The sequence below is a fragment of the Bacillus sp. Bvel1 genome, from assembly GCF_014872755.1.
GTDB lineage: Bacteria > Bacillota > Bacilli > Bacillales > Bacillaceae > Bacillus > Bacillus velezensis.
Map to the genome: position 1 here is coordinate 115,343 of NZ_JAAOBZ010000005.1, position 57,671 is coordinate 173,013.

44 protein-coding genes and 2 pseudogenes (2 of these 46 running past the window's edge) are annotated in these 57,671 nt (G+C 48.4%); 29 read left to right on the forward strand and 17 right to left on the reverse strand.

All coding sequences use genetic code 11. The features are described 5' to 3' along the window. Together HAP68_RS03395 and bcaP are read right to left on the reverse strand one after the other, a co-directional pair. A protein-coding gene (locus HAP68_RS03395) for an MFS transporter (protein WP_083058848.1) crosses the window boundary here: on the reverse strand, positions 1–401 show its beginning. Its footprint begins 829 nt before the window's first position; only the first 401 of its 1,230 coding nucleotides appear in the window; it begins with the start codon at positions 399–401; its stop codon lies off the left edge, out of view. 117 nt (positions 402–518) lie between these two features. Beyond that, the gene (bcaP, locus tag HAP68_RS03400) at positions 519–1,904 is read right to left on the reverse strand and encodes a branched-chain amino acid transporter BcaP (protein WP_003155668.1); all 1,386 of its coding nucleotides are present in this window, start codon (positions 1,902–1,904) and stop codon (positions 519–521) included. A gap of 244 nt (positions 1,905–2,148) precedes the next feature. On the opposite strand from bcaP, the gene yfmT reads away from it, so the two are divergent. From yfmT to HAP68_RS03415, 3 genes are all read left to right on the forward strand, one after another. Beyond that, positions 2,149–3,606: a benzaldehyde dehydrogenase gene (gene yfmT / locus HAP68_RS03405; protein ID WP_003155667.1), complete on the forward strand. Its 1,458-nt coding sequence runs from the start codon at positions 2,149–2,151 to the stop codon at positions 3,604–3,606. A 465-nt stretch (positions 3,607–4,071) separates the two neighbouring features. Further along, positions 4,072–4,476: a methyl-accepting chemotaxis protein gene (locus tag HAP68_RS19745; RefSeq protein ID WP_369719111.1), complete on the forward strand. Its 405-nt coding sequence runs from the start codon at positions 4,072–4,074 to the stop codon at positions 4,474–4,476. A gap of 128 nt (positions 4,477–4,604) precedes the next feature. Next, positions 4,605–5,504, forward strand: a complete 900-nt coding sequence (locus HAP68_RS03415; protein ID WP_014304589.1) for an SDR family oxidoreductase — start codon at positions 4,605–4,607, stop codon at positions 5,502–5,504. 47 nt (positions 5,505–5,551) lie between these two features. Here HAP68_RS03415 and HAP68_RS03420 read toward each other — a convergent pair whose 3' ends face one another. After that, complete coding sequence (locus HAP68_RS03420) at positions 5,552–6,619, reverse strand: glycosyltransferase (protein ID WP_003155660.1); 1,068 nt, start codon at positions 6,617–6,619, stop codon at positions 5,552–5,554. A 158-nt stretch (positions 6,620–6,777) separates the two neighbouring features. On the opposite strand from HAP68_RS03420, the gene HAP68_RS03425 reads away from it, so the two are divergent. The 3 genes from HAP68_RS03425 (at position 6,778) to HAP68_RS03435 (ending at position 10,528) form a co-directional block, all read left to right on the forward strand. After that, a complete protein-coding gene (locus HAP68_RS03425) occupies positions 6,778–8,667 on the forward strand; it encodes an ABC-F family ATP-binding cassette domain-containing protein (protein ID WP_024084990.1) in 1,890 nt (629 codons plus the stop codon). Positions 8,668–8,857: 190 nt separating this feature from the next. After that, on the forward strand, positions 8,858–9,280 hold the full coding sequence (locus HAP68_RS03430) for a MerR family transcriptional regulator (protein ID WP_003155658.1): 423 nt from the start codon (positions 8,858–8,860) through the stop codon (positions 9,278–9,280). A 63-nt stretch (positions 9,281–9,343) separates the two neighbouring features. Then, positions 9,344–10,528 (forward strand): MFS transporter, encoded by a 1,185-nt coding sequence (locus HAP68_RS03435; RefSeq protein ID WP_003155657.1) that lies wholly within the window; start codon positions 9,344–9,346, stop codon positions 10,526–10,528. Positions 10,529–10,568: 40 nt separating this feature from the next. Here the strand turns inward: HAP68_RS03435 and HAP68_RS03440 are convergent, their stop codons facing one another. Beyond that, positions 10,569–12,125 carry an ABC-F family ATP-binding cassette domain-containing protein gene (locus HAP68_RS03440; protein ID WP_003155656.1) on the reverse strand — a complete coding sequence of 519 codons (1,557 nt, stop codon included), beginning with the start codon at positions 12,123–12,125 and terminating at the stop codon, positions 10,569–10,571. Between the two features lie 171 nt (positions 12,126–12,296). On the opposite strand from HAP68_RS03440, the gene HAP68_RS03445 reads away from it, so the two are divergent. Further along, positions 12,297–13,427, forward strand: coding sequence for a DEAD/DEAH box helicase (locus tag HAP68_RS03445; protein WP_024084991.1), 1,131 nt, complete (start codon positions 12,297–12,299; stop codon positions 13,425–13,427). A gap of 72 nt (positions 13,428–13,499) precedes the next feature. Next, positions 13,500–13,947: pseudogene (locus HAP68_RS03450) on the forward strand (GNAT family N-acetyltransferase). A gap of 53 nt (positions 13,948–14,000) precedes the next feature. Here HAP68_RS03450 and HAP68_RS03455 read toward each other — a convergent pair. Then, positions 14,001–15,020 (reverse strand): NADP-dependent oxidoreductase, encoded by a 1,020-nt coding sequence (locus tag HAP68_RS03455; RefSeq protein WP_024084992.1) that lies wholly within the window; start codon positions 15,018–15,020, stop codon positions 14,001–14,003. A 128-nt stretch (positions 15,021–15,148) separates the two neighbouring features. Next, the gene (locus tag HAP68_RS03460; RefSeq protein WP_024084993.1) at positions 15,149–15,499 is read right to left on the reverse strand and encodes a DUF3212 family protein; all 351 of its coding nucleotides are present in this window, start codon (positions 15,497–15,499) and stop codon (positions 15,149–15,151) included. A 191-nt stretch (positions 15,500–15,690) separates the two neighbouring features. Here HAP68_RS03460 and HAP68_RS03465 point away from each other — a divergent pair, with 191 nt between their 5' ends. The 5 genes from HAP68_RS03465 (at position 15,691) to HAP68_RS19750 (ending at position 27,157) form a co-directional block, all read left to right on the forward strand. Beyond that, positions 15,691–16,038, forward strand: a complete 348-nt coding sequence (locus HAP68_RS03465) for a YflT domain-containing protein (protein ID WP_003155650.1) — start codon at positions 15,691–15,693, stop codon at positions 16,036–16,038. A 163-nt stretch (positions 16,039–16,201) separates the two neighbouring features. Then, complete coding sequence (locus tag HAP68_RS03470) at positions 16,202–17,467, forward strand: pectate lyase (protein WP_003155647.1); 1,266 nt, start codon at positions 16,202–16,204, stop codon at positions 17,465–17,467. 125 nt (positions 17,468–17,592) lie between these two features. Further along, complete coding sequence (locus tag HAP68_RS03475) at positions 17,593–19,029, forward strand: anion permease (protein WP_003155645.1); 1,437 nt, start codon at positions 17,593–17,595, stop codon at positions 19,027–19,029. Positions 19,030–19,135: 106 nt separating this feature from the next. Further along, positions 19,136–19,843: a hypothetical protein gene (locus tag HAP68_RS03480; protein ID WP_024084994.1), complete on the forward strand. Its 708-nt coding sequence runs from the start codon at positions 19,136–19,138 to the stop codon at positions 19,841–19,843. Between the two features lie 114 nt (positions 19,844–19,957). Further along, complete coding sequence (locus tag HAP68_RS19750) at positions 19,958–27,157, forward strand: NTTRR-F1 domain (RefSeq protein WP_192580576.1); 7,200 nt, start codon at positions 19,958–19,960, stop codon at positions 27,155–27,157. A gap of 154 nt (positions 27,158–27,311) precedes the next feature. On the opposite strand, the gene HAP68_RS19490 is transcribed toward HAP68_RS19750, so the two are convergent. Together HAP68_RS19490 and HAP68_RS19495 are read right to left on the reverse strand one after the other, a co-directional pair. Then, a complete protein-coding gene (locus HAP68_RS19490; protein WP_223203793.1) occupies positions 27,312–28,448 on the reverse strand; it encodes a sensor histidine kinase in 1,137 nt (378 codons plus the stop codon). Positions 28,449–28,463: 15 nt separating this feature from the next. Continuing rightward, positions 28,464–30,347: pseudogene (locus HAP68_RS19495) on the reverse strand (sensor histidine kinase); the annotation flags it as partial. Positions 30,348–30,581: 234 nt separating this feature from the next. Between HAP68_RS19495 and HAP68_RS03495 the strand changes: the two are divergent. The 9 genes from HAP68_RS03495 (at position 30,582) to nosA (ending at position 45,559) form a co-directional block, all read left to right on the forward strand. Next, positions 30,582–31,658, forward strand: a complete 1,077-nt coding sequence (locus HAP68_RS03495; RefSeq protein WP_024085000.1) for a response regulator — start codon at positions 30,582–30,584, stop codon at positions 31,656–31,658. 180 nt (positions 31,659–31,838) lie between these two features. Next, positions 31,839–37,748: a SpaA isopeptide-forming pilin-related protein gene (locus HAP68_RS03500; RefSeq protein WP_192580577.1), complete on the forward strand. Its 5,910-nt coding sequence runs from the start codon at positions 31,839–31,841 to the stop codon at positions 37,746–37,748. Between the two features lie 107 nt (positions 37,749–37,855). Further along, on the forward strand, positions 37,856–38,509 hold the full coding sequence (locus HAP68_RS03505; protein WP_024085002.1) for a class A sortase: 654 nt from the start codon (positions 37,856–37,858) through the stop codon (positions 38,507–38,509). Positions 38,510–38,750: 241 nt separating this feature from the next. Further along, complete coding sequence (locus HAP68_RS03510; RefSeq protein WP_024085003.1) at positions 38,751–40,355, forward strand: sensor histidine kinase; 1,605 nt, start codon at positions 38,751–38,753, stop codon at positions 40,353–40,355. After that, positions 40,352–41,032, forward strand: coding sequence for a response regulator (locus tag HAP68_RS03515; RefSeq protein WP_015388549.1), 681 nt, complete (start codon positions 40,352–40,354; stop codon positions 41,030–41,032). Before HAP68_RS03510 ends, HAP68_RS03515 begins: the two co-directional genes overlap by 4 nt. A 12-nt stretch (positions 41,033–41,044) precedes the next feature. Further along, positions 41,045–42,007 carry a tripartite tricarboxylate transporter substrate binding protein gene (locus tag HAP68_RS03520; RefSeq protein WP_024085004.1) on the forward strand — a complete coding sequence of 321 codons (963 nt, stop codon included), beginning with the start codon at positions 41,045–41,047 and terminating at the stop codon, positions 42,005–42,007. Between the two features lie 192 nt (positions 42,008–42,199). Continuing rightward, complete coding sequence (gene citM / locus HAP68_RS03525) at positions 42,200–43,498, forward strand: Mg(2+)/citrate complex secondary transporter CitM (protein ID WP_014304607.1); 1,299 nt, start codon at positions 42,200–42,202, stop codon at positions 43,496–43,498. A 51-nt stretch (positions 43,499–43,549) separates the two neighbouring features. Further along, positions 43,550–44,344, forward strand: a complete 795-nt coding sequence (locus tag HAP68_RS03530) for an MBL fold metallo-hydrolase (protein WP_003155613.1) — start codon at positions 43,550–43,552, stop codon at positions 44,342–44,344. Positions 44,345–44,467: 123 nt separating this feature from the next. Continuing rightward, positions 44,468–45,559, forward strand: a complete 1,092-nt coding sequence (nosA, locus tag HAP68_RS03535; protein WP_024085005.1) for a nitric oxide synthase — start codon at positions 44,468–44,470, stop codon at positions 45,557–45,559. On the opposite strand, the gene HAP68_RS03540 is transcribed toward nosA, so the two are convergent. Further along, positions 45,553–45,825 (reverse strand): acylphosphatase, encoded by a 273-nt coding sequence (locus HAP68_RS03540; RefSeq protein ID WP_003155611.1) that lies wholly within the window; start codon positions 45,823–45,825, stop codon positions 45,553–45,555. The genes nosA and HAP68_RS03540 overlap by 7 nt on opposite strands. A 67-nt stretch (positions 45,826–45,892) precedes the next feature. Between HAP68_RS03540 and HAP68_RS03545 the strand changes: the two genes are divergently transcribed. Then, on the forward strand, positions 45,893–46,552 hold the full coding sequence (locus HAP68_RS03545; RefSeq protein WP_024085006.1) for an MOSC domain-containing protein: 660 nt from the start codon (positions 45,893–45,895) through the stop codon (positions 46,550–46,552). A gap of 40 nt (positions 46,553–46,592) precedes the next feature. Here HAP68_RS03545 and HAP68_RS03550 read toward each other — a convergent pair whose 3' ends face one another. From HAP68_RS03550 to map, 4 genes are all read right to left on the reverse strand, one after another. Continuing rightward, the gene (locus tag HAP68_RS03550) at positions 46,593–46,727 is read right to left on the reverse strand and encodes a YflJ family protein (protein WP_003155609.1); all 135 of its coding nucleotides are present in this window, start codon (positions 46,725–46,727) and stop codon (positions 46,593–46,595) included. Positions 46,728–46,905: 178 nt separating this feature from the next. Then, positions 46,906–47,061 (reverse strand): hypothetical protein, encoded by a 156-nt coding sequence (locus tag HAP68_RS03555; protein WP_003155608.1) that lies wholly within the window; start codon positions 47,059–47,061, stop codon positions 46,906–46,908. A gap of 83 nt (positions 47,062–47,144) precedes the next feature. Beyond that, on the reverse strand, positions 47,145–47,456 hold the full coding sequence (locus HAP68_RS03560; protein ID WP_003155607.1) for a DUF3243 domain-containing protein: 312 nt from the start codon (positions 47,454–47,456) through the stop codon (positions 47,145–47,147). Positions 47,457–47,512: 56 nt separating this feature from the next. Next, positions 47,513–48,262 (reverse strand): type I methionyl aminopeptidase, encoded by a 750-nt coding sequence (gene map, locus HAP68_RS03565; protein ID WP_003155605.1) that lies wholly within the window; start codon positions 48,260–48,262, stop codon positions 47,513–47,515. A gap of 164 nt (positions 48,263–48,426) precedes the next feature. Between map and nagE the strand changes: the two genes are divergently transcribed. Together nagE and HAP68_RS03575 are read left to right on the forward strand one after the other, a co-directional pair. After that, positions 48,427–49,809, forward strand: coding sequence for an N-acetylglucosamine-specific PTS transporter subunit IIBC (gene nagE / locus HAP68_RS03570; protein ID WP_015388547.1), 1,383 nt, complete (start codon positions 48,427–48,429; stop codon positions 49,807–49,809). Positions 49,810–49,935: 126 nt separating this feature from the next. Beyond that, on the forward strand, positions 49,936–50,379 hold the full coding sequence (locus HAP68_RS03575) for a YfmQ family protein (RefSeq protein WP_003155601.1): 444 nt from the start codon (positions 49,936–49,938) through the stop codon (positions 50,377–50,379). Between the two features lie 40 nt (positions 50,380–50,419). On the opposite strand, the gene ltaS is transcribed toward HAP68_RS03575, so the two are convergent. Further along, on the reverse strand, positions 50,420–52,357 hold the full coding sequence (ltaS, locus tag HAP68_RS03580; protein WP_024085007.1) for a lipoteichoic acid synthase: 1,938 nt from the start codon (positions 52,355–52,357) through the stop codon (positions 50,420–50,422). Between the two features lie 245 nt (positions 52,358–52,602). On the opposite strand from ltaS, the gene HAP68_RS03585 reads away from it, so the two are divergent. Further along, the gene (locus HAP68_RS03585; RefSeq protein ID WP_003155597.1) at positions 52,603–52,980 is read left to right on the forward strand and encodes a DnaJ family domain-containing protein; all 378 of its coding nucleotides are present in this window, start codon (positions 52,603–52,605) and stop codon (positions 52,978–52,980) included. A 9-nt stretch (positions 52,981–52,989) separates the two neighbouring features. Here the strand turns inward: HAP68_RS03585 and HAP68_RS03590 are convergent, their stop codons facing one another. Genes HAP68_RS03590 through HAP68_RS03600 form a run of 3 tightly spaced genes read right to left on the reverse strand, consistent with a single transcriptional unit; the run spans position 52,990 to position 53,954 of the window. Then, positions 52,990–53,421: an Hsp20/alpha crystallin family protein gene (locus HAP68_RS03590; protein WP_003155596.1), complete on the reverse strand. Its 432-nt coding sequence runs from the start codon at positions 53,419–53,421 to the stop codon at positions 52,990–52,992. Positions 53,422–53,436: 15 nt separating this feature from the next. Then, a complete protein-coding gene (locus tag HAP68_RS03595) occupies positions 53,437–53,679 on the reverse strand; it encodes a spore germination protein (protein ID WP_003155595.1) in 243 nt (80 codons plus the stop codon). Positions 53,680–53,693: 14 nt separating this feature from the next. Beyond that, positions 53,694–53,954: a spore germination protein gene (locus HAP68_RS03600; protein ID WP_007408496.1), complete on the reverse strand. Its 261-nt coding sequence runs from the start codon at positions 53,952–53,954 to the stop codon at positions 53,694–53,696. A gap of 271 nt (positions 53,955–54,225) precedes the next feature. On the opposite strand from HAP68_RS03600, the gene treP reads away from it, so the two are divergent. The 3 genes from treP to treR form a co-directional block, all read left to right on the forward strand. Then, complete coding sequence (treP, locus tag HAP68_RS03605) at positions 54,226–55,641, forward strand: PTS system trehalose-specific EIIBC component (RefSeq protein WP_003155593.1); 1,416 nt, start codon at positions 54,226–54,228, stop codon at positions 55,639–55,641. 75 nt (positions 55,642–55,716) lie between these two features. Next, entirely contained in the window at positions 55,717–57,402 is a 1,686-nt protein-coding gene (treC, locus tag HAP68_RS03610) for an alpha,alpha-phosphotrehalase (protein WP_014304612.1), read from the forward strand. A gap of 23 nt (positions 57,403–57,425) precedes the next feature. Further along, a protein-coding gene (treR, locus tag HAP68_RS03615; protein ID WP_014304613.1) for a trehalose operon repressor crosses the window boundary here: on the forward strand, positions 57,426–57,671 show its 5' portion. It continues 471 nt past the right edge of the window; the window shows 246 of its 717 coding nt (coding positions 1–246); it begins with the start codon at positions 57,426–57,428; its stop codon lies off the right edge, out of view.

Genomic DNA, 57,671 nt, shown 5'->3' on the forward strand with positions numbered 1-57,671 from the left:
GCGACACGCGATCCTTCAGGATGAAAGACGGCGGAGCCAAGGCCGATAAAAAAGACACAGCATAAAATCGTCAGAAAAGACGGGGCGAACGCGAGACCTAAAATGCCGAGCATGCTTGCGGTGAGTCCGAGCGGCAAAGCATACGGCATCGGGCGTTTATCCGTATACCAGCCGATGACGGGCTGCATCACGGAAGACACCATATTCAGCGTAAAGGCGATAATTCCGAGCTGCGTAAATGTAAGATTCATGGAACGTTCCAAAATCGGAAACATCGCCGGAATCACCGCTTGCAGTGAATCGTTCAGCAGATGACAGATCCCGATAATGAACAAAATAGAATACATGGTTGTCTCGGGACGATGGACAGGTTTTTCTTTAAGCGGGGCGGCAATTGCCAAAGTGATTCTCCTCCTTTTTATGTAAACGAAGCATACACCATATTATTCATAAGGTGAATGAATTATCAAGGGCAAAAAAGGCTCTTCTTTCTCAAACAGAAAAAAGAGCCTCCCTTTTTATTTATTTAACAAACTGTGTTTTCTCGAATACATCATATATACCACGATCCCGGCGGCGATCCAGATGACAAAGGCGAGCCATGTCACGCCCGGCAGGCTGCTTGCGAGATACAGGCATAAGCATGCGCTGATGATCGGCACAAAAGGCACGAAAGGAACACGGAAGGAAGATTTGATCTCCGGATGTTTCTTTCTTAAAACGATGACGGCGATCGCAATGACTGTAAAGGCCGCCAAGGTTCCCATATTGACGAGATGCGCCAAGGTTCCCAGATCAATAAAACCTGCGATCCCGGCGGCAGCGATCCCCGTCACCCATGTGTTTTGAAACGGTGTTTTAAAACGCGGATGAACCTTGGAAAACATGCGGGGCAAAAGGCCGTCTCTGCTCATCGCAAATGTAAGGCGCACCTGAGCGTAAAGCAGAGCGAGCATGACCGTTGTAATCCCGATAATCGCGCCGACGGAAATAATGCCTGCTATTTTGTTCTGGCCGACAAATTGGAGCGCGAAAGATACCGGATCTCCGACATTCAGCTTGGTGTACGAAAGCATTCCTGTCAGGACGAGCGATACCGTAATGTAAAGAACGGTGCAGATGGCAAGCGCGCCGATGATTCCGACAGGCATTGATTTCTGCGGGTTTTTCACTTCTTCCGACGCGTTTGACACGGCATCAAATCCGAGATACGCGAAGAAAACGGTCGCGGCGCTCGTGATGACGCCTTTCATTCCGAACGGCATAAACGGCGACCAGTTTTCCGGTTTCACGTAGCCGAAACCGACGACGATAAACAGCAGAATGATCGCAATTTTCATCAATACAATGACATTGTTAAAGCGGGTGCTTTCTTTCACGCCCCTTGAAACAATCGCGGTAATGACCAAAATAATGATAACGGCCGGCAGGTTGAACACGGCACCCGTTTTGCTGCCGGGTGCGGCGGTCAGCGCCTCCGGAAGATGCAGCCCGAATCCTGCAAGAAGCGACTGGAAATAGGATGACCAGCCGGTTGCGACGGCGGCGAGCGCGATAACATATTCAAGCATTAAGTCCCATCCGATTAAAAACGCGAGACACTCCCCGAGAGTAACATATGAATACGTATATACGCTGCCTGAAATCGGAATGGATGAAGAAAATTCCGCATAACAAAACGCGGCGAGCGCGCAGGCAAGGCCCGCGAGCACAAACGACAGAATCAAAGCCGGTCCTGCGCCTGTCGCGGCCACAGTCCCGGTAATCACAAAAATCCCCGTGCCGACAACACAGCCGATTCCGAGCAAAACCAAGTCAAAAGCGCTTAACGAGCGGGACAGGCTGGTCTGTTTGCTCTGGGCCTTTAAGTCGGCCAGCGGCTTTTTCCGAAATAGTAAAGACATATGGGTCCTCCTGAAAATTCATAATATTCTTATCATTATATACACTGACGTTTGTATTATATTGTCGAAATTTCTCGCAGTCAATTAAAGAATTTTCCACTTTAAAAGGACAAAGCTAAAAAGCGTCGATGCACGGAAGGAAAGGGAATTTTATTGTGAAATAGTTCAATTTTCTCACCTTAAGACCGATACAAAAGATGACTCATCAACTAATTTCAAGTTTCGGTGAAAGGGAGATGTTTACATGTTTCAATATGAAGAACTAAATAAGCAGTTTATCGGCGGCCGATGGAGGGATGGGAGCAGCCGGAACGTATTGGAAAACAGAAATCCTTATACTCAAAAAGTCATCACCTCATTCCGAAAAGCGACGCCTGATGACGTGGATGCGGCATATCGCGCCGCGGCTCTTGCGAAACAAGAATGGGACAAAGTAAACCCTTTTAAAAAGCGGGCCATTTTGGAAAAAGCCGTTTCTTTCATTGAAGAGCACGAAGAAGCGATTATTTACTTAATCATGGAGGAGCTAGGCGGAACACGGCTGAAGGCTGAGTTTGAAATCGGACTTGTCAAAAATATGATAAAAGAAGCCGCAACATTTCCGGTGCGGATGGAAGGGAAAATTCTCCCGTCCACGATTGACGGAAAAGAAAACAGGCTGTACAGAATACCTGCCGGAGTCGCGGGGGTAATCAGCCCGTTTAATTTCCCGTTTTTCCTTTCGATGAAATCTGTTGCGCCGGCACTCGGCGCGGGGAACGGCGTCGTGCTGAAGCCTCATGAAGAAACGCCGATCTGCGGCGGAACGCTTATCGCGAAAATTTTTGAAGCGGCCGGCGTACCGGACGGGCTGCTGAATGTCATCGTGACGGATATCGGGGAGATCGGCGACAGCTTTGTTGAGCATCCCGTGCCACGGATAATCTCATTTACAGGCTCAACCGGAGTGGGCAGCTATATCGGACAGCTTGCGGTCAAACACTTTAAAAAACCGCTGTTGGAGCTTGGCGGAAACAGCGCGCTGATCGTGCTTGAGGATGCTGATCTTGAATACGCCGTCAATGCGGCCGTATTCAGCCGGTTTACGCATCAAGGCCAGATCTGTATGTCGGCGAACCGCGTGCTCGTTCACACATCTGTTTATGACAAATTTACAGAGCTCTACGAAGCGAAAGTGTCATCGCTGAAAGTCGGCGATCCGATGGACCCTGATACGGTTATCGGTCCTTTAATCAATGAGAGACAGGCGGAAGGCCTGAGACGGTCTGTCGAAAAAGCGATAGAAGAGGGAGCGGTTCCGGTGCTGTCCGGCCGATTCAGCGGAACGGTCGCTGAGCCTGTCATTTTAAAAGATGTGAAACCTGAGATGAGCATCGCGAAGGAGGAGCTGTTCGGACCGGCCGTCTGCATCATGCCGTTTGAAACGGAGGATGAAGCGGTAAGCATCGCAAACGCGACACCGTTCGGTTTAAGCGGAGCCGTGCATACGGCAAACGTGGAGCGGGGCGTTGAGTTTGCTAAGCGGATCGAAACCGGCATGATTCACGTCAACGATACGACCATTAATGATGAACCGAACGTTGCGTTCGGCGGCGAGAAACAATCAGGTCTCGGCAGGCTGAACGGCGAATGGAGCCTTGAAGAATTCACCACGCTGAAATGGATTTCGGTTCAGCATGAAAAACGCCAATTCCCATATTAAGAAGGAGTGAAAGAAATGAGTATACAGACGGAGCAGCAAACGCACAGCCTGCTTGACGCTTTTGTCAAAGTTGCGCCTTTTTTAAACAGCCTGATCCAAGATGACATCACCATCGGAATTTATGATACAGAAAAATTAATCGTGAATATTCCGGCTAAAACGTTTTCTCTTAATGTAAAGCCGGGAGATCCGCTGCAAAAGGGGGACATCATTACAGACGCGATCCGCATGAATCAGAAGAAGACAAGCATGGTGCCGAAAGAGCTGTTCGGATTTCCGCTGATCGCCAGAGCGATTCCGCTTCATGATGAAAACGGAAAAGTCATCGGCGGCGTCGGTCTCGGCACGAGCCTTGAAAAATCAGCCAAGCTTCATGATGTCGCTGAAAGCCTGTCCGCCGTCGTGGAACAGACCGCTTCGGCGATCGCGGATATCTCAGAATCCATCAGCGGTTTCTCAGCACAGATGACCGGGATTTCCGCTCAGGCGAAACAAGTCAGTGAAAGCGCGGGAGAAATCGCCGACATTTCCGTTACTGTCAAGGGCATCTCGGATCAAAGCAATCTGCTCGGTTTGAATGCGGCCATTGAAGCCGCGAGAGCAGGAGAATCCGGCAAGGGCTTTTCCGTGGTGGCGGATGAGATCCGCAAGCTTGCCACTCATTCAAAAGACAATGTCGGCCAAATTGACCAGATTACGAAAAAAATCCACAGCCTGCTGAAAGGGCTGGAGGACTCAATTGAATCCATCAACCAGAACACGGACGGCCAAGCGGCGGCGGTAGAACAAATTTCTGCCACGATGCAGGAGATTTCGGGAAGCGCCCAGCATTTAGCGAAAATGGCTGAAAACGTGCTCGGAGAATCATAAAAAAAGGGAGCTTACGGGCTCCTTTTTTGTTTTCCCTTATCAATCGGAAACTGCACTTACACGTTTGATCCGTCATGCTAAAGGGGTACACATACGAATACATCACCAATGATAAAGGAGAGTCTTGTATGTCTGATGCAAATCTGCACAACCCGCTGACGAAATATGATCATGATGAATTTCCAAAACAATATCAAGAACCGCCCGGTTTGCAGAAAGAGATGAAGCCTGTGCCGGACTGCGGTGAAACAAGCTATAAAGGAGCCGGCAAGCTGAAGGGAAGAAAAGCCCTCGTCACCGGCGGCGATTCAGGTATCGGCCGGGCCGCCGCGATTGCTTATGCCCGGGAAGGGGCGGATGTGGCCATTAACTATCTGCCTGAGGAACAGCCGGATGCCGAAGAAGTGAAAGCGTTAATTGAAAAAGAGGGAAGAAAAGCTGTTCTGCTGCCGGGAGATTTAAGCGATGAAGCGTTTTGCGGAGAATTGGCGGAAAAAGCGTATCAAGAGCTTGGCGGTCTTGACACGCTCGCTCTTGTCGCCGGCAAACAGCAGGCAGTGGATGATATCAGCGATCTTACTACAGAACAAATCTATCAAACATTTGAAGTCAACGTATTCTCGCTGTATTGGCTCGTCAAAGCCGCGCTTCCGTATCTGCCGGAAGGCGCGTCTATTATCACGACAACGTCCGTAGAAGGTTATAATCCAAGCCCGATGCTGTTGGATTATGCTGCGACGAAACATGCCATTATCGGTTTTACCGTCGGCCTAGGAAAGCAGCTGGCGAATAAAGGAATCAGAGTCAACTCGGTAGCGCCGGGGCCGATCTGGACACCGCTGCAGATTTCGGGAGGACAGCCCGGAGAAAACATTCCGAAATTCGGCAAGGAAACACCGGCCGTTCCATTACAGCGTGCCGGACAGCCGGCGGAGCTGGCAGGGATTTATGTCTTTTTGGCCTCAGAAGAATCGAGTTATGTGACATCCCAAATTTACAGTGTAAGCGGAGGAATTCCGACAGCGTAATCAAAAAGGAGCTGCCCTTCATACGGGGGCAGCTCTTTTTTTCGATGTTATGTGCCGAGCACGTTTTGATTATACAGGACACTCGGATGTGACGGATGATAGGAGGCGGCTTTGTCGTTATGAATCTTCGCTTTTTCTCTGTCGCCGAGCTGCCAGTGGCAGACGCAGAGCTGCAGATGGGGGTACCAGGTGGAATATTCGAGCTGGGTAAAGCCTGCATCACTGCTTTTGGCGGATAGGGCGAGCTCATACCAAAACACGCCCTGCCGGTATTGCCGTTTCTCCGCAAAATAGTCGCCGAGCCTGCAGCAGAACTCCGGCCGCGGACAATCGATCAGAAATGATTTTAAGAGAGACGTCATGGCGGCCTCTTCATGGCCGACCGCCCTGTAGCAATCGGATAGATATTGGCACGTTCTGATCTCGTCTTCGATCCAGCACTGTTTTGTGGAAAGAAAATGGTGATAATACGTGATGGCGCGCTGATACTGGCCGTGATCCTTTAATTCATTCGCGAAGTAAAACAAATCGCGCGGTGTCATCGTTTCACTGTTTTCCGCCATTCTCTCATAAATCTTCAAGTTGCGGTCCGAGGGAGGCGAGTGCTTTTTCTCGGATTTCCGGTGTGTGACGGCAATATCGGTTTCTATGATGTTTCCGTATACCTCAAGATACTCATGCACGGCTCCGATCCAGCGGAACCCTTTTTCACGCTTGACGAGTCGGTTGCGGCGGTATCTGAAGCTGACCTCTCCCCGATCATCAAAGCCGACGTGATAATACATGGATACCGCGTCCACCTCTTTTGAAAGCGACGCCTTCAGTTCAATCAGCTTTTCACGGTCCTTTTCCGTCAGCATATCGTCGGCGTCCAGCCACAGAATATAATCCATTTCCGCTTTCGAAAACACAAAATTACGGGCGGCCGCAAAGTGATCGATCCATTCAAAATCATAAATCTTATCCGTATAACGGGCCGCGATTTCTTTCGTCCGGTCGGTCGAGCCCGTATCAGCAATCACAATTTCATCCGCAATGTCTTTGACGGAATCAAGACAGCCCGCAAGCACTTCCTCTTCATTTTTCACGATAACGCACAAACTGACGCTGATCATGTCATCACCTCTTCCCCTCCAGTGTATAAAAGGAGAGGCGGAAACATTCTTCGGACAAAATGATCTCTTCCAAGAAATTTGTCTGTCCTTTTACTAGTTTTATTCCAGCGCCTGATTTAAAATGAACACATGAACTTACGTGAGGATTGATAGGAACCATGAGCATCATAAAAGCGGAAAACCTTTATAAAACATACGGAGATAAGACATTATTCGACCATATCTCCTTTCATATTGAAGAGAATGAAAGAATCGGTTTAATCGGCCCGAACGGAACGGGGAAGTCTACGCTTCTGAAAACCATTGCCGGCCTTGAATCAACGGAGGAAGGCGAGATTACGGCTTCAGGAAACGTGCATATTGAGTTCTTGCATCAGGACCCTGAGCTTCCGGCCGGACAAACCGTTCTTGAACATATTTATTCCGGCGGATCAGCCGTCATGAGAACGATGAGAGAATACGAAAAAGCGCTTCAGGCGCTGAATGAAGAACCGGAAAATGACCAGCGCCAGAAACACCTGCTTGATGCGCAGGCCCGAATGGACGCGAATGATGCGTGGGAGGCGAATACGTTAGCCAAAACGGTTTTAACCAAACTTGGCGTCACCGATCTGATGAAGGATGTCAGCGAGCTGTCCGGCGGCCAGAGAAAGCGCGTCGCGATTGCGAAAAACGTCATCCAGCCGGCTGACCTGCTCATTTTGGATGAACCGACAAACCACTTGGACAATGAAACGATTGAATGGCTGGAAGGCTACTTATCGCAATATCCGGGCGCCGTTATGCTTGTCACGCACGACAGATATTTTCTGAACAGGGTGACGAACAGAATTTACGAGCTTGAGAGAGGCAGCCTTTATACGTATAAAGGAAACTATGAAGTATTCCTGGAAAAACGGGCCGAACGGGAGGCGCTGGCAGAGCAGAAAGAAACAAAACGCCAAAACCTCCTGCGCCGCGAATTGGCGTGGCTCAGAAGAGGAGCGAAAGCGCGCTCGACGAAACAAAAAGCGAGAGTGGACAGAGCGGAGGCGCTCAAGGAGCAAAAAGGGCCGGCAGTCTCCGGATCACTCGATTTCGCGATCGGTTCCCACCGTCTCGGAAAACAAGTAATCGAAGCCGATAACGTCTCCATTACCTATAACGGCCAAGCGCTGATCAGCCAGTTTAATGAGCTTGTCATCCCTGGGGAACGAATCGGCATCATCGGGCCGAACGGAATCGGGAAAACGACACTTTTAAACAGCCTCGCCGGCAGAATTCAGCCTGACAGCGGCAATATCACCATCGGGCAGACGGTCCGGATCGGCTACTACACCCAGGATCACAGCGAAATGAACGGCGATATGAAAGTCATTGAATATATAAAAGAGACGGCCGAAATCGTCAAAACGGCGGAAGGCGATGTCATCACCGCGGAACAAATGCTTGAGCGTTTTCTGTTCCCGCGTCCGATGCAGCAGACATATATCAGAAAGCTGTCAGGCGGGGAAAAACGCCGTCTGTACTTGCTGAATGTACTGATGCAGGAGCCGAATGTGCTGTTTTTAGATGAACCGACCAATGATCTGGACACAGAAACATTAAGCGTGCTCGAGGATTATATCGAACAGTTCCCGGGCGTCGTCATCACCGTATCCCATGACCGCTATTTCCTTGACCGCGTCGTGGACCGCCTGATCGTATTTGAAGGACACGGTGTCATTTCCCGTTTCCAAGGTTCATACAGTGAATACATGGAACAAGCAAAAGCGAAGAAGACGGCGGTAAAACAGCCGGCCGAAGAGAAAAAGGCGGAAGAAGAGCCGAAGAAAAAGCGCAAAAAGCTTTCGTACAAGGATCAGATCGAATGGGACGGCATCGAAGACAAAATCGCCGGCCTTGAAGAAAAGCATCAGCGTCTGGAAGCGGAAATCGCTGAAGCGGGAAGTGATTTCGGAAAGATACAAGAACTGATGGCCGAACAGGCAAAAACGGCTGAAGAGCTTGAAGCGGCGATGGAACGCTGGACCGAATTGTCACTGATGATTGAAGAACTTGAGAATTAAGAAAAGCCGGTACGGCCCCCGAGAAGACGGCGGGTCATACCGGCTTTTTTTATCTTACACAGATGTCTCCCGGCGCTTTAAAGACAAAGGTTCCGTCCAAGCCAAGTTTATCCGGCACAAAAAGTTTACGTTTACGTTAAGGTTCAAATGGTGTATAATAGAAACAGATACGACAAGAGGGGGATTCACCTTGGAATGGATGAAGATTGATCAAGTTGCCAAGCGAAGCGGATTGACAAAACGAACCATTCGTTTTTACGAGGAGATTGGTTTGATTCCTGCTCCTAAACGGACAGAAGGCGGCGTCCGGCTTTACTCTGAAGATGATATGGAGGAGCTCGAAAAAGTCACCAGCACAAAAGAAGTGCTCGGTTTTTCCCTTCAGGAACTTCAGCAGTTTATGGAGATGAGCCGTCAGCTGGAATTAAACAAAGAGGGGTACTTGTTGTCACTGGATCCGAAGGAACGGAAAGAAAAGCTGGAAGAGATTCAGCACGCTTTGAACCACCAGCTTGAGATGATTGATGAGAAGATCAGCACATTTCAGCATTTTAAAACGCGCCTTAACGGAATGAAAGAAAAAGCTGACCGCGCCATTCAATCAATCGAATGATTTTGCTGTAAACGCTATGGATATAGCGTTTCTTTTAATGGATGAAACAGGAGGTCTGGTCAAATGGATACATCATCACAACAGAAAACAGGCTTATTCAGCCAGCCGAAAGCCGTTTGGGCGGTTGCGTTTGCCTGTGTGATTTCCTTTATGGGAATCGGTCTTGTCGATCCGATTCTTCCGGCGATCGCCGCACAATTACATGCTTCACCTAGTGAAGTATCTCTGTTATTTACAAGTTATTTGCTCGTTACCGGTTTTATGATGTTTTTCTCCGGCGCGATTTCCAGCCGGATCGGCGCAAAATGGACGCTGCTTCTCGGACTTATTTTTATCATCGTGTTTGCCGCTCTCGGCGGAAGCTCAAGTTCAATCGCTCAGCTTGTCGGCTATCGCGGCGGCTGGGGGCTTGGGAATGCTCTCTTTATTTCAACCGCGCTTGCCGTCATTGTCGGGGTATCTGTCGGCGGCAGCGCCAAAGCCATTATTCTGTATGAGGCCGCGCTCGGACTGGGGATTTCCGTCGGGCCGCTTGCCGGCGGAGAGCTTGGCAGCATTTCATGGCGCGCTCCGTTCTTCGGAGTGTCTGTCCTCATGCTCATAGCGCTTTGCGCGATTTCACTCATGCTGCCGAAGCTGCCGAAACCGGCGAAACGCGTCGGTGTGTTTGATGCGATGAAGGCGCTCAAATATAAAGGCCTTTTGACAATGGCAGTATCTGCATTCCTATACAACTTTGGATTTTTTATTTTGCTTGCTTATTCTCCGTTCGTTCTGGATTTAGATGAACACGGTCTCGGATATGTCTTCTTCGGCTGGGGCCTTCTGCTGGCAATTACGTCAGTCTTTACGGCGCCGCTTGTGCACAAAGCGCTGGGCACAGTGCGTTCGCTCGTCGTTCTCTTTATCGCCTTTGCGGCCATTCTCGTTATTATGGGGGTCTGGACTGACCATCAGACGTTGATCATTACATGTATCGTTGTTGCCGGTGCTGTCCTCGGTATGGTGAATACGATCATGACAACCGCTGTGATGGGTGCTGCGCCGGTTGAACGTTCAATCGCGTCTTCAGCCTACAGCTCAGTCCGCTTTATCGGCGGTGCGCTCGCTCCGTGGATTGCGGGAATGCTGTCAGAACACTTCACCGCAAGCACACCATATACAGTAGGCGGGATTGTCGTTTTTGTCGGCATGCTTGTTCTTCTTATGGGACGCAAACATCTTGCCGGAATAAAAGCCGGACATTAAAAAAAGGAACTTCCGCACGGGCGGGAGTTCCTTTTTGTGTTTACAGCACTTTCGTCGTCCAAGATTCACAATTCCATGTTTCCGTCGCGATATCCATGTAGAACTCGGGTTCGTGGGAAATCAGCAGAATGGAGCCTTTGTATTCTTTCAGCGCGCGTTTCAGCTCTTCTTTCGCATCGACATCCAGGTGGTTTGTCGGTTCGTCAAGCACGAGCAGGTTTGTTTCTGAATTGATCAGCTTGCACAGTCTGACCTTCGCTTTTTCTCCTCCGCTGAGAACGGAGACGCGGCTTTCAATGTGTTTGGTCGTCAGGCCGCATTTGGCGAGGGCGGCGCGGATTTCGTATTGGGTAAAGGAAGGAAATTCGCTCCACACTTCTTCGATGCACGTATTGTTATTGGTTTCTTTCACTTCCTGCTCGAAATAGCCCGTGTATTGATGCTCGCCGCGCTCCACCGTGCCTTCCAGCGGCTGGATTTCACCGAGCAGGCTTTTTAACAGCGTCGTTTTCCCGATGCCGTTTGCGCCGTACAGGGCGACTTTCTGTCCGCGCTCCATTCTGAGATTGAGCGGGCGTGACAGCGGAGTATCGTAACCGATGACTAAGTCCTTCGTTTCAAAAATGAGCTTGCCTGACGTTCTCGCAGGCTTGAAATGGAATTCCGGTTTCGGTTTTTCGGCCGCCAGTTCGATCATATCCATCTTATCAAGCTTTTTCTGACGGGACATCGCCATATTTCTCGTGCTGACGCGGGCTTTGTTGCGGGCGACGAAATCTTTCAGCTCAGCCACTTCCTGCTGCTGTTTTTTGTAGGCGGCTTCGAGCTGCTGTTTTTTCACTTCGTAGACTTCCATAAACTGATGATAATCACCGACATAACGCGTCAGCTCTTGGTTTTCCACATGATAAATCAAATTGATTACGCTGTTTAAAAACGGAATGTCGTGAGAAATTAAGATGAACGCATTTTCATATTCCTGCAAATAGCGTTTCAGCCATTCAATATGCTGTTCATCAAGGTAGTTCGTCGGTTCGTCCAACAGAAGGATTTCCGGCTTTTCCAAAAGCAGTTTGGCGAGCAGCACTTTCGTCCGCTGTCCGCCGCTTAAGTCAGTGACGTCGCGGTCTAGGCCGACTTCCTGCAGGCCGAGGCCGCGGGCGATTTCTTCAACTTTGCTGTCAATCACGTAGAAATCATTGTTTGTCAGGGCGTCCTGAATGACACCGACATCTTCAAGCAGCTGCTCAAGCTCATCAGGGTCCGCTTCGCCCATTTTGTTGTAAATCTCGTTCATTTCTTCTTCCATCGCAAATAAGTAATGGAACGCATCCTTCAGCACGTCGCGGATCGTTTTTCCTTTTTCAAGCACGGTATGCTGATCGAGATAGCCGACACGCACGTTTTTCGCCCATTCAACCTTACCCTCATCAGGCTCAAGCTTTCCGGTAATAATATTCATAAACGTTGATTTACCTTCGCCGTTTGCTCCGATTAAGCCGACGTGTTCCCCTTTTAAAAGACGGAACGATACATTGTTAAAAAGCGCACGGTCACCGAAGCCGTGGCTTAAATCTTTTACGGATAAAATACTCATCATTACACCTCTATCGTTATCAGACACGCTTTTTTTATCATGTGTCTTTCTCATTTATGATTATAAAGGAGGAGACCGTTTGTTAAAAGGCTTGGAAGGAAAAAGAAAATTGCGTTTGCCGCGTGCATTTGAGATACTATGGAGTAGATCTTAAGAATTGAGGAGAACGACATGACCCAAACATGGCCATTTTTACAGCATACACAACCATTTATCGCCGAAAACTGGGAGGCGTCAGGTTTTCAGGAGCCGACCGTTATTCAGGAAAAAGCCGCTCAGGTGATCATGGAAGGGAAAGACGTCATTGCCGAATCCCCGACGGGAACGGGAAAAACATTGGCGTACACGCTTCCGGTTCTGGAGCGGATCAACCCGGAACAGAAACATCCGCAAGTGATCATTTTAGCGCCGTCCCGCGAGCTTGTGATGCAGATTTTTCAAGTGATTCAGGAGTGGAAAAAAGGCTCCGATCTTCGCGCTTTGTCTTTAATCGGCGGGGCAAACGTGAAAAAGCAGGTGGAGAAGCTCAAAAATAAACCGCATATCATTGCAGGCACACCGGGCAGGGTGCTCGAATTGATTCAGGCGAAAAAGCTGAAAATGCATGAAGTCAAGACGATCGTTCTTGATGAAGTGGATCAGCTCGTGACAAAGGAACACCGCGAAACGATGAAAAAAATCATTAAAACGACGCTGAAAGACCGACAGCTTCTAAGCTTTTCCGCTACGCTGCAGCCGGAGACAGAAGAGGTGCTGAATGCCATCGCACATGAACCGGCCGTTTTGAAAGTGGAGCGGAATACGGCGGAAAAAGCGCGCGTCACGCATCAATATCTCGTCTGCGATCAGCGGGATAAAGTAAAGCTTTTGCAAAAGCTGTCACGGCTGAACGGCATGCAGGCGCTCGTGTTTGTCAGAGATATCGGAAATTTAAGCGTCTATGCGGAAAAACTCGCCTATCATCACGTGGATCTCGGCATCCTGCACGGAGAAGCGAAAAAAATGGAGCGGGCAAAGATATTATCAGCGTTTGAAGGGGGAGAATTTCCGCTGCTTCTGGCGACTGACATAGCGGCGCGCGGACTTGATATCGATGATCTTCCGTACGTCATTCACGCAGACATCCCGAATGAAGACGGATATATCCACAGATCCGGCCGGACGGGGCGGGCCGGTAAAGAAGGAACCGTACTCAGCCTTGTCACGCCGATGGAAGAATCCAAATTGAAAAAAATGGCCAAATCACTCGGAATTGAGCTGAAAGAGGCCGTTTATTCAGGCGGAAAATTATCTGAGAAATAAGAAACGGAGGGCGGGAAGCCCTTCTTTTTTATTGTGAAATAATAGAAAAGGTTCAGGCGGGGGAGTGGGAAGATGGGTTCAATAGACCGATTTCAAATATTGAAGGAACGTGGGTTGGAAATACTCGAACACTGGTTTAAGAACGATAACATCAGACGGAGAATGGATGCGATGCTGCCATTAGACGCGTGGTATGCACGATTGAATAAAGATGAAGACGATACTGTCATTATGGCATATGACGGGCAGCTTCCGGCAGGTATAGTCTCTATAGAGTTTGTGGAGGAACGGGCGTATATCGGATTGATCGTCAATCCTTTGTACCAGCTTCAAGGGTACGGAAAACAGATCTTGCAAAAACTGCTGACTGATCCTGGGTTTACCAGCGTGTAGGAATGGGCGGCAAGCATCGAAAAAAGACAATCAAATCAGTTTAGCCTGCTTTCAAGCAGCGGGATTCAATTTGAAAGATACGGAGCCTGATGAAGACGGCTTTCTTACTTTGATTCTTCGCGGCTGATGCGAAAAAGCAGAAAAGGAGGGGACAAAGCCCTCCTTTTTTTCATCATCATGTTAACCTAGATCACTGACTTTGATGATCTGTTTGCCTTTGTTTTTTCCTTTAAACAGGCCGAGGAACGCGTCTGGAATATGGCTGAATCCTTCCGTAATCGTTTCTTCATAATGAAGCTTCCCGTCCTTGAGCCATTCAGCCAATTGTTTCGCGCCTTCGGAAAAGCGGTCAGCATAATCACTGACGATGAACCCCTGCATCAGCGCTTTTGTTTTGATCAGCTTCGGCTGGACGCGGGGGCCCATGTCTTCCTCTTCACTTTCGGTATTATATGAAGAGATCGCTCCGCATACCGGAATGCGGGCGAATTCATTCAGCAGGTTTATCACCGCATCTGAAATCGGTCCGCCGACATTGTCAAAATAGACATCGACGCCGTCAGGGCATGCCTGTTCAAGCGCTTTTTGAATATCATCCGCCGTTTTGTAATTAATGGCTTCATCAAATTGAAGCTCCTCTTTCAGATACGCGATTTTTTCGTCAGAACCGGCGATGCCGACAACCCGCGCGCCTTTGATTTTTGCAATCTGCCCGACCGTTGAGCCGACGGCGCCCGCAGCCCCTGAAACGACGACGGTTTCGCCCTTTTTCGGACGGCCGATATCGAGCAGGCCGAAGTAAGCGGTCAGTCCGGTCATCCCTAAAATGCCGAGATACGCCTGGGCGGGTGCGATATCCGTATCCAACTTGCGGAGGGCGGACTCATTGACGGCTGAATATTCCTGCCATGCGAGATTTCCGATCACAACATCTCCTTTTTTCAGCTTATCTCCGTCTGTCAGAACTTCAGCAATCACTCCGCCTGTTATGGCTTCATCTAAAGCGAACGGCTCTACATATGATTTTGTATCCTGCATCCGTCCGCGCATGTACGGATCAACGGACACATAACTCGTTTTCACAAGCACTTCGCCGTCTTTCGGTTCGGGAACGGCAATCGTTTCAAAGCGGAAATCGTCATGGACGGGAACGCCTTTCGGGCGTCTTGCCAATTGAATCTGCTGCTGATTATTCGGCATACTGAATCCTCCTTCAAGATAAGTGGTTGTTCCAAATGTAACACGAACCATTTCCCGAATACAAAATCAAACCGTCCGCCGGCAACAAAAAAAGAAGGGCCACGGCCCTTCTTTTCTTATATGCGTATTTAAAAGAATAACCGGTACACATCGGTGTTTTTCTCATGTTCCAAATATTCATAGGCATTCGTTTTTGAAGAATGAAGCATGTCAGAGGTAATCACGGGCTGAAGCGCGGTCAGATAAGAACCCAGCTTATTTTCAATTTCTGTCGGCAGAACGGATTCGATATCACCGATATTGATAATGATAGAGAAAACGAAATCGATATTAATATGAAAAGTATCTTCAGCAAAGGCCGTAAGCTCTTTTATTCCATCCGGGCAGCGGGTATGCCGGCGGAATACCTGCTTCACTAAATCACTGACAACCCAAGCGTTAAATCGCTGTTCCGGTGAAAAGTAATGAATAGGAACCACCTCCCTGCTTAATCGGCTCATGAAGATTTTTATTTTTCTGATAAAAGTTACTTTCCCTACTGTAACATGTCCCGCCGGAAAATATCCACCGACAATCTGCCCGTTTTTTCCCGGAACTCTCTTTCTTTTGTTTGACCTTTGGTTGAGCGGGTAAACATCCAATATACAAAAACAAAAGGGAGGACTTATCAATGAAACCGGTAGTAAGAGAATATACAAATGATCAAAAACTGATGCAGGACGTAAAAGAGCTTCAGCAATTGGGTGTCGCAAAAGAAGACGTATATGTGCTTTCACATGATGACGACAGAACGGACCGTCTGGCGGATAATACTGATGTCAATACCATCGGAGCGAAAGAAACGGGCATTAAACACGCGGTCGGCAATATGTTTAATAAAAAAGGCGACGAGCTCCGCAACAAAATTCACGAAATCGGCTTTTCAGAAGAGGAAGCATCACAATTTGAAAAGCGCTTAGATGAAGGAAAAGTTCTTCTGTTTGTCACGGATAACGAAAAAGTAAAATCATGGGCGTAAGCTGAACAGATCCCAAGGGGTTTTCGGTCCCTTGGGATTTTTTTGCGGTTTCCGCAATAAAACCGAAAGGCACATGCTGTACATTTTCGGTGCCGTTTCTCAACTGATTTGATACAATCCAATTGTAATAAAGTGGAACAGAGAATCAGGAGGAGCACAATTCATGAAAAAAATGTTACTTATGCTGGCGGTTTGTTTATGTATGATCCCTGCGGACGTCTATGCCGCTGACCTGGGACGGCAGACGTTAGGAACAAATGACGGCTGGGGAGCCGCTTCCGGCGGGACAACCGGCGGCGCGAAAGCCTCTTCATCGAATGTCTACACCGTATCAAACAGACAGCAGCTCGTTTCTGCATTAGGGGGAAGCGCCAACAGCACGCCGAAGATTATTTACATACAAGGCACAATCAATATGAATACGGACGACCGGAATAAAACGCTCGGCTTTAATGATTATAAAGATCCGGCATATGATCTCAACGCTTATCTGAAGGCGTACGACCCGGACAAATGGGGGAAAAAAGCGCCGTCAGGCACCCAGGAAGACGCCAGACAGCGATCTCAAAAAAACCAGAAAGCACGGGTCGTGATTGACATTCCTTCAAATACGACGATCATCGGTTCGGGTTCAAATGCCAAAGTGACAGGCGGAAGCTTTAATATAAAGAACGGCGTCGACAATGTCATCATCCGCAACATTGAATTTCAAGACGCTTACGACTATTTTCCGCAATGGGACCCGACGGACGGCAGCAGCGGCAACTGGAACTCGGAATATGACAATATCACCATTAACGGCGCGACGCATATCTGGATCGATCATTGCACCTTTAATGACGGATCGAATCCCGACAGCGGTTTTCCCTACTATTACGGAAGAAAATATCAGCACCATGACGGCCAGACAGATATAGCCAACGGGGCGAATTATATTACATTGTCCTATAATAAATATCATGACCATGACAAAGGCTCCGTCATCGGAAATAGCGACAGCAAGACGTCGGATGAAGGAAAACTGAAGGTGACCATTCACCATAACTATTACCAGAACATCGTCCAGCGCGCACCGCGGGTCCGGTACGGGCAGGTTCATATTTATAATAATTTTTACGCAGGCTCTAAAAGCGCCGCATACCCGTTCAGCTATGCGTGGGGCGCAGGCCACGCGTCAAAAATATATGCCCAGAATAATGTCTTTGAAGTGCCGGGACTGGCTGCTGATAAAGTCATCAGCGTCTTCAGCGGCGGAAAAGCGCTTCATGAAGACGGCACTCTTTTAAACGGCGCCGCAATTAACGCGTCAGCTGCCAACGGATTAAGTCAGTCCGTCGGCTGGACACCGTCATTGCACGGTTCCATCGGCTCATCATCAAATGTAAAATCAGATGTTATATCTAAAGCCGGGTCGGGTATATTAAAATAATAAACAAGAAGCACAAAGGAAAATATTCCTTTGTGTTTTTTAATTAACAAAAACGTTTATTAACTTAGTTAAGTAGTAAAATGGGATAGGGGGATGGAAGACAACAAAATAGGAGGAGACCTGTAATGGCTTCAGAAAAAGACGCAAAAAAACAGCAGGCAGTAAAAATCATTCCTTTGCTTATTACTGTTGCTGTGGGATTAATCATTTGGTTTATTCCCGCGCCGTCCGGACTTGAACCTAAAGCATGGCATTTGTTCGCTATTTTTGTCGCAACAATTATCGGCTTTATCTCCAAGCCCTTGCCAATGGGCGCAATTGCAATTTTTGCATTGGCAGTCACCGCGTTAACGGGAACGCTATCTATTGAAAATACGTTAAGCGGATTTGGAAACAAGACAATCTGGCTGATTGTCATCGCCTTTTTTATTTCCCGGGGATTTATCAAAACCGGGCTTGGCGCCAGGATTTCTTACGTATTCGTACAACGGTTCGGGAAGAAAACACTCGGCCTTTCTTATTCACTGCTGTTCAGTGATTTAATTTTATCACCTGCCATTCCGAGCAACACGGCACGGGCGGGCGGCATTATTTTTCCTATTATCAGATCATTATCCGAAACTTTCGGATCAACGCCGGCAGACGGAACAGAGCGGAAAATCGGCGCTTTCTTATTAAAAACCGGTTTTCAAGGAAACTTGATTACGTCTGCGATGTTTTTGACGGCAATGGCGGCGAATCCGCTGATCGCCAAGCTGGCCCACGATGTCGCAGGGGTGGACATCACATGGACAAGCTGGGCAATCGCGGCCATTGTACCGGGATTGGCGAGCTTAATCATTACGCCGCTCGTCATTTATAAGCTGTATCCGCCGGAAATTAAAGAAACACCGGACGCGGCTAAAATCGCAACGGAAAAATTGAAAGAAATGGGTCCGTTTAAAAAATCCGAACTCTCCATGGTTATCGTCTTTTTATTGGTGCTTGCGCTGTGGATTTTCGGAGGAAGCTTCAATATCGACGCAACGACGACGGCCCTGATCGGATTATCCGTTTTGCTTTTGTCACAGGTATTAACATGGGAGGACATCAAAAAAGAACAAGGTGCATGGGATACGCTGACTTGGTTCGCGGCGCTTGTGATGCTGGCGAATTTCCTGAATGAGCTCGGCATGGTGTCTTGGTTCAGCAATATGATGAAATCATCTGTTTCCGGTTTTTCATGGATTGTGGCATTTATGATTCTGATTGTCGTGTATTATTACACGCATTACTTCTTTGCGAGCGCAACCGCGCATATCAGCGCCATGTATGCGGCATTTCTCGCCGTCATCGTGGCGGCAGGCGCTCCGCCGCTGTTGGCGGCGCTCAGCCTGGCGTTTTTCAGCAACCTTTTCGGTTCGACGACGCATTACGGCTCAGGAGCGGCTCCGGTCTTTTTCGGAGCGGGTTATATCTCGCAAAGCAAATGGTGGTCCATCGGCTTTATCCTGTCAATCGTCCATATTGTGACATGGCTTGTGATCGGCGGATTATGGTGGAAAGTATTAGGGTTATGGTAGAAGAAAAAAGGCAGACTCAGGTCTGCCTTTTTTTATTTCTGTAAGGAATGGGAAGGGCCTGCACACGATGACTTCAGTGCGAATAGAATATTGCCGGGGTGATATTATGAGCAGCGGCCGTAATCAATACATGATATTGAAACAGAAACCTTACAAATATATGAGCAGACATATGAAACGCCGGTATGAACAATTACCATGTGAACTTGAAAGTCCGGAAACAGGGACGGAAAAACGGTTTCCGTCTTCAGATGAAAATCGATCTGCCTTGTGCGTACCCGGGCTGCGAGGTCCGGAAGGCAAAAGAGGACCCGCCGGCTCCCGCGGTCCGCAAGGGGAGGCGGGTCCGCCGGGTCCGCCCGGTCCCCCGGGGCCTGAGGGGCCGCCGGGAGCGGTTCCTGCGGTAGCTTTTCAAAATACAGCAGACCTAATGACGCTTCCGTTAGAAGGAACACCGATAAACGTGTTAAGCGCAGTGATAGCTGCGCCGACAGATCAATTGGTGAAAACGGATGCCGTCATACAAGTAAATGTGGAATTAGATCCGCTTGCGTCTCATTTCTCATTGGTCTTAGCTGTCGAGCTGCAAAGAAATGGCGTAACGATACAAACACAGAGACAAGAGCGGAACCTCTTTTCTTCAGGCGGACAAATCATAGGAATTCCTTTTACGTACATCGACGAAATGAAGGCGGATGAAACAGCCGCGTATCAGCTCTATTTATCCGTCCTTTCTTCGAACTACGTAACACAAGTCGCAGCAGCAAACCGCTCCCTCATTGCGACTGGATTCCCCATTCAAGGATCTGATTAAGGTGATGAAAAGAAATCACCTTTTTTATTTAGGTTGTCAAAACACAGCCCGTATTAATATGCTGTCTTAATAAGTAAGACGGTCAACAACGGGAAGGAGAGGGAAAAAGATTGAATGAATAATCCGATTATAAACGGAAGCTTTGAAACCGGCACATTAGCGGGATGGAGTTCGGCAAATACCCAGATTAACAGTTTGTTTGCACATTCAGGGAGATATTCTGCGCAATTTATTGGAGCTCAGCCATATGCTTACCTCAGTCAAATCGTTCCCATTTCAGCCAAGTCAGTGACTCTATTCGTATCACTCGCAACGCTCGGAAATGATCCAAGTCCCCAAGTCACTCTCCAGATCATCTATGTCAGCGCAGCAGGTGAACAAATCAGTTCCATTCAAGAAAATATTACACCCGGAAATTTGCCGAACGTGCTCTTTCACACATGGTCTGAAATCTATAAAACAAGCAGTGTGCCTTCTGGCGCGGCCTCTGCCGTCATTGTATTAAGTAAAGTTTCTTCCGGAACGGTTTTAATAGACGATGTTTCATTGGCGCAAACCGGGGGTGAATCTGGCGTAACAGGAATTACAGGCCCCACAGGAGTGACCGGCGCAAGAGGAGCGACGGGAGTAACTGGTGCAACCGGGGCAAGAGGAGCGACGGGTGTAACCGGTCCAAACGGAGTAACTGGTCCGACAGGGGTAACTGGAGCAACCGGCTCGACTGGTGTAACAGGAGCGACCGGAACCACGGGCTCAACCGGAGTGACTGGAGTAACGGGAGCAACTGGTTCAACCGGTTCAACCGGAGTGACTGGGGCAACGGGTGTAACTGGTTCAACAGGAGAAACCGGAGCGACCGGTGTAACAGGGTCAACAGGAATAACCGGTGTAACTGGCTCAACCGGCCCAACAGGAGTTACTGGCGCAACCGGAGAAACTGGCCCAACAGGAGTGACTGGTGCAACGGGAGTGACTGGAGCAGCAGGAGCGACCGGTCCAACGGGAGAGGCCGGTCCAACCGGATCAACAGGCTCAACCGGAATAACAGGGGCAACAGGATCGACCGGAGCAATTGGTTCAACCGGGGCAAGAGGAGCGACGGGAGTAACTGGAGCTACCGGATCGACTGGTGTAACGGGATCGACAGGAGCAACCGGGGCGACGGGGATAACCGGATCGACCGGCCCAACCGGAGCAACGGGGGTAACAGGCGCGACTGGCTCAACCGGTCCAACAGGAGTGACTGGTCCAACAGGAGTGACTGGTGCAACGGGAGTGACTGGAGCAGCAGGAGAGGCCGGTCCAACCGGATCAACAGGCTCAACCGGAATAACAGGCTCAACCGGAATAACAGGGGCAACAGGATCGACCGGAGCAATTGGTTCAACCGGGGCAAGAGGAGCGACGGGAGTAACTGGAGCTACCGGATCGACTGGTGTAACGGGATCGACCGGAGCAACCGGGGCGACGGGGATAACCGGATCGACCGGCCCAACCGGAGCAACGGGGGTAACAGGCGCGACTGGCTCAACCGGTCCAACAGGAGTGACTGGTGCAACGGGAGTGACTGGAGCAGCAGGAGCGACCGGTCCAACGGGAGAGGCCGGTCCAACCGGATCAACAGGCTCAACCGGAATAACAGGGGCAACAGGATCGACCGGAGCAATTGGTTCAACCGGGGCAAGAGGAGCGACGGGAGTAACTGGAGCTACCGGATCGACTGGTGTAACGGGATCGACAGGAGCAACCGGGGCGACGGGGATAACCGGATCGACCGGCCCAACCGGAGCAACGGGGGTAACAGGCGCGACTGGCTCAACCGGTCCAACAGGAGTGACTGGAGCAGCAGGAGCGACCGGTCCAACGGGAGTAACCGGCTCAACTGGTGGAACGGGAGTAACAGGAGAAACAGGCGCCACAGGATCGACAGGCCCAACCGGCGCAACAGGGGCAACGGGGGTAACTGGAGAAATCGGTCCAACGGGATCGACAGGCCCAACTGGATCAACCGGTGCAACCGGAGTAACGGGATCAACAGGAGCAACCGGGTCAACTGGAGTAACAGGTACAACAGGCCTAACGGGTGTAACGGGTCCAACAGGAGTGACTGGGGTAACGGGTGTAACCGGACCGACAGGCCCAACTGGTATAACCGGATCAATAGGACCATCAGGAATAACGGGATCAACCGGCCCAACCGGAGCAACGGGGGTAACAGGCGCGACTGGCTCAACAGGAGCAACCGGAATGACTGGAGTAACAGGAACAACCGGCTCGACTGGTGTAACAGGCCCAACGGGTTCAACCGGGGCGACGGGAGTAACCGGATCAACCGGAGCAACGGGTGTAACGGGATCGACCGGAGTAACAGGGGTAACGGGATCGACAGGATCAACCGGCCCAACAGGGGCAATGGGTGTAACTGGAGAAATCGGCGCAACTGGAGCGACCGGTCCAACTGGATCTACAGGCTCAACCGGAATAACAGGGGCAACGGGTTCAACCGGATCAACAGGGTCAACTGGTTCAACGGGAGTGACAGGTTCAACCGGAGAAACCGGCCCAACCGGAGCGACTGGGGTAACTGGTATAACCGGGGGAACGGGAACAACCGGCCCAACCGGAGCAACGGGGGTAACAGGCGCGACTGGCTCAACCGGTCCAACAGGAGTTACTGGCGCAACCGGATCAACTGGCCCAACCGGAGCAACAGGTGCAACCGGAGAAACCGGCTCGACCGGGGATACCGGAGCTACTGGAGTAACCGGCCCAACAGGGGCAACGGGTGTAACGGGAGCGACCGGAGTAACAGGGGTAACGGGATCGACAGGATCAACCGGCCCAACAGGGGCAATGGGTGTAACTGGAGAAATCGGCGCAACTGGAGAGACCGGTCCAACTGGATCTACAGGTTCAACCGGAATAACAGGGGCAACGGGCTCAACCGGACCGACGGGCTCAACGGGAGAAACCGGTGCAACCGGTCCAACGGGAGTAACAGGAGAAACAGGCGCGACTGGCTCATCAGGCTCAACTGGAGTAACAGGAGCAACGGGATCAACCGGAATAACAGGTCCAACCGGCCCAACTGGTGTAACAGGGGCGACAGGCACAATCGGTTTAACCGGAGTAACCGGTCCAACTGGCTCGACCGGGGATACTGGAGCTACTGGAGTAACTGGTTCAACAGGAGTGACTGGGTCAACAGGAGAAACCGGAGCGACCGGTGTAACAGGGTCAACTGGTTCAACCGGAGAAACCGGGGCGACGGGAGTAACCGGATCAACAGGAGTAACAGGATTAACCGGTGCAACGGGATCGACAGGATCGACTGGGGTAACAGGATCAACCGGTGCAACGGGAGAAACTGGCCCAACCGGCGCAACAGGGGCAACGGGGGTAACTGGAGAAATCGGTCCAACGGGATCGACAGGCCCAACTGGATCAACCGGTGCAACCGGAGTAACGGGATCAACAGGAGCAACCGGGTCAACTGGAGTAACAGGTACAACAGGCCTAACGGGTGTAACGGGTCCAACAGGAGTGACTGGGACAACGGGGATAACCGGAGCGACTGGGGTAACGGGTGTAACCGGGGGAACGAGCCCAACCGGACCAACCGGTGTGACTGGACCAACAGGGGTTACTGGCTCAACAGGGGTTACTGGCTCAACAGGAGAAACCGGCGCAACGGGCTCAACTGGAGTAACTGGAGCGACCGGTGTAACAGGGTCAACAGGAATAACCGGACCGACTGGCTCAACTGGCTCAACGGGAGAAACCGGCTCAACCGGTGCAACGGGAATAACTGGAGAAACCGGAGCAACCGGATCAACTGGCCCAACCGGAGCAACAGGTGCAACCGGAGAAACCGGCCCAACAGGGGCAACGGGGGTAACTGGAGCGACCGGTCCAATCGGAGCAACGGGTTCAACCGGAGAAACCGGCTCGACCGGGGAAACCGGAGCTACTGGAGTAACCGGCCCAACGGGGATAACAGGAGCGACTGGCGCAACAGGAGTAACCGGTGCAACGGGATCGACAGGAGCGACCGGAGCAATTGGTTCAACCGGACCGACAGGCTCAACGGGAGAAACCGGCCCCACCGGAGTAACGGGTCTAACTGGTGTAACGGGATCGACAGGAGCGACTGGGGTAACGGGAGTAACCGGCTCAACTGGTGCGACGGGATTAACTGGAGAAACAGGCGCCACAGGATCGACAGGCCCAACCGGCGCAACAGGGCCAACAGGTTTAACAGGATCAACAGGCTCAACCGGAACCACGGGCTCAACTGGAGTAACAGGAGCGACAGGAGAAACCGGCGCAACAGGGGCAACGGGGGTAACTGGAGAAATCGGACCAACGGGAGAGACCGGTCCAACGGGATCGACAGGCCCAACTGGCTCAACCGGTGCAACTGGAGAAACTGGAGAAACTGGAGAAACTGGCTCAACCGGCGCAACCGGCGCAACCGGAGTAACGGGTCCAACTGGCGCGACGGGCCCAACCGGTGTGACTGGACCAACAGGAGAAACCGGAGCAACGGGCTCAACTGGAGTAACTGGAGCGACCGGTGTAACTGGGTCAACAGGAATAACCGGACCGACTGGCTCAACTGGAGAAACCGGAGCAACAGGGTCAACTGGTGTAACGGGAGTGACTGGTTCAACCGGAGCGACTGGGGTAACTGGTATAACCGGGGGTACGGGAACAACCGGCCCAACCGGCACAACCGGAATAACAGGTCCAACCGGGCCAACAGGGTCGACAGGTCCAACCGGAGTAACAGGGGCGACAGGAGAAACCGGTCCAACTGGCTCGACCGGGGATACTGGAGCTACTGGAGTAACTGGTGCAACAGGAGTGACTGGGTCAACCGGAGAAACCGGAGCGACCGGTGTAACAGGGTCAACCGGAGAAACCGGCCCAACAGGTGTAACAGGAGAAACCGGAACCACGGGATCAACCGGTGTGACTGGACCAACAGGAGAAACCGGAGCAACGGGCTCAACTGGAGAAACCGGTGTGACTGGATCAACAGGGGTTACTGGCTCAACAGGAGAAACCGGTTCAACGGGTGTGACTGGACCAACCGGTGTGACTGGACCAACAGGAGTAACGGGATCAACAGGAGCCACTGGAGTGACTGGGGCAACGGGGATAACCGGAGCGACTGGCGCAACAGGAGTAACAGGTTCAACCGGAGAAACGGGTCCAACTGGAGTAACAGGAGAAACCGGAACCACGGGATCAACCGGAGTAACTGGGACAACGGGAGAAACCGGTGCAACTGGAGTGACTGGAGCAACGGGGATAACCGGAGCAACAGGCGCGACGGGCCCAACCGGTGTGACTGGACCAACAGGAGAAACCGGAGCAACGGGCTCAACTGGAGTAACCGGTGTGACTGGATCAACCGGATCGACCGGAGTAACAGGCCCAACCGGTCCAACGGGTGTGACTGGAGCAACTGGAGTAACTGGAGCAACTGGGATAACAGGCGCTACCGGAGTAACGGGAGCCACCGGGGTAACTGGAGCAACTGGAGTAACAGGAGTAACGGGTGCAACCGGAGTAACAGGTCCAACAGGCTCAACCGGATCGACCGGAGTAACAGGCCCAACCGGTCCAACGGGTGTGACTGGAGCAACTGGAGTAACAGGAGTAACGGGTGCAACCGGAGTAACAGGCCCAACCGGTCCAACGGGTGTGACTGGAGCAACTGGAGTAACAGGAGTAACGGGTGCAACCGGAGTAACAGGCCCAACCGGTCCAACGGGTGTGACTGGAGCAACTGGAGTAACAGGAGTATCGGGAGCCACCGGAGTAACAGGTCCAACAGGCTCAACCGGATCGACCGGAGTAACAGGCCCAACCGGAGTAACAGGTGTGACTGGAGCAACGGGTGTGACTGGAGCAACTGGAGTAACAGGAGTAACGGGTGCAACCGGAGTAACAGGAGTAACAGGAGCAACAGGAGTAACGGGAGCAACCGGAGTAACTGGTTCAACCGGAGTAACTGGTTCAACCGGAGTAACAGGATCAACCGGAGTAACGGGAGCAACCGGAGTAACCGGAGTAACCGGGGTGACTGGAGCAACTGGAGCAACTGGAGCAACTGGAGTAACGGGAGTAACGGGAGCAACCGGAGTAACAGGAGCAACGGGAGCAACGGGAGCAACCGGAGTAACAGGAGCAACTGGAGCAACGGGAGTAACAGGAGCAACCGGAGTAACGGGAGCCACCGGGGTAACCGGAGCGACTGGAGTAACTGGGGTAACCGGAGTAACAGGAGCCACCGGGGATACTGGAGCCACTGGGATAACTGGAGCCACTGGGTTCACCGGAGCGACTGGAGTAACTGGGGTAACCGGAGTGACCGGAGTAACAGGCGCAACCGGAGTAACCGGGGATACTGGCGCTACAGGAGCCACTGGGATCACCGGAGCGACTGGAGTAACAGGAGTAACAGGAGTAACAGGAGTAACGGGAGTAACGGGAGTAACAGGAGTAACAGGAGCTACAGGAATAACGGGAGCTACCGGGGTAACAGGCGCTACCGGAGTAACAGGAGCGACAGGAATAACAGGTGCAACTGGGATCACCGGAGCGACTGGTGCAACTGGGATCACCGGAGCGACTGGAGTAACTGGGATCACCGGAGCGACTGGAGTAACTGGGATCACCGGAGCGACTGGAGTAACTGGGGTAACCGGATCGACCGGAGTAACGGGAGCAACCGGAGCCACCGGGGCTACTGGAGCAACAGGCGCCACCGGGATCACCGGAGCAGGCGCGATCATTCCGTATGCTTCTGGTCTTCCCACTGCCGTGACGACCATTGCCGGCGGATTAATCGGAACGGTGAGCCTTGTCGGGTTCGGCAATTCTGTGACGGGCGTCAATGTCGGAGGGGGAGGCGCAATTGATCTTACCGGGGCTGGAGGAACTCTGCTGAACTTTGCTTTTTCTGCTCCGAGAAGCGGAACCATTACATCAATTGCCGCTTATTTCAGTACAACCGCAGCATTGTCGCTTGTCGGCTCGACTGTTACGATAACCGCACAACTATACAGTTCTACTGTGCCGAACAATACGTTCACGCCGATCCCCGGAGCATCCGTCACTTTAGCTCCTCCCCTCACCGGCGTATTGTCAATCGGCAGCATCAGCAACGGAATCACGACAGGGCTGAACATTGCGGTAACTCCTCAAACCCGGCTGTTAATGGTATTCTCTGCCACTGCGACAGGCCTTTCGCTTATTAATACAGTGGCGGGATATGCAAGCGCGGGGGTTACGATTTCTTAAGTGAGAACGGCCAGACTGGTGCGGATCATCTAAGCTAAGCTTGGAGAAGATATCATTTTTTCTTCAAGCTTTTTTGTTTTTTACGTCTTTCTGTAAAGGCTGACGGGAATTTCCCGACAGCCGGCAGAAGTATTTACATGCCTTTTGAAGTTAATCAGTATCTTAATGAAGACGTTTTCAGTGAGTTCGAATCATCCGTTGTGCCGGGAGTGTGAATCATCATCGAAACAGCGGTGCCCTCATCCGGGGTGCTGGTGATCGTCAATTCGCTTCCGCAAAAATGCTTCAGCCGCCGATTGATATTTTTCAGGCCGACACTGCGATTAACATCAGAAGACAAAATATCTTTCTGTATGTCCGGCATGATGCCGGTTCCATTATCCTCCACTTTGATAAGATACGTGTTTTCGCCTTGTTTTTTCGCTGTCAGCTTTATCCGTCCGCCGCCTCTTTTCTTACTGATCCCGTGATGAACGGCGTTTTCCACCAATGGCTGTATCATTAAAGGCGGAAGGGGGAAGTCAATGTCCTGTTCAATATCAAAAAGGATATCAAGCCGTTTGCCGAAGCGTGTTTTTTCTATAGAAAGATATGACGTAATGATAGAAAGTTCGTTTCTGAATGAGCTGATGTCCGAAGTGTTTTGAAAATCAAAACTCATCCTTAAATAGTTTGTAAATGTAGCAGTGGTTTCCCTTGCTTTTTCAATATCCAAATGGCTGAGCGCGATAATCGTATTTAATACATTGTAAAGAAAATGAGGCTTAATCTGCGACTGAAGAAATGCCATTTCTAAATTTGTGGCTTGGTGAGCCGTATGCTTCATTAAAATTAAATTTTTAATACGCGCGGTGAATTCAGAGTAATGATAAGGCTTTTGTAAAATGTCGTTTGCTCCGGCATGAAACGCCTTGTATTTGTCATGGCTGATAATGGCTGCCGTAACGATAAGAACCGGCAGATCGACCATGCTGAACCTTTCGCGGATGTTTGTGCAGACTTCAAAACCCGTCATGTCAGGCATCATCAAGTCTAATATGACCAAGTCAAGCTTCGAGGAAGAGACAGCTTGAAGCGCCTCTTTTCCGCTTTTTACTGCGATTACGTTATAAGGAACACCTTCCAGCATATCAATTAAAATTTTCAAACTCTCGATATTATCGTCGACGATCAGAATCGTCGGAGCATCGATTTTCTCTGAGTGATAAGGCGTGACCAGCGAAATATCCGGTATTCTCTGTCCGGGCTGTGATTTAGGAAGTTCGGTCTTTGCTTCCGGTAAAGAAACAATTTGAGCGGCGGGTAACGTAAAATGAAAGGCTGATCCTTGCGCCGCCGCTGACTCCGCCCAGATGTCCCCGTTTTGGAGCTTGACGAGCTGTTTCACAATACTTAAACCTAAACCCGTTCCATCTTCTTCCTTCCCTCCCGCTTGCTGAAAAGAATCAAAAATGGTTTCAAGATCAGCCTCAGGAATGCCGCTGCCGGAATCGGTCACGGTTATTTGAATCATTTTGTCATTCAGGTTTGCGGCGGAAAGAATAATGTTCCCCTCGGATGTGTACTTGATTGCATTTTCAATAAGATTGGTTAAGATTTGCCGGAATCGGTTTTCATCTGCAAGCACCAAAGGGAGATCGTCCGGCACATGATTAAGAATCGCGAGTTTTTTATGTTTGGATAAAAGCCGGTAGAAGTTCATCTCACTGCATATGACGGCATGCACATCGACGGGAACCGGACGAATCTGCAGCATCCCCTGCTTCATTTTTTCCAAATCAAGAATATCATTTACGAGATCGGAAAGTCTGTAGCCCATACGGATGATCAGCTGCATATTTTCTTTCTCTTCCTCTATCGTCTTCTTTTTTCTGCCGGCTACAAGGGTTTGGCATATATTAATAATGCTGTTCAGCGGCGTCTTGAATTCGTGTGAAGTTTTGGCGATAAATTCATCTTTCAGTTGGTCCATTTTGACTAATTTCCGTGAGAGGACTTCATTGTCCCGGAAAGCTCCGGCGAATTGCTGCGCCATCAGGAGAACCACCGCCAATAAAGCGATGACTGTCGGCAATGAATAGATCGAATTAAAAGAAAAAGCTGTTTTGCCGCTGTAAGCTGAAATGGTCGTAAGAATCACAAAAGCGCTCATCGAGACGGATGCGAGTGTAAGGTACGTGCTTCCTTTTATTTTTCTTATGGCGGCAATCGTAAAAATATATGTAATATAAAACAGAGTCGTAACGGCCAGCACAGAATGTAAAATGTATGAGAGGTGATCAATGAAACTTCCGGACATAAAATCAGTGATCAAGATGATCCCGGATAAAGCGGTTAAAATGGTGATCGTCGTTTTTGAAACAATTTCTCTGTATGCATAAAAGAGATAAAGAAAAACCGCCATGCTGACAAGCACGGTTGAGATGATACGCAAGGAATTCAGCAATGAAAATGAAATAGACGGAAAGAGGAGAAAGATAATTCTTTCTTTCCCGATCATAAGAATAATGGCTGAAAAAAGCAGACACATCACGGAAAAGAACAATAAATGTTTATCCTTTGTCCGTTGCAGAAAAAAGCCGAGAAAATATAAACCGGTAATGAAAAAAGCCGTAATCATAATGGAATCATTAAAAAAGGAAATTTGATTCTCGCGTATAATTTGTTCTTGAGTCCCAAACGTTATCGGTTTTGCGATCCCCCAGCCGGGAACTTTTCCGAAATTCGAAAAATGCAGGACAAGTTCATTGTCACCCTTGCGAAGCCTGAAAAAGCTGCTGTACGGTTTGTTCTGCGCCTTAAAATCAGCTTTTTCTGAAGGATTGCCGCTCTGTCCGATTACTTTTCCATTAAGATAAAGGCGGTTTGAACTGTAGATATAAGATGTGCTGATCCCCAAAACCTGATTGTCTTCATTTGATCGGATTGTCAGTTTGTACGTTCCGTAATCCACGTCGGCCGTTTTTCCGAACAGCTTCACATTGACAGGGACATCAACGAGTACGGGATTTTTTCCTTTTGCTGAATGAAGCGCCTGCGGTGACAGCATCTGATTTGGATATAGAATCCATTTCCCGTTCAGCTGGACATTTCCATCCTTTTGAAAATCCCAATTTTCCAGATTGATCACGCCCTGTTCCGCTTGAGGGAGGGATGATCCTGAAAAATGATCCATGGCCATAAAAATCATAAAGAAAGCAGCATAGCCGCAAATAATCGTAATCGAAATAAATTTTTCTTTCACATCATTACTCCTTTATCCCATTCAGGGGCATTCTATTATCCTATTTAATGTATAAATATTGTAATCACAAACGTTATAATACAACAAGAGAAAGAAAAAGAATCCAACTATATAGGGCATTGGGCATGGTATAATTGAAATTATTTTCAGATATATCTATATTGACGGGTGGGATGCGGTTTGAAAGCGTTAATTGTGGATGATGAGGAACTGGCATTGCTTCATTTTAATCGTATGCTTGAGCGGACAAACGCCTTTCAATCTATTATAACGTTTCAAGATCCGGCGGAAGTTCTGGAGCATTCGGAACTTTCAGCAGCTGATGCGGTGTTTCTTGACATTGAAATGCCCGGGATAAACGGTATTGAGCTTGCTGAATCGATTCAGGAGGTCAATGAAAATATCCAAGTTATTTTTATCACCGCTTATAATGAATTCGCGATCAAAGCGTTTGAATTAAATGCTGTCGATTATCTATTAAAACCGGTTGACAATGCCCGGCTGCTGACAACTGTTGAGCGGATCCGAATGAATAAAAAACTCAGGTCGGCGGACGGGAATACCGGGACGGATTATGTTATACAATGTTTTGGGAACCTGGACTTTTATCAATCGGTAAATGGTGTCAAAACATACATAACAGTCAAGTGGAGAACATCCAAAGCCCGTGAACTGTATGCATTTTTACTTCTTAATCAAGGGCGCACGGTCAGTAAAGACATGCTGATGGAGATGTTTTGGCCTGCTTATGATATATCAAAAGCAAGCACCCAGCTCTACTCGACAATATATCAGATACGGAAATTAATCGGTCAGCTGCCCTTCAGCCAATCAATAGAAAATACTGATATAGGATACATTCTCCGGCTTTCCGGGGTAAAGATTGATACAGTTGAATGGGAAAAAACATTCAAAGAGGCTCCTCCGCTCAGCGCAGCTGCACTAACCCGGCACATGAACATTGTCATGTCATATGAGAACCATTATCTCATGGAGAATGGCTATCTGTGGGCAGAGCCGGAAAAAGCGCGTCTTGCCCATCTGTGGCTCAGCAAAGCGTACGAACTGATTGGTTTTCTCATCCAAGAGAAGAACAATCATCAAGCGATGGACGTTTGCCTGCAGGTTGAGAAAATAGAGCCCGGTGACGATAAAATTATACAATACAAACTGCAGTTATTTAATAAACTGGGAAAGGTAGAAGAGGCGATAAAGGAATACGAACGATATAAACAATTAAAAGATAAAATCAATTGACGATTGAATGACCGGACCGGCTGATGCCGGTCTTTTTTTGTGCGCTATTTCTGAAATGATCCCATGTACAGAATTTGTATAGGCCGATTTCATACAATGAAGTTTGGTTCGGATAAGGAGAATCCCATGCTTACCGGCTTGTTCGAACGTAAGTCTATATAAAAGGGGAGGAATAAGACATTGGGAGTGAGGAACTTTTCGTTCAGCCCGAAAAAAAGCAAAAGGCTGAGGGCGGCATTGATTTCATGCTTCACGCTGTTTTTCATCTTCAGCCAAGTTGTCAGCTTTACTCCGATCGCAGCCGCTTCCGGATCACAACATAGCGAGAGCGGGTTCTTTGATTCAGTTGCAGTCAAAGACGGCAGACAGCAGACCGTTGACGGATCAAAAGCCGGTGAACCGGCTTTAACACCGGGAGATAAAGTGACACTGACATACGAATGGTCACTAAAACACAAAGAAGATGCAAGTGACCGGAATATCACCGTAAAGATTCCGGAAAGTTTTACATTAGATAATGATGCCGAAGGTGAGCTGAAATCAGCTGATCGGGTGATCGGTATATATAAAGCTGAAGCAAACAGAAGCACGCTGGAAGTGAAAGTGAACGATGCTGAAGCGGATGCCGGGGATGCCAAAGGCTCCATTACACTGTCGGCGAAGTTTACTCCCGACATAACAGATGAGACGAAAATGGCAAAAGCTCTTTTTCAACTGGATGCCGGCAAGACCCAGCAAGTGTTAATACCTGTGAAGAAAGACGGAACAACGGATTCCGATACAGAAAAAAACACCTCTTCAACACCTGCTGAACCTCAGGATAAGACAGAGAAAAAATCAGCATCTGCAGACGGCGGGGATAAAGCAGAACAGGCAACGAAATCAAAACCTTCTGCTAAACGCAGTCAATCAAAAATGGTGATTACAAGCAAATCTGCCGCTAAAAGCCTTCAATCAGGCGGAAACCGGATTACGCAAAATATTTTAACTGATGTGAAATTGACGGATGAAAAAGGAAAACCATATGACAAAAACAACCGTGCGAATACGAACTCTCCGGCGAATATCACCATCCAATGGGCGATTCCGAATGAGCTGGGGAAAACAATAAACGACGGTGATCGATATGAATTTGACCTGCCTAAAGAATTTATTATGCATAATGACATTACGAACCAGCCATTGACCGACGGCGATAGTACGTACGGAACTTTTTCCATTAATACGAGCGGCCATGTCATCATGACGTTTAACGGCGAGGTAAAAGAAGATTCTAACGTCAAGGGGTCATTGTATGTAAACACCCAATTCAATCAGAAAGAAATAAAAGGATCAACCACACAAAAGATTAAGTTTCCGGTTAACTCTGATACGCCGGACGTAACGGTTTATTTTAAACCGAATGTCAATAAAACCATTGAGAAATCAGGGTCATTGAATAAAGGCATTAATCCCGGAAAGGTAACGTGGACGGTTGACCTTAATAAAAAGGAAGAAGAAGTTAAAAATGCGAAATTGACTGAAAGCCTTCCGGACGAATTGACTTTCCGCTCTGTGAAAGTGTATGAACTTGATGTGAATATTGACGGCTCGGTGAGTCAGGGAAATGAGATAACTTCAGGTTATACCGTTGGCGAAAACGGTAATGTCACCTTCGCCGGGACAATTGATTCAGCCTACCGGCTCATATATGACACGGAAATTAAAGATGAGGCAAAGCCGGGTAAAGGCGGAAACATCACGCTGACAAACAAGGCGGCATTCAGCGGAGACAATGCGGAGCCGATTTCTGCGGAAGCTTCCGTAACAGCGGGTTACGGAAAAATGATAGAAAAATCTTCGACAGGTTATAAAGGAGAAACCCAAACGTTCAGCTGGGCTGTTATGTACAACTACGGTGAGAAAAAGATTGATCAATCCAAAGCCGGCATCAAGGATACGTTCGGATCAGACGATCTGCATCTAGTTCCCGGATCATTGAAAGTCCTTCCGATTACATTCAGCCAGAACGGCAGCGAACAAGAGGGCGCCCCATTAAAAGAGGGTGATGATTATACGCTGACTGATAACGGGAACGGCTTTGAAATAAAATTCAAGCAAACTGTCACAGGAGCATATAAGATCATTTATCAATCTCAAGTCAACGATGGGGTCATTATTGACAGTCCTGTCAAATACACCAATACAGCAATGACAGATACGGGGGACTCAAAGGAAACTCCGGGAACCGCCATTCAGCAGAATCTGATCAAACATTATTCAAACGCAGACTATGAGAAGAAGACGGTTGATTGGACAATCACAGTTAACAAAAACGGTTACACAATGAAAGACTGGACGCTGGATGATCAATTCACCAGCGGAGGCCTGGCGCTCATTGACGATTCATTTAACATGCAAGACACGACTGAAAACAAAACGCTGAAAGAAGGAACGGATTATACATTAACAAAAAAACCCGGAAATCAAGGCTTTACAATAGCATTGATCGGGGACTACGCAGAAACAAACAGTCAGTTTAAGATCACGTATAAGACAAAATTCAACGCTGACTTTTCAAACGAAACGATTAAAAATACGGCGGAGTCGACATGGACCGATAAAAACGGCAACAAACGCACAAATAAGGAATCGAGCGGCTTCACACCGAACAATCAGACGTCCCATAACGGATTCAAAAACGGCTCATACAACGCCGTTTCAAAAGAAATCACATGGAAAGTCGGCATCAATTACAATGGCGAACCTTCAAAACATCCTTATATAAAAGATACGATCACAGATGGTCAGCAATTTTTGCATGGGTCGGTTGCTGTTAAAACGTATACCATCAGCAAAAACGGCTCCATCACTGAAGGAGAGGCGCTGGATCCTTCAAAATATGAAATAGAAGAGCCGTCAGACGGCAACAAAAATACGTTAACCGTACATCTCAAAACAGATGACGCTGTACCATACCTGATTGAATTTAAAACGTCATTAAAAGGCCAGGTCATTAAACAGAATCAATACACAAACAAAGCAGAGTACTTTAATAATGACCATGCAGACCGAACGCTGACGGGTTCAGTTTCCGTCGCAAACGGAGGAAACCTGATTTCTAAAGGCGGCAAACAGAACGGAAACAATATCGATTGGAACATCAATGTCAATGCCAGCCAATCGACACTGGATGACGTAAAAGTCAAAGACACACCGGATGAGAATCAAATAATAGATGAAGATTCTTTTAAAGTATATCAAGCAAAATATAATGAGAACGGCGTTATGAAAGACAGCAGCGGAAATCTTATTCCGGGTGATGTGCAGCTTGAGAAAGATAAGGACTATAAATTAGATATGAAAACTGACAATGCCACCGGTGAACAATCATTTGTCCTTACCTTTACAGGCGGCTATAAACAAATCGACCGTGCGTATGTCATACAATATCGTTCTCTCATTAATATTTCCGGCAGCAGCGGTCAGGTCAACAACAAAGTGTCGATATCAGGGACGAATGTTGAGGAGCAGACCCAAGAGAACAACAGCTCAGTGTTTGTCGCTATTTCAAGCGGCGGCGGCTCAGGGTCAGGGGAGAAGGGAAGCCTGACGATATCTAAAACAGGATCAGACGGAACATCTCTTTCAGGAGCAGACTTTCAATTATGGTCTAAAGACGGCAAGCAGCTGCTGCGTACGGGCACAACAGACGATGCCGGTAAACTTACGTTTGGGAATATCCGTTACGGAACCTATGTACTGAAAGAAATAAAAGCGCCGGACGGCTACACCATCAGCGATGCTTATGTAAACGGGGTCTCCGTTACGATTGACGGCAAATCCTCCGTAGCAGGAGCACTCTATAAAGTCATAAATCAAAAAAATAAGGTGACGCTTATCAAAAAAGACGAAAACAATAATCCTTTGGCCGGTGCTGTATTTAAGCTTGAGAAAAAATCAAGCGACGGTACCTATACTCTGATAAAAAATAATATTGAAAGCGATAAAAATGGGAAAGTTGAGATCAACGGTTTGCCTGCCGGATACTACCGGCTGATGGAGACGAAAGCCCCATCAGGGTTTATCGTAAACACAAAAGCCATTCACTTCTCAATCGCAAAGAACGAAAAGAATCAAGTACCTGATGTTGAATTGGGATCAATGGTGAATTATAAAGGAAAAGCCGCTTTAACGAAGAAAGATGCAGACGGCGGGAACCTTAAAGGCGCAGTTTTCAAAATCGTCGATAGTGATGGAAAAATAGTTCAGGACGATCTGGTTTCAGATAAGGACGGAAAAGTAGAAACATCCGGCCTTGCCCCGGGTCATTACGCCTTCATCGAAACGAAAGCGCCTGACGGCTATGTGTTAAATACGAAGAAAGTGGAGTTTACCATCTCAGAAACAGCGGAAGGAAAGCCGGAGTCAACTGACGCAGGAACGGCCGTCAACTATAAAGGCTCTGTCCGGCTGACGAAGGAAGATGCGGAAGGCCGAAACCTTGAAGGTGCAGTCTTCAAAATCGTCGACCGTGATGGAAAAACGGTTAAAGACGATCTGATTTCAGATAAAGACGGAAAAGTAGAAACATCCGGCCTTGCCCCGGGTCATTACGCCTTCATCGAAACAAAAGCGCCCGACGGTTATGTGTTAAATACGGAGAAAGTGGAGTTTACCATCTCAGAAACAGCGGAAGGAAAGCCGAAGCCGTCTGAGACCGGCACCTTTGTCAACTATAAAGGCTCTGTCCGGCTGACGAAGGAAGATGCGGAAGGCCGAAACCTTGAAGGTGCAGTCTTCAAAATCGTCGACCGTGATGGAAAAACGGTTCAGGACGATCTGGTTTCAGATAAGGACGGAAAAGTAGAAACATCCGGCCTTGCCCCCGGTCATTACGCCTTCATCGAAACGAAAGCGCCTGACGGTTATGTGTTAAATACGGAGAAAAAAGAGTTTACCATCTCAGAAACAGCGGAAGGAAAGCCGAAGCCGTCTGAGACCGGCACCTTTGTCAACTATAAAGGCTCTGTCCAGCTGGTTAAGAAGGATCAAGACGGAAACGTTTTAGACGGTGCAGTATTTAAAATCATTGACAGTGATGGAAAAACCGTAAGAGAAGATCTGATGACAAAAGAAGGCGGCAAAATTGACGCCGGCGGTTTGGCGCCCGGAAACTATCAATTTGTTGAAACAAAAGCGCCGGATGGTTATCTGCTGTCAACAACCCCTGTGCGGTTTACGATTAAGGCTGAGAACAGCGGAAAACCGGATCAGGCTGCCCTGACTGCAGTTAACATCAAGAACAGTGTTGTTCTCACAAAATTGGATCAAGGTGACAAACGGAAAGTCCTGCAAGGTGCGAAGTTTAATCTGACAGATGCAAACGGCAAAGTGCTGAGAGAAGGTCTGACGACAGATGAGCACGGACAGATTGTTGTACGGGGACTGAAAGCAGGCGAATATCAATTTATCGAAACAAAAGCGCCTGAACTTTACAGTTTGGATCAAACGCCAATATCATTCAAGATCACAAATACCGACATAAAACCAGTCGAAATCAGTGCGGAGAATACACTGACGCCGGGTGATGTAACACTGACAAAAGTTGATCATGACGATAAAAATAAGGTGCTGGAAGGTGCTGAATTCAAGATAACGGATTCTGCCGGACATCCGGTAAACACCGGCGGCAGCAAAGAACGGCCGGCGGTATGGAAGACGGATCAAAAGGGCCGGTTTACGGTGAAAGGATTAGCGCCCGGGCAGTATCGATTTATCGAAACAAAAGCGCCTGACGGCTATCAGCTGAACGAAAAACCAATTGAATTCACAATTGAAAAAGGACAATCAAAAGCTGTTGAGGTCGTCGTTTCTAATAAGAAATTAAAAAATCCCGCACCTGGGAAAGACACACCGAATCATCAAACGAATCAAGGCGGGCATCACCCTGATACCAATGGTAAAACCAATCACCCGGATACAGGCAAAAATCTGCCGAAAACCGGTGATACGGACGGTATGATGCCGGTCACGGCCGGTATTCTGCTGCTATTAGCCGGCGGAGCCGCGGCTGTTGTATCAAGAAAGAAGAAAGCAAGGAATAGATAGACGTAATCGCACCTGATCATGTAAGAATCGATCAGGTGCTTTTTTAAAAAGAGAATCATTTCTCACCAAATACTCACCGCATGACGTACAAGAAAGGAATTTTCTTCATGGTTAAAAAAATGATCATTGCCGTTCTTATTTTGTCCGGGCTGCTTCTCATTTCCTCTCCTCTCATGAAAGGCTGTTTGATCGCGTACCTCAGTAAAAGCCAAATTGAATCGGAATTGACCGCAGAACAGGCGCGAAAAAATAACATGAAAAAAGCGGACTATGAATTTGAATCCATTCATCCGCCCGGTTTCAGGGAAACAGTTCAGTCAAGTTTTAATCGCAAACCGAAACCGATAATCGGACGGATAACCATCAGCAGCATCGATTTAGACCTTCCGATTTTAAAAGGCACAACCAATGAAAACCTGCTGATCGGCGCGGCAACTATGCGTCCGGATCAGAAAATGGGCGAGGGAAACTACCCGTTGGCAGGCCACCATCTGAAGCAGGAGAACCTATTGTTCGGCCCTCTTTTACACATAAAAAAAGGTGCGCAAATCGTGATTACCGACTTTAGAAAAGACTATATTTATTCTGTAACATCAAAAACCATGATTTCAGAAATAGAAGCAAACGCAATTCAGGAGACAAAAGATAAAGAGATTACATTAATCACATGCGACAAGGCGGTAAGAACCGAAGGACGCCTGGCCGTCAAAGGAAAATTGATTGATATTTCCGGTCATTCAAATGTATCTCAGCCATCATAGAGAAACACTTTGTCAACTGAATATACGTCCGTTGTGAAACATCCCGAGACTGGCTCCTGTCAGTCTTTTTTTGCGCAGCGATTATAAAAAGTTCATCCTTCTTATCTCTCTTGAGGGAAATTATACCAGACTGCACTTTTTGAAAGAAATGACAAGAGAAAAAGATCACGAAAATTCTCAAAAATGAGAAATAAAGATTTAAAAAATGGTATGATTTTAGGAGGAAAGGACGGCTGGTGCTGTGTTGGAAGCGAAGCGGTTTTATGTCTCTCTGCAAATGAAAATCGCCGGATTAATTACGGCTTTATTAATACTTGTCATCGGAACGCTCACGGTTATATTTGCCTTTCAGCAATTAAAGGAAGGGCAGAAGCAGGCTGAACAGCTGGCGGTGCAAACGGCAAAAACCATTTCATATATGCCTCCCGTAAAAGAGGCGTTCCGGCTTGCGGATCAAGAGGCTTTTACAAAGTTAGACGTCATTGAACAAATGAAAGAACAGGCAGGCGCGCACGCCGTCTACATCACTGATCAAAAAGGGCATGTTGCATTTCATTCGGCCCGAAGCAGTATTCCGAAAGAAAATCAAAATCTGCAAAATAAAACCGTCATGTTCGGCGGGTCTCCGGTTTCCGACGGAATGAAGGCCGTCCGGGGAAGCGCCCCGGTTATTTTGGAGGAAAAAAATCATAACGAAGTCGTCGGAACGGTGACAGTCGAATTTCTACAAGATGAGATAGAAAAAGATATGAAGGCGCATTTGCGGCATTTAGGCTATTTTGCATGTTTGGTGTTTCTTATCGGCATTGGGGGAGCGGCGGCGCTCGCAAAAAGCATCCGTAAAGATACACTCGGCCTTGAACCGCATGAAATTGCAGCGCTGTACAGGGAACGCAATGCGATGCTCCTTGCGATGAAAGAAGGGATTATCGCCGTAAACAAAGAAGGCGCGGTAACCATGATGAATTTATCTGCGGCTGATATGCTGAATCTTCCGGAACCGATGATCGGAAGGCATATAAAAGAAATCATGCCGGGCGCAAAGCTCATGCCGGTGTTGGCAGGGGGAGAATTACCGCCGAACGTGGAGGTGCGTGCCGGAGATAAAGTATTTATCTTAAACGTGAAAGAAATGAAGCAGAACGGACAAGTATACGGAGCGGTGATCAGCTTCCGCGAAAAAACGGAGCTCAAGAAACTGATTAACAAGCTGACTGAAATGAAAAAATACTCGGAGGATCTCCGAGCGCAAACGCATGAATTCTCGAATAAGCTTTACGCGATACTCGGTCTGTTAGAGCTGGGAGAATATAATGAAGCCATTGAACTGATAAAAGAAGAGTACGCCATCCAGAATGAACAGCACGAAATCCTCTTTCAAAACATTCATTCACAGCGGGTTCAGGCCATACTATTAGGAAAAATGGGAAAGGCGTCTGAGAAGAAAGTGAAGCTTTCAATAGATGAAAACAGCTTTTTAGAATCGCTGCCGGAGCATGTGGGTTCATCCCAGCTCATTACGATCATCGGAAATCTTATTGATAACGCTTTCGAAGCCGTCGCCGAAAAAGAGAAAAAAGAGGTATCCTTTTTTATGACCGATATCGGCAGGGATATCGTCATCGAAGTGGCGGATTCAGGAGACGGCGTGCCTCAGGAAAAAACAGAAACGATATTTGAAAAGGGCTACTCTTCAAAGGGGACAAGGAGAGGATACGGCTTAGCCAATCTGAAAGAAGCCGTCAGTGAGTTGCAGGGATCGATAGAGATTTCGCAGCAAAAGAGCGGCGGTGCCGTATTTACGGTGTTTATACCGAAAGAAAGGCCAAAGGGGGAATCGGTGTGATTAACATCGCGATTGCAGAGGACGACTTTCGAATAGCGCAAATTCACGAAAAATTTATCGAACATCTTGATGGATTCAATGTCATCGGCAAAGCAATCAATGCCAAAGACACCATATCGCTGCTTGAGAAACGGCAGCCTGATCTGCTGCTTTTGGATATTTATATGCCGGATGAGCTGGGAACAGATCTGCTCCCGCTTATCCGCGGCCGTTTTCCTTCCGTTGATATCATCATTATTACGGCTTCTGCCGAAACAAGGCTGCTGCAGGAAGCGCTCAGATCAGGCGTTGCCCATTATGTCATAAAACCGGTGTCGGCACATAAATTTACAGAAGTGCTTTTGCAGTACCGTGAAAAAAGAGAATGGCTGCACTCACAGCCGGAGCTGAGCCAGTCCGTGATCGACATGTTTTTCGGAAGCGGTCAGAAAGAACAAAAACAGCACAATGATCTGCCGACCGGGATTAATTCGATTACGCTTCAAAAAATCAAAAACGCGCTCAGAACGGCCCAAAAAGGGATGACGGCTGAAGAACTGGGAGAAAAAATGGGTGCCTCCAGAACAACGGCGCGGCGCTACGCCGAGTTTCTCGTTTCTCGGGAAGAAGCGCTCGCTGAATTAGAGTACGGCATTATCGGCAGGCCGGAACGGAAATATTATTTAGCACATGAATAAGGGATGGGAGAAATGAAGCGGTTGGGAGTGCTTCTTGTCATGCTGGCGGCGCTGGTTTCTTTTGACGGGCGGCAGATGGCGGGCATCCGTTCAGCTGAAGGGCCGGTTGAAATTGTCGTCCCGGCGGCGCCTCAAGGGGGCTGGGACGTAACGGCAAAAGCTTTGCAATCGGTAATAGAGCGGAAGCAAATATTAGGCCGGCCCGTAAAGATCGTCTATAAACCCGGCGGAGGCGGAGACAGCGGCTGGAAATATGTAAACGAACGAAAAACGGATGTCATCAGTATGAATTCAAGCCTGCTGTTAAGCAATGAAATTTTGGGACAAAGCCGGCTGAAGGCAGCTGATTTTACGCCTTTGGCCATTATCGCAAAAGAGTGGCAGACCGTCGCTGTTCCGAAGGATTCAAAGATAAAAAGCGGAAAGCGGCTGCTCGACGATATTAAAGCACATCCGGGCGGCATAAAAATCGGATTTGCGCCCGGCCTCGGAAATGATGACCAGCTCTCCTTTGCGAGAGCGGCGGAAATGGCCGGAATTTCTCCGTTTGATATCCGCTTTTTTCAATACGGGAGCAGCAATGAAGTCATTGAAGCTCTTATCAGCCGCGAGATAGACGCCGCCTCAATGACCATTTCAGAAGCGAGAGGCGCCTATCGGAAAGGGAAAATCACATTGGCGGCCGTTACGTCGGACAAAAGGCTCTCCGGCTTCAGCGATGTGCCGACATGGAAAGAGCAGGGGGTGCCGTTTGTCTTTGCGCACTGGAGAGGCATCATGGGGCCGAAAGACATGACCGAAGGCGAGATCGCCTATTGGGATCAGGCTTTGAAACAGATTACTTCATCCGCGGAGTGGAAGCAAATGTTGAAAAAACGGGATTGGGAGAGCTTTTATAAAAACAGCAGCGGCGCAAAACGCTTTTTAGAAGAGCAGACCGAGTTCTATAAAGAGATGATGAGCAGCGAAAAATAAGCCTTCCGCATATTTGCGGAAGGCTTTTGGTTTATAAATGAACAAAATGAACGAAAAGGTTATAAAAAATTAAAAATCTTTAAAATCCAAAATATTTACTTCAATATCTAATTCTCATAAGATAGCAAAAAGGCGGATAAAGGGGATCGGGCCTTTAAAATGTAAGCGTATTCATGATGAGGGGGACATACTGTGTTAGCAATCTTAGGCTTTCTTATGATGCTTGTTTTTATGGTGCTGATTATGACAAAACGGCTTTCAGTGTTAACGGCGCTCGTATTAACGCCGATCGTGTTTGCGCTGATTGCCGGGTTTTCTTTTAACCGGGTCGGCGAGATGATGATCTCCGGTATTGAACAGGTGGCACCGATCGCAGTGATGATTATGTTTGCGATTCTTTATTTCGGCATTATGATTGATACCGGTTTATTTGATCCGATGGTGTCGCGTATTTTAAAGCTGGTTAAAGGCGACCCGCTCAAAATTGTAGTCGGAACAGCCGTTTTGACCATGCTTGTCGCACTGGACGGAGACGGCTCGACGACGTATATGATTACGACAAGCGCAATGCTGCCTTTGTATATCATGCTCGGAATCCGTCCGATTATTTTAGCGGGAATCGCCGGGGTCGGCATGGGTATCATGAACACGATTCCATGGGGCGGCGCGGCGCCGCGTGCGGCGAGTGCGCTCGGCGTTGATCCGGCAGAGCTGACGGGGCCGATGCTGCCTGTCATCGCCAGCGGAATGGTGTGTATGATTGTGGTCGCTTATGTACTCGGAAGGATGGAACGGAAACGGCTCGGGGTGATCGAATTAAAGCAGCCGTCCCATACAAATGAAACGGCTGCGGCTGCGGAAGATGAATGGAAGCGGCCGAAACTGTGGTGGTTCAATTTACTGTTAACGCTTTCTTTAGTGGGATTTTTAGTGTCAGGAAAAGTGAATTTAACCGTGCTGTTCATCATTGCGTTTTGTATCGCGCTGATTGTCAACTATCCGAAACTTAATGATCAAAGGGAGCGCATTTCAGCCCATTCGAGCAATGTGCTTGCGATCGGTTCGATGATTTTTGCCGCAGGCGTGTTTACCGGAATTTTAACGGGGACGAAGATGGTTGATGAAATGGCCATTTCCCTCGTATCGCTTATTCCGGAACAGATGGGAGGTTTTATTCCGGCGATTGTTGCCTTAACGAGCGGTATCTTTACGTTTCTGATGCCTAATGACGCCTATTTTTACGGCGTGCTGCCCATTTTATCTGAGACTGCCGTGGCGTACGGTGTAGATAAGGTGGAAATCGCCCGCGCTTCGATTATCGGCCAGCCGATTCATATGTTAAGCCCGCTCGTGCCGTCGACGCATTTATTAGTCGGGCTTGCCGGGGTCACCATTGATGAACACCAGAAATTTGCGATGAAATGGGCGGTTCTTGCCGTTATCGTCATGACGGCTTTTGCGCTCATCATCGGCGCAATCACGATTTTTTAACATAAAACACCCGGTTCGTCGCACACTAAAGGCATCAGAGGAGGTGCCATGATGAGTGATCCGTTTATGCCGCTTTTTTCAGTGAGAAGCGGCGCCGGTTTTAAAGCGGCGGACGGCGTTTACGGACTGACCGTGCAGATTGCGAATGTTTACTTTATCGAAAATCCCTCAGCTCCGCGGGAAATCATTCTGGTTGACGCGGGAATGCCTCAATCGTCGGAGATGATTACAAATGAAATGAAACGCCGGTTCAAAGAGGGGTATGAACTGAAGGCGGTCATTTTGACACACGGTCATTTTGATCATGTCGGTGCGATTGAAGAACTGCTTGAGCTTTGGAATGTACCGGTTTACATTCATGAAAAGGAGCTTCCGTACGTCACGGGGAAAGCGGATTATCCGCCTGCCAGGCCCGATGCAAAAAAAGGGCTTGTCGCAAAGCTGTCACCGCTGTTTCCGCGCCATACGATCCGCATTCCGTCCGTTCAGGCACTGCCTTCAGACGGTACCGTTCCGTTTCTTGAAGAATGGAAATGGGTGCATACGCCCGGTCACACACCCGGCCATATTTCATTATTCCGGGATAAAGACCGCGTGCTGCTTGCCGGTGATGCCGTGATCACTGTTGAACAGGAATCGCTTGCGGACGTTGTCATTCAAAAGCAAGAGCTTCACGGTCCGCCCGCCTATTTTACAGCGGATACGCAGACGGCGGCCGCATCCGTTCAGAAATTGGCGGAACTGGAGCCGGAAGCGCTTTTGACGGGTCACGGAATTCCGATGACGGGAAAAAACTACCGTGAGGATTTGCTTACACTGGCTGAAAAACTGCATTCCGTTTTGTAAAACACCTGCGAAAATCACAGGTGTTTTTTCTTCGCAGTTTCCAGTATGATACAAAAAAACCATTGTGTTCACACCTAAAAACGATACAATGGGAAACAGATGTAAATTGAAGGAGAGAGTTTTTTGAAACATACGGAAATACTTTGGGATGAGGCGAAGGATTTTATTGATGTCTGCTATCACGAACTCGGAATGGAATCGCAAATCAACGCGCGACTGCACGCGATAAAAGATGAGATAGATCGGACGGGAAGTTACGTCCATACGGCGGAAGAGCTTGAACACGGGGCGAAAATGGCGTGGCGCAACAGCAACCGCTGTATCGGGCGTCTGTTCTGGCAATCGCTGAACGTCATTGACCGGCGCAATGTGAACACGAAAGAAGAGGTGCGTGACGCATTATTTGAACATATTGAAATCGCCACGAACGGCGGAAAAATTAAACCGACGATTACGATTTTCCCTCCTGAGAAGAACGGGGAGAAACAAGTGGAAATCTGGAATCACCAGCTCATCCGCTATGCGGGATATGAGACTGAAAAAGGAAGAGTCGGTGATCCGGCATCATATGAGCTGACGGCTGTCTGCGAAAAACTCGGCTGGCGCGGGAAGCGGACCGAATTTGATATTCTGCCGCTGCTTTTCCGGATGAAAGGGGACGGGCAGCCGGTCTGGTATGACCTGCCTCAGACGCTCGTGAAAGAAGTGCCGATCACCCATCCGGATATTGAAGAGTTTGCCGATTTAAATCTCAGGTGGTACGGGGTTCCGATTATCGCCGATATGAGGCTTGAAATCGGCGGACTGTCGTACAACGCGGCGCCTTTTAACGGATGGTATATGGGAACTGAAATCGGCGCAAGGAACCTTGCTGACGAAAAGCGGTATGATATGCTCAAAAAAGCCGCTTCGGTCATGGGGATTTCCGCCAGCCTGAATACCGACCTGTGGAAAGATCAGGTGCTGGTGGAACTGAATAAGGCAGTGCTCTATTCATACAAAAAACACGGTGTCAGCATTGTCGATCACCATACGGCCGCGAATCAATTTAAACGCTTTGAAGAACAGGAACAAGACGCGGGCAGAAAGCTGACGGGCGACTGGACCTGGCTGATTCCGCCGATCTCGCCGGCTTCCACCCACATTTTCCATAAATCATATGACAATACGATTGTGAAGCCGAATTATTTTTATCAGGACAAGCCTTATCAGTAACTGATGGAAAAGGTGCGGTACCCTTTCAGACGGTGTGATTCTTCGATGGTTACGTTTGTGACATTTGAGAAGGGGCTGCCTTTTCTGACCGCTTCGGCAAATTGTTTTAACGACTCTTCAGGGCCTTCGGCAAGGATTTCCACCCGGCCGTCATCACGGTTTTTTACCCAGCCGGCTATCTTATGTCTGTCGGCTTCCATCTGGACGAAGTAGCGAAAACCTACGCCCTGAACCCGGCCGTCTGCAATCATATGATACTGAAGCATGGAAAAACCACCTTTTTCTTACTATGATAAAGGAAAGGTAGGATATTTCGCAAAGGATGTGAACGAGATGACGCAAGACTATTCTGTCTTATCTATCAATCTCGGAAAGCCCGCAATTCATGAATTTGCCGGCAGACAAATCAATTCAGGCATCATCAAGCGGCCCGCAGATTCTCCCGTCATGCTGTATAAAACCCATTTTGACGGGGACGGGCAGGCTGATCTGAAGCATCACGGAGGTCCCGATAAAGCGGTGTGCGTGTATCCCGCCGAGCATTATTCATATTGGGAAACAACGCTCGCGAGAAAACTTCCCGCCGCCGCGTTCGGAGAGAATGTAACGGTCAAAGGACTGGCCGAACAAGACGTGTGGATCGGCGACATCTTTCAGCTGGGTGAAGCCGTCGTTCAAGTAAGCCAGCCGCGCCAGCCCTGCGTCAAACTCGCGCTCAAATATGGCATCAAAGATATGGTGCTCCGTGTACAGCAGACGGGATTTACCGGCTTTTATTTCAGGGTGCTTGAAGAAGGATATGTCGATCCGCGTCCCGTCCTCAAGCGTCTGTCGAGAGGCAAAGAAAGCATTTCCGTCTGGTATGCGAACGAAGTGAAATACCGTGATTCAGACAATCTGTCAGCGATTGAAGAAATACTGCGGGAAGAAGCGCTGTCAGAAAGCTGGAGGGAGTCCTTCCTTAAAAAAAGGGACAAGCTCACTAATGTATAGAAAAAAAGCCGTGCTGCACTGACAGCACGGCTGATTTACGTTATGCTTGTTTCTTTGTTTCCAGCAGATTGGCAAGGAAGTACTTTTTGAAGCTTTGAAGCTTTCTTCCTTCATAGTGGGTAATTCCTTTTTTCTTTAACTCTTCTACATACCAGCCTTTACTGCCATAATGCATGTCAGAAAACTCCTTTCTCCGTTCTCCCGCTGGGGAGGTTTCTTCAGTTTTTGCCAAACTTTTGGCATTGTAACATCTATAAAAAGACGCTGAAAAGGGATAATGCAAAAACTGAGCCTTTCGATTCAGAGATGTAAAGCTTTCTTACATATATATGTAAAGGGCGGTCTTTTCATGCTTAATGGCCGGTTAATTTTAACAGCACCGTTCCGAGTGTCATGATTCCGAAAACGACGCCGAAATAAATCAGCATCCCCTTCTTTTTCTTCACCCCGTAAACGGTGAGAATGATGCTTTCAATAAAGAAAATAAACCCGAAGATAATAAACCACATGTTGAAAAATGGCTCCTTTCACAGAACATATGTCCAGTGTAGCACAACTCTTATAACGGAGCATAAAAAAGCCGGGCACTGTATCAGTGTCCGGCAAGTTTGACGAGAAGCTGGGCCAAATGCTGTTTTTCATTATCATCCGCGATGTCCCACAGTTCTTGTAAGAGTTTTTCTTCCGCATTGCGGGGCTCCTCGTGTTTGGCGAGATAGTCCCCGAGGATGGCGGCGCTTTTGATGATTTTGCTGTCATCCAGACCCAGTTTTTTTCCGGCGGAAATTTTCTGATGAAGGTACGCCTTAAATTCCTCGAAATCCTCTAAAATCTGCTGTTTCGTTACGCCGTGCATGGCGTGTATTTCGTTTTCGATTTTGATTTTTTCTTTATCTTTTTTCATGCGTCTCCCTCCTTCGGGTTAGTTGTTGTATACCTGTTCGGGAGGGAGATGAAACATTACAATGCAGTTAAAATAATCGGTTTGTCTTTTGTGATCACGATGGTGTGTTCCACTTGGGCGACAAGGCTTTTATCCGGCGTTTTATACGTCCAGCCGTCTCCCGCTTCAACAATCGTTTCCGCTTTCGTGGAAATAAACGGCTCAAGCGCGATCACGGTTCCGTTTTTAAACAGCGCGTTATCAAACGGATCGTAGTAATTCATGATGTGGTTCGGCGCTTCATGGAGGTTTCTGCCGATTCCGTGGCCCGTCAGCGTTTTAATGACGGTAAATCCGTTGGAGCGGGCTTCATGGTAGACGGCTCTGCCGATCTGGTTTTGACGTTTGCCGGCTTTTGCCTGATCCAATCCTTTCTGAAATGCGGATGCCGCGCAGTTACAAAGCTTTTGCAGACGTTCATCGCCTTCTCCGAGCACAAATGAAATGCCCGTATCGGAATAAAAACCGCCGAACTCCGCCGAAATATCGATATTGACAAGATCTCCGGCTTTTAAGATTTTAGAGGCGCTCGGAATGCCGTGAGCGACTTCGTCATTTACGCTGATGCATGTCACGCCCGGGAAATCGTATTCCTTCTCCGGAGCGGAAGCGGCTCCGTGCTCGTCAAGCACCGCCTTTCCGATCAGGTCAAGATCTTTCGTGCTCATGCCGGGCTCGGCTTTTTTCTTCATTTCTTCACGCGCCAGCGCGACGATTCTGCCGATTTTTTTAAGGCCTTCTAATTCTTGATCGTTCGTTACAATCATTGTCATTCCCGCTTTCTATTTTTAATCATCTGATTCAAGCTTACCACAACTGGTTTATAAATAGAAAACCAACAAGCCTTATGTGAATAAATGAAGGAAAATTGGTATAGATCACTAGATAACTTATGTGGTATATTTAAGAAAAAAGAAGGGGGATGGGTAAAATGCTTCAATTTTTGCAAAAACTCGGAAAGTCTTTTATGCTTCCGATTGCCGTTCTGCCCGCCGTTGGTATTATTTTGGCCATCGGCAGAGAGGACTTATTAAATATTCCGTTCATTTACGCGGCGGGGACCGCGGTATTTGATCATCTGCCGCTGATTTTCGCGATCGGAATCGCGATCGGGATTTCGAAAGACAGCAACGGGGCCGCCGCTCTGTCGGGAGCCATTTCTTATATCATGCTGGACGCGGCTGTAAAATCAATCAATTCGACAAATAATATGGCCGTTTTCGGAGGGATTATCGCGGGGTTAATTGCGGGATACACGTATAATCGCTTTAAGGATACGAAGCTGCCCGAATATCTCGGGTTTTTCAGCGGGCGCAGGCTCGTTCCGATTGTAACGGCGCTGATTACCATTATTTTGGCGGGTATCTTCGGATTTGTGTGGCCGCCGATTCAGTCGGTGATTACGTCCTTCGGGGAATGGATGATCGGGCTTGGCGGGATCGGCGCCGGGATTTACGGGATTTTTAACCGGCTTTTGATTCCATTCGGTCTTCATCATGTGCTGAATAATATTTTTTGGTTCCAGTTTGGCGATTTTCACGGAAAAACGGGAGATCTGGCCCGCTTCTTTGCGAAGGATCCGACGGCGGGGACTTATATGACGGGATTCTTCCCGATTATGATGTTCGGGCTTCCGGCCGCTTGTCTGGCAATGATTGCCGCAGCTAAGCCAAGTAAGCGCAAAGCGACGGCCGGAATGATGATCGGTCTCGCGCTGACGGCATTTATTACCGGAATTACAGAGCCGATTGAATTTGCATTTATGTTTTTATCACCGCTTTTGTACGGGGTTCATGCTATATTAACCGGGTTCTCTTTATTTATCGTGAATGTTCTCGGAATCAGGTCAGGTTTTTCATTCTCGGCGGGGGCGATCGATTATCTCCTCAGCTACGGCATTGCCGAAAAACCGCTTTTGCTGCTCGTTGTCGGGCTTTGTTATGCGGTGATCTATTTTGCCGTCTTTTATATGCTCATCAAAACGTTAAACTTGAAAACGCCGGGACGGGAAGATGATGAGGAAGAGGAAGAAGTGCTTAGTGAAGATACGGCCGGTTCCGTCGAAGAACATGCCATGCTCAAGGGGCTCGGCGGCAGGCAAAATCTCGAAACGATTGATCACTGTGCGACCCGCCTCAGGCTGACCGTGCAGGATACGTCTCTCATTAATGAGGCGGCGCTTAAAAAAGCGGGAGCAAAAGGGGTTATCAAAACGGGGAATAAAACGGCGCAGGTCATTATCGGGCCGAACGTCGAATTTGTCGCGGAAGAGCTGAGAGAGGCCGTCCGCCTTGACGATCAGAAGCAGACTTGAAAAATCCGGATCACCTATGTGATCCGGATTTTTTTTGAACATATATCAAGTTTCACATAATGTACAAAAAACAATGTTTCCTTCTATGTTAAGATTCATGTAGAACAAGTATGGAGATGATGTAAGGTGACATGGATTGCAGTTGTTTCAATTGTTGTCATAAGCCTGATTAAGATTGTGCTGACATGCCTTCCTACCGGAGCGGTGGAATGGATCCTCCGCAAGTTTGAAACCCATTCAAAGCTCAGTGACGAGTCCGCTGCCGTTTCCCTCGGCGGAAAACGTCTGGAAGGCGAAGACAAACGACGGGTGATTGATGATTTTAACGAAGCCGTGTTTATCGAACGGCATTATATATACCCAGGGGATGAAGAGCGTTATCTTCATCCGCAAAACGGAGCCGATCCGCTTGTCATTAAGACGAGAAAAGGAAAAAAAGATGTGACGGTGTTTGTATACAGCTACGAAGATCATGTAGATGTCGTCAAGCAGCAGAAAAAGAAAGTCGTCGCTTATTCAGTTCTTTCCGACAGCCTGCAAAAGCGCACTATGGCCGCCGCCGGGAGCTGAACATAAAAAAGCCAGATCATATCAATGATCTGGCTTTTGTTTATTCTTTTTGATCGTCTGCTGAGGATTCTTCACGCTTCGTATAATCGAATTGTGACGGATCCACTTTCTTGAAGCCTTTCGGCTGATAGAAACGAAGCAGATCGCCGTTGATGATCTTATCAGACATTTCAAGCTCAGTCTTGACGAGAGAGTCTTCTTTTTTGTCGACTTCTGAATCATCTAAAAGTCTTCCGGTTTTCGTATCGTAATACTTGCCGGACACTTTCGTATAGTTCGGCGAGATGAAGTCTCCGTTACGGAACGGAATGACTTCTCTGTGCTCTTTCGATAAGATATCAGAACCTGACATGAGATAATCTTTCGTATCGACGCCGAGCAGATGAAGAACGGTCGGCGCGACATCGACTTCACCGGCAAATTTATGATTGCGGCCGCCTTTCACGCCGGGAGCGTGGATAAAGAGCGGCACCCGCTGAAGCTGGGCATTGTCGTATTCATTAATCTCATCTTTGCCGAGCACTTTCGCCATCGCTTTATTATGGTTTTCGGAGATGCCGTAGTGGTCTCCGTACATCACGATAATCGACTTATCGTACAGGCCGTCTTTTTTCAGGTCATTAAAGAACTGTTCAATTGATTCATCCAGATAGTTCGCGGACTGGAAGTAATTATTGACGACTGAATCGCCAAAGTCTCCCGCCGGGAAGTCCGTGTCTTCTTTATCCATTCCGAACGGGAAGTGGTTGGACAGCGTAATGAACTTCGTATAGAACGGCTGCGGCAGGCTCTTTAAGAGCGGCATGGATTCTTTGAAATACGGTTTGTCTTTCATGCCGTAGTTTTTCGTATTTTCTTCGCTCATGTCATAATAAGCGGAATCGAAAAACTTATCGATGCCTTCCGATTTGTACATTTCGTTACGGTTCCAGAAAGTCTGCGTATTTCCGTGGAAAGCGGCAGACGTGTACTTTTTGCCTTTTAAGATCGCAGGAACGGACTGCAGCGTGTTTTGCGCTTTATTGACGAAAACCGAACCTTGCGAAAGCGGGTACAGAGAGTTCTCCATCATAAATTCCGCATCAGATGTTTTACCTTGTCCCGTTTGGTGGAAAAAGTTATCAAAGTAGAATGTTTGATTATCGTGCGCCAGTTTGTTTAAAAACGGCGTCACTTCCTTGCCGTTAATTTTGTAATCAATGATAAAGGACTGCAGAGACTCTAATGAGACGTAGATGACGTTTTTTCCTTCGGCTTTTCCGAAGTAGACGTTATTCGGCACGTCATAGTTGGCCTTCATATAGTTTTCCACATCCGTTACATCGCTTGAATCGGCAAGCGCGCGCTGGCTGTTTGATTTCACATTCTGCACGGCATCGTAAATCGTAAAGTTGTACGTGCCCAAGTATTTCACCAGATAGTTTCGGTCAAATGAGCGTGTCAAAAGCTCGGGACGGTCGGATTCCGCGACGGCGAGGTTGATCAGGAACACAAGCACGGCGGAAGCCAAAACGATTCTGAATGATTTCTTCGCCGGTTTTTCAGCCGTTTTTTTCATCTTAAGGGCCAAAATAATCAAAATGACGGTATCCAGGAAGTAGAAGGCGTCTGTCCATCTCATTAACGAGAACGCGCTGTCTCCGAGCTGGCCGCCGTTTGTCTTTGCCTGCATCATGACCGGGATGGTAATGAAATCATTAAAGAATCTATAATAGACGATGTTTGCAAAAAGCAAAAAAGACAATAAAAAATGAATCACAATAATGGCTGTCTGCTGTAATTTCTTCTTGAAAAGAAGCCCAAATCCAAGAAAGAACAAGCTGGAGCTCAGCGGATTCACAAAAAGCAATATTTTCTGGATCGTGTTGTCTATGCCGAGGTTAAAGTTTAAAATATAAGCGACATATGTTTTCACCCACAATAACACGACCGCTATCAAGAAGAAGGCAAGTCCTCTTTCTTTTATAAATGTTTTCATTGTTACACTCCTTTTTTCCGATCACGGTTTACACGGAACGATAGAAAAAACGAACGTAATCAATATACCATGAAACCAGCAAATAGAAAAGGTGGAAAAGGCTCATCGGAAAAAGGGCGAAAAACGCTGTCGCAGCGGCGGTTGATCTGTTGAATGACAGCTTTAAAAAACACAAATGGCACAAACTGGGATGTGAATTTCCGTATGATCACACCCGATTCTATTGAAGAAAGAGGTGAACAGTGATGGATATTGCGCATATCGTGGCTGAAGATAAAATCAAGCGCGCCATTAAGGATGGAGAGTTCGCCGGCATCAATGGAATGGGAAAGCCCCTGCCGAAAGACGATGCCGCACATCTTCCGGAGTCGCTCAGAATGGGCTACCGCATATTAAAAAACGCCGGAATCGCCGAGGATGAGGGCGCGCTGAAGAAAGAGCTGATGACGCTCGATTATTTGATCGCCAAGTGCCGCAATGAACAGGAGCGGGATCACCTGCGGAACAAACGGACGGAAAAACAAGTCAGACTCGACAAACTGACGGAGGAGAAAGCCATGTTCTCAAAACCCGCATCTTCTCATTATAAGGAGAAAGTATACAGACGGCTGGGCCGCCCGTAAGCCGGCTCTTTATATTTTTTTCTGAAAAGGAATGTGCTCCATAAGGCGCGGGTAGGAAATGTGGAGCAGGCCGTTTACGCACTGCGCCTGTAACAGGTGGGGCTCAGCCGGTTCAGGAAGCTCAATCGTCTCATCGATTTCCCCGTAATACCGGTTTTGGCAGACGCCCATGTTCTTCGGAAAAAGGGGTGTGATGTTTCCTCTTATATGCAGCCGTGTTCTTGACAGCAGCCTCAATGTCAATTCTTCTTCGTAAACGCCGGGCATTTCCACAATGACAAATGTGTGCTGTTCATCCTGATAAATATCATAAGTCAGGGTGTTTTTTTGTAAGGAGAAAAAATCTTCGGGAGATTTCCGTTTCAGGACATTGGTCCAAAAGTCGCTGGGCTTGTGCTCGTTCGTAATCTCAAGCCACTTTCTCATTTTTTCGATATCCACTTCGGCAGAACCTCCCTATATTTGATTTGCGATCGGCATTGACGGGTTGGCGATCTGATCCTGATCGCTCACGTCAGGGTCAAGATGGCCCGAATTCAAACATCCGGCGGCCGGCGAAAAATCCCCTAAAGAAAAGTTCGCGCCGACAAATTTGCTGTTGGCGGTGTGGCTGTTTTGTACGGTCTGACCGATATCGACGTTTCCGTTTTGCGTTGCTCCGTTTACTTTTATATTGACGACGTTAATTTGGTAAGGCATTCATAAAAACCCCTTTAATCTATAATGGGCGGCACCGGCGTAATATTTGCGGTATCTGCGGTTCCGATGGCTGTCTGGTCGTTGACATCAGGATCATTTAACAAGTTCTCCATCATCGATTCTATAGGTGACGTATCGCCGAATGAAGAGTTCAGTCCTTGTGATTTGTTATTTGTGGTGGGACTGTTGTATGCCGCTTCCCCAATCGTAATAGATCCGTTGCCAGAAATACTGTTAATCTTCAAATAGTACAGGTTGATAACAGTGGATGGCATCTCTTCACACCTCTTTAACTTAGTTGTACAGTACTGTATGCTTTTTGTGCTCCTGTTGTGAATTCCGCCCGGACATGTTCCCGACCAAACAAGAAGTCAAGGCCCGGTTCCGGCGGGGCTTTTTTTGTTTCAGGGTCTTTCGCAGTATATTTGTGATGAAAGCGCTATAAAAATAGATTGACGACATGTATATACATCATTACAATAGAGTCATAAACATGTATATACAAGTTTTTTGAGACAAAATGAAAACGGTTACGGAGGGGTTGGCATGGGTGAGTTTAACCGGGCTGCGCGGCAGATCGCTGAAGCTGTCGGCGGAATCGAAAATATTGAGGCGGCGACTCATTGTGTGACGCGTTTGCGGTTTGCATTAATAGATGAAACCAAGGTAAACCAAAAAATGCTTGATGCAATAGACATTGTCAAAGGATCTTTTGCGGTAAACGGGCAGTTTCAAGTCGTGATCGGGCAGGGGACGGTCAACAAAGTATATGCGGAATTAGTGAAGGAAACGGGGATCGGGGAAGCGTCCAAGGATGACGTGAAGAAGGCGGCATCGCAAAACATGAATCCTTTACAGCGTGCTGTGAAAACGCTTGCGGACATCTTTATTCCGATCTTGCCGGCGATCGTCACGGCCGGGCTTTTAATGGGTCTGAACAATATCTTAACGGCGGAAGGCATTTTTTACAGCACGAAATCGATTGTTCAAGTGTATCCGCAATGGGCGGATCTTGCCAATATGATTAATCTGATCGCGGGGACGGCCTTCGCTTTTCTGCCGGCTTTAATCGGCTGGTCGGCAGTGAAGCGGTTCGGAGGAAGCCCGCTTTTGGGCATCGTGCTCGGGCTGATGCTGGTGCATCCTGATCTGTTAAACGCATGGGGCTACGGGGCCGCCGAGCAGAGCGGCGATATTCCGGTGTGGAACTTGTTCGGCCTTGAGGTGCAGAAAGTCGGGTATCAAGGTCAGGTGCTCCCGATTCTGCTGGCGTCTTATTTACTTGCCAGGCTTGAGCTCTTTTTGACGAAACGGACGCCGGAGGGCATTCAGCTGTTAGTCGTCGCGCCGGTGACGCTTTTGGTCATCGGTTTTCTATCCTTTGTTATCATCGGTCCGATCACCTTTGCGATCGGTAACGCGCTGACGGCGGGATTGATTGCCGTTTTCGGCCAATTCTCCGCCATCGGAGGCCTGCTGTACGGAGGGCTGTATTCGGCGCTTGTCATCACGGGGATGCATCATACGTTTCTCGCGGTCGATCTTCAATTAATCGGATCAAAGCTCGGCGGCACATTTTTATGGCCGATGCTCGCATTATCAAATATCGCTCAAGGATCGGCGGCTCTGGCCATGATGCTCATTACAAAAGATAAAAAACAGCGGGGGCTTTCACTGACGGCCGGCATTTCCGCATATTTGGGCATTACCGAGCCGGCGATTTTCGGCGTGAATCTGCGTTACAAATTTCCGTTTGTGATCGCCATGATCAGCTCGGGGATTGCGGGGATGTTCATCTCCGTCAAAGGCGTTCTCGCAAGCTCGGTCGGAGTCGGCGGCGTCCCGGGGATCTTCTCCATTATGAGCCGGTACTGGGGTCCGTTTGCGATCGGAATGCTGATCGTGCTGATACTCCCGTTTGCGGGAACATACGGGTATGCGCGGCTGAAACGGCAAAAATAGAAAACCTGCGGGGCGCCTTCTAACAGGCTGTCCCTTTTCCCTTTCCATTCAAAACAATACAGGCGGTGAAGAAAAATGAAAACAGACAGCACACCATGGTGGAAAAAGGCAGCGGTATATCAAATTTATCCGAAGAGCTTTAATGATACGACGGGAAACGGGATCGGTGATCTGAACGGTATTATCGAGAAGCTTGATTATTTGCAGAAGCTTTTGATTGATGTCATTTGGCTTACGCCGATTTACGATTCGCCGCAGAATGACAACGGTTATGACATTCGCGATTACTGCACCATTTATGAAGAATACGGAACGATGGAGGATTTTGAACGCCTCCTCGATGAAGCGCACAAAAGAGGAATCAAGGTCGTCATGGATCTTGTCGTAAACCATACATCAGTCGAGCATCAATGGTTCAAAGAAGCGGTCTCGTCACCCGACAGTCCGTATCGGGATTTTTACATTTGGAAAGACGGAAAGGAAGACGGCCGGGCGCCGAACAACTGGGAATCAAAATTCGGCGGTTCCGCTTGGGAGCTCGACCCGGCCTCAGGCCAGCACTATCTGCATTTATTCGATGTGTCGCAGGCCGATTTGAACTGGGAAAATGAAGAGATGAGAAAACAGGTTTACGACATGATGCATTTTTGGTTCCGAAAAGGGATCGACGGCTTCCGGCTGGATGTGATCAACCTCATTTCTAAAGACCAATCGTTTCCTGATGCCGAGGATGGTCGTGACGGGCGCCCTTATTATACGGACGGGCCGCGCGTGCACGAATTTCTTCATGAGATGAACCGGGAAGTTTTTTCGAAATATGACAGCATGACGGTCGGTGAAATGTCCTCGACAACGGCTGACCACTGCATCCGGTACACAAACCCTGAAAATAAAGAACTCGATATGACCTTTAACTTTCATCATTTAAAAGTGGATTATCCGAATGGTGAAAAATGGGCGCTCGCTCCGTTTGATTTTCTGAAGCTGAAACGGATTTTAGCGTTTTGGCAGACGGAGATGCAAAACGGCGGAGGCTGGAACGCATTATTCTGGTGCAACCATGACCAGCCGCGGGCCGTATCCAGATACGGAGACGACGGCGTATACCGGACGAAATCAGCCAAAATGCTGGCGGCGGCCATTCATATGATGCAGGGCACGCCTTACATTTATCAAGGTGAGGAGATCGGCATGGGCAATCCGAAGTTCGATGACATCGGCTCATACCGCGATGTCGAATCACTGAACATTTACAAAAAGATGAAGGAAGAAGGCGTGTCAGAAAAAGACATTATCGCCATTTTAAAAGAGAAATCAAGAGACAATGCAAGAACCCCCGTTCAATGGAACTGCGGGCCGAACGGCGGCTTCACGACGGGAACGCCTTGGATTCCGGCGGCGGATGATTATCGGGACATTAACGCGGAAGCGGCTTTGCGGGACCCGGATTCAATTTTCTACCATTATCAGAAGCTCATCAAGCTCAGAAAGGAATATGACATCGTGACTGAAGGAACGTTTGAGCTGCTTGCTGAAGATGATCCGGCGGTTCTGGCGTACGTCAGACACGGCAAGGATGAAAAACTTCTGTGCATCAACAACTTCTACGGGAAAGAAGCGGACTTTACGGTTCCGCTTAAAGACACGGACGGCTGGCGGTTTACGGTGCTGCTGACGAATGATGAACCGAGGGAAGGGCGGCCGGAACGATTGACGCTCCGTCCGTATGAATCGATCGTTTATCATCTGACAAAAGCGTGATACACTAATCTGGGTGGTCATGAATGAAAGTGAATAAATATATCACAATCTATAAAGATATGGTGCGGCAGATTGAAAGCGGCCAGCGGAAGGCTGAAGACGTTCTTCCGTCTGAAAATGATTTATGCGATCAATACGGCACATCACGAGAAACCGTCCGTAAAGCGCTCAATATGCTGGCGCAAAACGGCTACATCCAGAAAATCAAAGGCAAAGGCTCCGTCATATTAGACAGAGAAAAAATGCGCTTTCCCGTCTCAGGCCTGATC

Coding starts and splice junctions, on each gene's coding strand:
- HAP68_RS03465 (WP_003155650.1), top strand. CDS start 15,691: ATGAAACCGGTAGTAAGAGAATATACAAATGATCAAAAACTGATGCAG.
- HAP68_RS03470 (WP_003155647.1), top strand. CDS start 16,202: ATGAAAAAAATGTTACTTATGCTGGCGGTTTGTTTATGTATGATCCCT.
- HAP68_RS03520 (WP_024085004.1), top strand. CDS start 41,045: ATGAAGCGGTTGGGAGTGCTTCTTGTCATGCTGGCGGCGCTGGTTTCT.
- HAP68_RS03475 (WP_003155645.1), top strand. CDS start 17,593: ATGGCTTCAGAAAAAGACGCAAAAAAACAGCAGGCAGTAAAAATCATT.
- HAP68_RS03560 (WP_003155607.1), bottom strand. CDS start 47,456: ATGAAAAAAGATAAAGAAAAAATCAAAATCGAAAACGAAATACACGCC.
- HAP68_RS03445 (WP_024084991.1), top strand. CDS start 12,297: ATGACCCAAACATGGCCATTTTTACAGCATACACAACCATTTATCGCC.
- HAP68_RS03425 (WP_024084990.1), top strand. CDS start 6,778: ATGAGCATCATAAAAGCGGAAAACCTTTATAAAACATACGGAGATAAG.
- HAP68_RS03585 (WP_003155597.1), top strand. CDS start 52,603: ATGGATATTGCGCATATCGTGGCTGAAGATAAAATCAAGCGCGCCATT.
- HAP68_RS03555 (WP_003155608.1), bottom strand. CDS start 47,061: ATGTGGTTTATTATCTTCGGGTTTATTTTCTTTATTGAAAGCATCATT.
- treP (WP_003155593.1), top strand. CDS start 54,226: ATGGGTGAGTTTAACCGGGCTGCGCGGCAGATCGCTGAAGCTGTCGGC.
- HAP68_RS03480 (WP_024084994.1), top strand. CDS start 19,136: ATGAGCAGCGGCCGTAATCAATACATGATATTGAAACAGAAACCTTAC.
- HAP68_RS19750 (WP_192580576.1), top strand. CDS start 19,958: ATGAATAATCCGATTATAAACGGAAGCTTTGAAACCGGCACATTAGCG.
- HAP68_RS03550 (WP_003155609.1), bottom strand. CDS start 46,727: ATGCATTATGGCAGTAAAGGCTGGTATGTAGAAGAGTTAAAGAAAAAA.
- nagE (WP_015388547.1), top strand. CDS start 48,427: ATGCTTCAATTTTTGCAAAAACTCGGAAAGTCTTTTATGCTTCCGATT.
- yfmT (WP_003155667.1), top strand. CDS start 2,149: ATGTTTCAATATGAAGAACTAAATAAGCAGTTTATCGGCGGCCGATGG.
- HAP68_RS03440 (WP_003155656.1), bottom strand. CDS start 12,125: ATGAGTATTTTATCCGTAAAAGATTTAAGCCACGGCTTCGGTGACCGT.
- HAP68_RS03435 (WP_003155657.1), top strand. CDS start 9,344: ATGGATACATCATCACAACAGAAAACAGGCTTATTCAGCCAGCCGAAA.
- treC (WP_014304612.1), top strand. CDS start 55,717: ATGAAAACAGACAGCACACCATGGTGGAAAAAGGCAGCGGTATATCAA.
- HAP68_RS19745 (WP_369719111.1), top strand. CDS start 4,072: ATGACCGGGATTTCCGCTCAGGCGAAACAAGTCAGTGAAAGCGCGGGA.
- HAP68_RS03455 (WP_024084992.1), bottom strand. CDS start 15,020: ATGCCGAATAATCAGCAGCAGATTCAATTGGCAAGACGCCCGAAAGGC.
- ltaS (WP_024085007.1), bottom strand. CDS start 52,357: ATGAAAACATTTATAAAAGAAAGAGGACTTGCCTTCTTCTTGATAGCG.
- HAP68_RS03540 (WP_003155611.1), bottom strand. CDS start 45,825: ATGCTTCAGTATCATATGATTGCAGACGGCCGGGTTCAGGGCGTAGGT.
- HAP68_RS03600 (WP_007408496.1), bottom strand. CDS start 53,954: ATGCCATCCACTGTTATCAACCTGTACTATTTGAAGATTAACAGTATT.
- bcaP (WP_003155668.1), bottom strand. CDS start 1,904: ATGTCTTTACTATTTCGGAAAAAGCCGCTGGCCGACTTAAAGGCCCAG.
- map (WP_003155605.1), bottom strand. CDS start 48,262: ATGATTGTAACGAACGATCAAGAATTAGAAGGCCTTAAAAAAATCGGC.
- HAP68_RS03545 (WP_024085006.1), top strand. CDS start 45,893: ATGACGCAAGACTATTCTGTCTTATCTATCAATCTCGGAAAGCCCGCA.
- HAP68_RS03595 (WP_003155595.1), bottom strand. CDS start 53,679: ATGCCTTACCAAATTAACGTCGTCAATATAAAAGTAAACGGAGCAACG.
- HAP68_RS03530 (WP_003155613.1), top strand. CDS start 43,550: ATGAGTGATCCGTTTATGCCGCTTTTTTCAGTGAGAAGCGGCGCCGGT.
- HAP68_RS03420 (WP_003155660.1), bottom strand. CDS start 6,619: ATGATCAGCGTCAGTTTGTGCGTTATCGTGAAAAATGAAGAGGAAGTG.
- HAP68_RS03415 (WP_014304589.1), top strand. CDS start 4,605: ATGTCTGATGCAAATCTGCACAACCCGCTGACGAAATATGATCATGAT.
- HAP68_RS03505 (WP_024085002.1), top strand. CDS start 37,856: ATGGTTAAAAAAATGATCATTGCCGTTCTTATTTTGTCCGGGCTGCTT.